This is a genomic window from Allobosea sp. TAB14 (genome assembly GCF_052113865.1).
In the GTDB taxonomy this organism is placed as follows: domain Bacteria; phylum Pseudomonadota; class Alphaproteobacteria; order Rhizobiales; family Beijerinckiaceae; genus Allobosea; species Allobosea spartocytisi.
In genome coordinates this window covers 1-56,065 of sequence record NZ_JBFRDQ010000002.1, presented here as the reverse complement: position 1 = coordinate 56,065, position 56,065 = coordinate 1, and the positions used below count along the sequence as shown (strand labels likewise).

At 68.1% G+C, this 56,065-nt stretch carries 50 protein-coding genes and 1 tRNA gene (1 of these 51 cut by a window edge); 25 read left to right on the top strand and 26 right to left on the bottom strand.

Annotated elements, in window-relative coordinates:
• From AB4Y99_RS00705 to AB4Y99_RS00690, 4 genes are all read right to left on the bottom strand, one after another.
• On the bottom strand, positions 1-1,310 hold the 5' portion of the coding sequence (locus AB4Y99_RS00705) for a hybrid sensor histidine kinase/response regulator (protein ID WP_441522023.1). 772 nt of this gene lie to the left of the window's left edge; 1,310 of the gene's 2,082 nt are visible here — the first part of the coding sequence; its start codon is at positions 1,308-1,310; its stop codon lies off the left edge, out of view.
• A 140-nt stretch (positions 1,311-1,450) separates the two neighbouring features.
• Positions 1,451-2,989 (bottom strand): YifB family Mg chelatase-like AAA ATPase, encoded by a 1,539-nt coding sequence (locus AB4Y99_RS00700; protein WP_441522022.1) that lies wholly within the window; start codon positions 2,987-2,989, stop codon positions 1,451-1,453.
• Between the two features lie 126 nt (positions 2,990-3,115).
• Positions 3,116-3,772 (bottom strand): peptide-methionine (S)-S-oxide reductase MsrA, encoded by a 657-nt coding sequence (msrA, locus tag AB4Y99_RS00695; protein WP_441522021.1) that lies wholly within the window; start codon positions 3,770-3,772, stop codon positions 3,116-3,118.
• 81 nt (positions 3,773-3,853) lie between these two features.
• The gene (locus AB4Y99_RS00690) at positions 3,854-4,009 is read right to left on the bottom strand and encodes a hypothetical protein (protein ID WP_441522020.1); all 156 of its coding nucleotides are present in this window, start codon (positions 4,007-4,009) and stop codon (positions 3,854-3,856) included.
• Here AB4Y99_RS00690 and AB4Y99_RS00685 point away from each other — a divergent pair.
• Both AB4Y99_RS00685 and AB4Y99_RS00680 read left to right on the top strand, forming a co-directional pair.
• On the top strand, positions 3,989-4,363 hold the full coding sequence (locus tag AB4Y99_RS00685) for a hypothetical protein (protein ID WP_441522019.1): 375 nt from the start codon (positions 3,989-3,991) through the stop codon (positions 4,361-4,363). The two genes, AB4Y99_RS00690 and AB4Y99_RS00685, sit on opposite strands and share 21 nt — an antisense overlap.
• A gap of 57 nt (positions 4,364-4,420) precedes the next feature.
• Positions 4,421-4,510, top strand: a tRNA-Ser gene (locus tag AB4Y99_RS00680).
• Between the two features lie 359 nt (positions 4,511-4,869).
• Here the strand turns inward: AB4Y99_RS00680 and AB4Y99_RS00675 are convergent.
• On the bottom strand, positions 4,870-6,126 hold the full coding sequence (locus AB4Y99_RS00675) for a hypothetical protein (RefSeq protein ID WP_441522018.1): 1,257 nt from the start codon (positions 6,124-6,126) through the stop codon (positions 4,870-4,872).
• Positions 6,123-7,262, bottom strand: coding sequence for a glycosyltransferase family 4 protein (locus AB4Y99_RS00670; protein ID WP_441522017.1), 1,140 nt, complete (start codon positions 7,260-7,262; stop codon positions 6,123-6,125). Before AB4Y99_RS00670 ends, AB4Y99_RS00675 begins: the two co-directional genes overlap by 4 nt.
• A 171-nt stretch (positions 7,263-7,433) precedes the next feature.
• On the opposite strand from AB4Y99_RS00670, the gene AB4Y99_RS00665 reads away from it, so the two are divergent.
• Both AB4Y99_RS00665 and AB4Y99_RS00660 read left to right on the top strand, forming a co-directional pair.
• Positions 7,434-8,603 carry a DUF1972 domain-containing protein gene (locus tag AB4Y99_RS00665; protein WP_133566002.1) on the top strand — a complete coding sequence of 390 codons (1,170 nt, stop codon included), beginning with the start codon at positions 7,434-7,436 and terminating at the stop codon, positions 8,601-8,603.
• Positions 8,600-9,844: a glycoside hydrolase family 5 protein gene (locus tag AB4Y99_RS00660; protein WP_441522016.1), complete on the top strand. Its 1,245-nt coding sequence runs from the start codon at positions 8,600-8,602 to the stop codon at positions 9,842-9,844. The genes AB4Y99_RS00665 and AB4Y99_RS00660 overlap by 4 nt, the downstream gene beginning before the upstream one ends.
• Here AB4Y99_RS00660 and AB4Y99_RS00655 read toward each other — a convergent pair.
• Complete coding sequence (locus tag AB4Y99_RS00655) at positions 9,786-11,138, bottom strand: VpsF family polysaccharide biosynthesis protein (protein ID WP_441522015.1); 1,353 nt, start codon at positions 11,136-11,138, stop codon at positions 9,786-9,788. The two genes, AB4Y99_RS00660 and AB4Y99_RS00655, sit on opposite strands and share 59 nt — an antisense overlap.
• Positions 11,139-11,179: 41 nt before the next feature.
• Positions 11,180-13,318, bottom strand: coding sequence for a GumC family protein (locus AB4Y99_RS00650; RefSeq protein WP_441522014.1), 2,139 nt, complete (start codon positions 13,316-13,318; stop codon positions 11,180-11,182).
• Between the two features lie 206 nt (positions 13,319-13,524).
• Between AB4Y99_RS00650 and AB4Y99_RS00645 the strand changes: the two genes are divergently transcribed.
• Complete coding sequence (locus AB4Y99_RS00645; protein WP_441522013.1) at positions 13,525-15,048, top strand: glucosamine inositolphosphorylceramide transferase family protein; 1,524 nt, start codon at positions 13,525-13,527, stop codon at positions 15,046-15,048.
• On the opposite strand, the gene AB4Y99_RS00640 is transcribed toward AB4Y99_RS00645, so the two are convergent.
• Both AB4Y99_RS00640 and AB4Y99_RS00635 read right to left on the bottom strand, forming a co-directional pair.
• On the bottom strand, positions 14,972-16,135 hold the full coding sequence (locus AB4Y99_RS00640; RefSeq protein ID WP_441522012.1) for a GNAT family N-acetyltransferase: 1,164 nt from the start codon (positions 16,133-16,135) through the stop codon (positions 14,972-14,974). The two genes, AB4Y99_RS00645 and AB4Y99_RS00640, sit on opposite strands and share 77 nt — an antisense overlap.
• Positions 16,132-17,127, bottom strand: a complete 996-nt coding sequence (locus tag AB4Y99_RS00635) for a sterol desaturase family protein (protein WP_441522011.1) — start codon at positions 17,125-17,127, stop codon at positions 16,132-16,134. The genes AB4Y99_RS00640 and AB4Y99_RS00635 overlap by 4 nt, the downstream gene beginning before the upstream one ends.
• 1,159 nt (positions 17,128-18,286) lie before the next feature.
• Between AB4Y99_RS00635 and AB4Y99_RS00630 the strand changes: the two genes are divergently transcribed.
• The 4 genes from AB4Y99_RS00630 to AB4Y99_RS00615 are packed head-to-tail and all read left to right on the top strand — an operon-like array spanning position 18,287 to position 22,481.
• Positions 18,287-19,519 (top strand): extracellular solute-binding protein, encoded by a 1,233-nt coding sequence (locus AB4Y99_RS00630; protein ID WP_441522010.1) that lies wholly within the window; start codon positions 18,287-18,289, stop codon positions 19,517-19,519.
• A gap of 4 nt (positions 19,520-19,523) precedes the next feature.
• On the top strand, positions 19,524-20,471 hold the full coding sequence (locus tag AB4Y99_RS00625; RefSeq protein ID WP_112763805.1) for a carbohydrate ABC transporter permease: 948 nt from the start codon (positions 19,524-19,526) through the stop codon (positions 20,469-20,471).
• Positions 20,471-21,298 (top strand): carbohydrate ABC transporter permease, encoded by an 828-nt coding sequence (locus AB4Y99_RS00620; protein ID WP_038366856.1) that lies wholly within the window; start codon positions 20,471-20,473, stop codon positions 21,296-21,298. Before AB4Y99_RS00625 ends, AB4Y99_RS00620 begins: the two co-directional genes overlap by 1 nt.
• 28 nt (positions 21,299-21,326) lie before the next feature.
• Entirely contained in the window at positions 21,327-22,481 is a 1,155-nt protein-coding gene (locus AB4Y99_RS00615) for an ABC transporter ATP-binding protein (RefSeq protein ID WP_441522009.1), read from the top strand.
• Between the two features lie 13 nt (positions 22,482-22,494).
• Here the strand turns inward: AB4Y99_RS00615 and AB4Y99_RS00610 are convergent, their stop codons facing one another.
• Positions 22,495-23,412 carry a LysR family transcriptional regulator gene (locus AB4Y99_RS00610; protein ID WP_441522008.1) on the bottom strand — a complete coding sequence of 306 codons (918 nt, stop codon included), beginning with the start codon at positions 23,410-23,412 and terminating at the stop codon, positions 22,495-22,497.
• A gap of 139 nt (positions 23,413-23,551) precedes the next feature.
• Between AB4Y99_RS00610 and AB4Y99_RS00605 the strand changes: the two genes are divergently transcribed.
• Complete coding sequence (locus AB4Y99_RS00605) at positions 23,552-24,958, top strand: MFS transporter (protein ID WP_441522007.1); 1,407 nt, start codon at positions 23,552-23,554, stop codon at positions 24,956-24,958.
• 135 nt (positions 24,959-25,093) lie between these two features.
• Here AB4Y99_RS00605 and AB4Y99_RS00600 read toward each other — a convergent pair whose 3' ends face one another.
• Entirely contained in the window at positions 25,094-25,849 is a 756-nt protein-coding gene (locus tag AB4Y99_RS00600) for an AraC family transcriptional regulator (protein WP_133565991.1), read from the bottom strand.
• Between the two features lie 152 nt (positions 25,850-26,001).
• On the opposite strand from AB4Y99_RS00600, the gene AB4Y99_RS00595 reads away from it, so the two are divergent.
• From AB4Y99_RS00595 to AB4Y99_RS00560, 8 genes are all read left to right on the top strand, one after another.
• Positions 26,002-27,198 (top strand): MFS transporter, encoded by a 1,197-nt coding sequence (locus AB4Y99_RS00595; RefSeq protein WP_441522006.1) that lies wholly within the window; start codon positions 26,002-26,004, stop codon positions 27,196-27,198.
• Between the two features lie 141 nt (positions 27,199-27,339).
• Positions 27,340-28,638: an alanine racemase gene (locus AB4Y99_RS00590; RefSeq protein ID WP_441522005.1), complete on the top strand. Its 1,299-nt coding sequence runs from the start codon at positions 27,340-27,342 to the stop codon at positions 28,636-28,638.
• A gap of 7 nt (positions 28,639-28,645) precedes the next feature.
• The gene (locus AB4Y99_RS00585; RefSeq protein WP_441522004.1) at positions 28,646-29,305 is read left to right on the top strand and encodes an amino acid ABC transporter permease; all 660 of its coding nucleotides are present in this window, start codon (positions 28,646-28,648) and stop codon (positions 29,303-29,305) included.
• Positions 29,306-29,320: 15 nt separating this feature from the next.
• On the top strand, positions 29,321-29,971 hold the full coding sequence (locus tag AB4Y99_RS00580; RefSeq protein WP_038366842.1) for an amino acid ABC transporter permease: 651 nt from the start codon (positions 29,321-29,323) through the stop codon (positions 29,969-29,971).
• Positions 29,958-30,686, top strand: a complete 729-nt coding sequence (locus AB4Y99_RS00575; RefSeq protein WP_191125005.1) for an amino acid ABC transporter ATP-binding protein — start codon at positions 29,958-29,960, stop codon at positions 30,684-30,686. The genes AB4Y99_RS00580 and AB4Y99_RS00575 overlap by 14 nt, the downstream gene beginning before the upstream one ends.
• Positions 30,687-30,728: 42 nt before the next feature.
• Entirely contained in the window at positions 30,729-31,523 is a 795-nt protein-coding gene (locus AB4Y99_RS00570; protein WP_038366836.1) for a transporter substrate-binding domain-containing protein, read from the top strand.
• Between the two features lie 96 nt (positions 31,524-31,619).
• Positions 31,620-32,648, top strand: coding sequence for a succinylglutamate desuccinylase/aspartoacylase family protein (locus AB4Y99_RS00565; RefSeq protein ID WP_441522003.1), 1,029 nt, complete (start codon positions 31,620-31,622; stop codon positions 32,646-32,648).
• A 24-nt stretch (positions 32,649-32,672) separates the two neighbouring features.
• The gene (locus tag AB4Y99_RS00560) at positions 32,673-33,725 is read left to right on the top strand and encodes a LacI family DNA-binding transcriptional regulator (protein WP_441522002.1); all 1,053 of its coding nucleotides are present in this window, start codon (positions 32,673-32,675) and stop codon (positions 33,723-33,725) included.
• Between the two features lie 50 nt (positions 33,726-33,775).
• Here AB4Y99_RS00560 and AB4Y99_RS00555 read toward each other — a convergent pair whose 3' ends face one another.
• The 6 genes from AB4Y99_RS00555 to AB4Y99_RS00530 all read right to left on the bottom strand — a co-directional run bounded on the left by AB4Y99_RS00555 (position 33,776) and on the right by AB4Y99_RS00530 (position 40,072).
• Positions 33,776-34,282 carry a YHS domain-containing (seleno)protein gene (locus tag AB4Y99_RS00555; protein WP_441522001.1) on the bottom strand — a complete coding sequence of 169 codons (507 nt, stop codon included), beginning with the start codon at positions 34,280-34,282 and terminating at the stop codon, positions 33,776-33,778.
• Complete coding sequence (locus tag AB4Y99_RS00550) at positions 34,279-34,764, bottom strand: hypothetical protein (RefSeq protein ID WP_441522000.1); 486 nt, start codon at positions 34,762-34,764, stop codon at positions 34,279-34,281. The genes AB4Y99_RS00555 and AB4Y99_RS00550 overlap by 4 nt, the downstream gene beginning before the upstream one ends.
• 21 nt (positions 34,765-34,785) lie before the next feature.
• On the bottom strand, positions 34,786-36,183 hold the full coding sequence (locus tag AB4Y99_RS00545; RefSeq protein ID WP_441521999.1) for a tetratricopeptide repeat protein: 1,398 nt from the start codon (positions 36,181-36,183) through the stop codon (positions 34,786-34,788).
• Between the two features lie 70 nt (positions 36,184-36,253).
• Complete coding sequence (locus AB4Y99_RS00540) at positions 36,254-37,450, bottom strand: OpgC family protein (protein WP_441521998.1); 1,197 nt, start codon at positions 37,448-37,450, stop codon at positions 36,254-36,256.
• Positions 37,450-39,102: a thiamine pyrophosphate-binding protein gene (locus tag AB4Y99_RS00535; RefSeq protein WP_441521997.1), complete on the bottom strand. Its 1,653-nt coding sequence runs from the start codon at positions 39,100-39,102 to the stop codon at positions 37,450-37,452. Before AB4Y99_RS00535 ends, AB4Y99_RS00540 begins: the two co-directional genes overlap by 1 nt.
• A gap of 73 nt (positions 39,103-39,175) precedes the next feature.
• Positions 39,176-40,072 carry a CE1 family esterase gene (locus AB4Y99_RS00530; protein ID WP_441521996.1) on the bottom strand — a complete coding sequence of 299 codons (897 nt, stop codon included), beginning with the start codon at positions 40,070-40,072 and terminating at the stop codon, positions 39,176-39,178.
• Between the two features lie 164 nt (positions 40,073-40,236).
• Here AB4Y99_RS00530 and AB4Y99_RS00525 point away from each other — a divergent pair, with 164 nt between their 5' ends.
• From AB4Y99_RS00525 to AB4Y99_RS00505, 5 genes are all read left to right on the top strand, one after another.
• Positions 40,237-40,812: a sigma-70 family RNA polymerase sigma factor gene (locus AB4Y99_RS00525; protein WP_441521995.1), complete on the top strand. Its 576-nt coding sequence runs from the start codon at positions 40,237-40,239 to the stop codon at positions 40,810-40,812.
• An 82-nt stretch (positions 40,813-40,894) separates the two neighbouring features.
• Positions 40,895-41,536 (top strand): NrsF family protein, encoded by a 642-nt coding sequence (locus tag AB4Y99_RS00520; protein ID WP_441521994.1) that lies wholly within the window; start codon positions 40,895-40,897, stop codon positions 41,534-41,536.
• 58 nt (positions 41,537-41,594) lie between these two features.
• Positions 41,595-42,686 (top strand): ABC transporter ATP-binding protein, encoded by a 1,092-nt coding sequence (locus AB4Y99_RS00515; protein ID WP_441521993.1) that lies wholly within the window; start codon positions 41,595-41,597, stop codon positions 42,684-42,686.
• Positions 42,683-43,666 carry an ABC transporter ATP-binding protein gene (locus AB4Y99_RS00510; protein WP_441521992.1) on the top strand — a complete coding sequence of 328 codons (984 nt, stop codon included), beginning with the start codon at positions 42,683-42,685 and terminating at the stop codon, positions 43,664-43,666. The genes AB4Y99_RS00515 and AB4Y99_RS00510 overlap by 4 nt, the downstream gene beginning before the upstream one ends.
• 29 nt (positions 43,667-43,695) lie before the next feature.
• Positions 43,696-45,165 (top strand): alkaline phosphatase family protein, encoded by a 1,470-nt coding sequence (locus AB4Y99_RS00505; protein WP_441521991.1) that lies wholly within the window; start codon positions 43,696-43,698, stop codon positions 45,163-45,165.
• Between the two features lie 104 nt (positions 45,166-45,269).
• On the opposite strand, the gene AB4Y99_RS00500 is transcribed toward AB4Y99_RS00505, so the two are convergent.
• The 4 genes from AB4Y99_RS00500 to AB4Y99_RS00485 all read right to left on the bottom strand — a co-directional run bounded on the left by AB4Y99_RS00500 (position 45,270) and on the right by AB4Y99_RS00485 (position 49,489).
• The gene (locus tag AB4Y99_RS00500) at positions 45,270-46,832 is read right to left on the bottom strand and encodes an ABC transporter substrate-binding protein (RefSeq protein WP_441521990.1); all 1,563 of its coding nucleotides are present in this window, start codon (positions 46,830-46,832) and stop codon (positions 45,270-45,272) included.
• 62 nt (positions 46,833-46,894) lie between these two features.
• Positions 46,895-47,662, bottom strand: a complete 768-nt coding sequence (locus AB4Y99_RS00495) for a glycerophosphodiester phosphodiesterase (RefSeq protein ID WP_441521989.1) — start codon at positions 47,660-47,662, stop codon at positions 46,895-46,897.
• Positions 47,663-47,666: 4 nt separating this feature from the next.
• Positions 47,667-48,548 (bottom strand): ABC transporter permease, encoded by an 882-nt coding sequence (locus AB4Y99_RS00490; protein ID WP_441521988.1) that lies wholly within the window; start codon positions 48,546-48,548, stop codon positions 47,667-47,669.
• Positions 48,548-49,489, bottom strand: coding sequence for an ABC transporter permease (locus AB4Y99_RS00485; protein WP_441521987.1), 942 nt, complete (start codon positions 49,487-49,489; stop codon positions 48,548-48,550). The genes AB4Y99_RS00490 and AB4Y99_RS00485 overlap by 1 nt, the downstream gene beginning before the upstream one ends.
• A 260-nt stretch (positions 49,490-49,749) precedes the next feature.
• On the opposite strand from AB4Y99_RS00485, the gene AB4Y99_RS00480 reads away from it, so the two are divergent.
• Both AB4Y99_RS00480 and AB4Y99_RS00475 read left to right on the top strand, forming a co-directional pair.
• Positions 49,750-50,682: an acetamidase/formamidase family protein gene (locus AB4Y99_RS00480; RefSeq protein ID WP_441521986.1), complete on the top strand. Its 933-nt coding sequence runs from the start codon at positions 49,750-49,752 to the stop codon at positions 50,680-50,682.
• 114 nt (positions 50,683-50,796) lie between these two features.
• The gene (locus tag AB4Y99_RS00475) at positions 50,797-52,089 is read left to right on the top strand and encodes a M20/M25/M40 family metallo-hydrolase (RefSeq protein WP_441521985.1); all 1,293 of its coding nucleotides are present in this window, start codon (positions 50,797-50,799) and stop codon (positions 52,087-52,089) included.
• Positions 52,090-52,095: 6 nt separating this feature from the next.
• Here the strand turns inward: AB4Y99_RS00475 and AB4Y99_RS00470 are convergent, their stop codons facing one another.
• The 4 genes from AB4Y99_RS00470 to AB4Y99_RS00455 all read right to left on the bottom strand — a co-directional run bounded on the left by AB4Y99_RS00470 (position 52,096) and on the right by AB4Y99_RS00455 (position 55,950).
• Positions 52,096-53,070, bottom strand: coding sequence for a LysR family transcriptional regulator (locus AB4Y99_RS00470; protein ID WP_441521984.1), 975 nt, complete (start codon positions 53,068-53,070; stop codon positions 52,096-52,098).
• A 50-nt stretch (positions 53,071-53,120) separates the two neighbouring features.
• A complete protein-coding gene (locus AB4Y99_RS00465; RefSeq protein ID WP_441522031.1) occupies positions 53,121-53,933 on the bottom strand; it encodes an ABC transporter permease in 813 nt (270 codons plus the stop codon).
• Entirely contained in the window at positions 53,933-54,769 is an 837-nt protein-coding gene (locus AB4Y99_RS00460) for an ABC transporter permease (RefSeq protein WP_191125023.1), read from the bottom strand. The genes AB4Y99_RS00465 and AB4Y99_RS00460 overlap by 1 nt, the downstream gene beginning before the upstream one ends.
• Before the next feature lie 188 nt (positions 54,770-54,957).
• Complete coding sequence (locus tag AB4Y99_RS00455) at positions 54,958-55,950, bottom strand: extracellular solute-binding protein (RefSeq protein ID WP_441521983.1); 993 nt, start codon at positions 55,948-55,950, stop codon at positions 54,958-54,960.
• Positions 55,951-56,065 lie beyond the last annotated feature (115 nt).

Genomic DNA, 56,065 nt, shown 5'->3' with positions numbered 1-56,065 from the left:
CACAGGAAGCGGGCCGCGAAGGGCGCAGGAGAAGCGAGCAGGACATGCTGCTCCGGCCAGTGCGGGATCGGCACCGTCTCGGCGCCCGGCGCCGCGGCCAGCGGCAGGATCACGCGGAAGCTCGCGCCCTCGCCGAGGCGGCTCTCCGCCCGGACCTCGCCCTCCATCAGCCCGACCAGCCGCCGCACGATGGCGAGGCCGAGGCCGGTACCGGCATGGCGGATTCCGGGGCCATGATCCAGTTGCTCGAACTCCCCGAAAATGACCTCGAGCCTGTCGGCCGGAATGCCGGGCCCGGTATCGGAGACCAGGATCTCGACCATTCTCCCCACCCGCCGCACGCTCAGGCCGACGCCGCCGGCATCGGTGAACTTGACGGCGTTGCCGACCAGATTGAGCAGGATCTGCCGCAGGCGGTCGCGATCGCCGACGAGCTGCGCCGGCAGTTCCGGCGCGATATAGGCCGCAAGCTCGATTCCCTTGGCCTGGGCCCGGGGCGCCATCAGCTCGGAGACCGTCTCGACCAGCTGGACGACATCGAAGGGTTCCTCGACGAGCTCCAGCCGGCCAGCTTCCACCTTGGCGAAGTCGAGAATGTCGTCGACGAGGGCGAGCAGCGCCTCGCCGGAGATGCGCAGGGCCTGGACATAGGTCGACTGCTCGCCATCGAGGCCGGTATCGGCCAGCAGATCGGACATGCCGAGGATGCCGTTCAGCGGCGTGCGGAATTCGTGGCTCACCGTGGCGAGGAAGCGCGACTTCGCCTCATTGGCGGCCTCGGCCCGGGCGCGGGCCTCGACCAGCGCGTCCTCATCGGCGATACGGGCGGAGATGTCGCGGCCGACGCGCTGGATCAAGGTGCGGCCGCCTGGGCCTGGAACCGCCGTCTCGATCCAGGCGATCCAGCGCTCCCCGACATAGGTCGCGAGGCATTCGTCGAAACTGCGGGCTCCGCCGTCGAGCGTCCGCAGCGCCCGCGAGGCGAGCTGCGGCAATTGCGCCTCGCTGCCGACGAGATCGTTCTCCTCGGCGCCGAACAGCGCGGCATAGGCGGTATTCGCGTAGATGATGCGGGCCCCATCGCGCTGGACGATGAAATCGCCCTGAGCCTCGACCAGGCTGCGATAGCGCTGCTCGCTGTCGGCCAGCGTCCAGAGCTGGTCGTTCAGCGTCTCGACCTCATGGGTGAGCGATGCAAGCTGGCGGCGTGTGCGCGCCAGCTGCCTCAGCGCGAGGACGCCGCCCGTTCCCAGCAGGGCGACGATGACGGCGGCAGCGATGACGAACCATGTCCAGGACGAGAGAGCCATGCTCCCCGTCTAAGGCCGCCGCCCTGAAAAAAGCCGCTTGAGGAAAGCGCGATTTTGCCGTCAGCTTTCAAGCAAGGCTTAACCTTGGGGGCTGGCGGGGCAGCTCGGCTTTTCCCGAAACCGCGGGACCGGGGCTTTCTCTACGCCGCCTGCGCCAGCTCCCCGCCGCGCGTGCGATAGGACAGCGCCTCGGCGAGATGCAGCCGGCCGACCTTCGCTTCGCCGTCCAGATCGGCGAGCGTGCGCGCGACCTTCAGAACGCGGTGATAGGCACGGGCGGTGAGCCGCAGCGCCTCGGCGGCATCCCTCAGCAGGGCAAGGCCGGCATTGTCGGGACGGGCGATCTCCTCCAGCACCGGTCCCGGGCAGGCGGCATTGGTGGTGACGTGGCCAAGCCCGAGCGCCTCGAAGCGGGCGCCCTGGAGCGCCCTCGCCGCCGCGACGCGCGCCGCCACCTCGGCGGAACCCTCGCTGGCGGCCGGCAGGATGAGGTCGGCGGCAGTGACTGCCGGCACGTCGATCGCGATGTCGATCCGGTCGAGCAGCGGGCCGGAAATCCGGGCCTGGTACTGCGCCATGCAGCGCTCGTTCGGCTGGCGCCGGCAGGCATAGCCCGGCTCCGTCGCCTTGCCGCAGCGGCAGGGATTCATCGCCGCGACGAGCTGGAAKCGCGCGGGRTAGAYGGCACGRTGGTTGGCCCGCGAGATCAGCACCTCGCCGGTCTCCATCGGCTGACGCAGCGCATCGAGCACCTGCGGCTGGAACTCGGGCAATTCGTCGAGAAAAAGCACGCCATGATGGGCGAGCGAGATCTCGCCGGGCTTCGCCTGCAGGCCGCCGCCGACGAGCGCCGCCATCGAGGCCGAGTGATGCGGCGCGCGGAAAGGTCGTCGATCGGTCAAGGCACCGCCGGCGAGATGCCCGCCGACGGAGAGCACCATCGAGACCTCCAGAAGCTCGCGCGGCGTCAGCGGCGGCAGGATCGAAGGCAGGCGGCTTGCCAACATCGACTTGCCGGCGCCGGGCGGCCCGTTCATCACGAGATTATGGCCGCCGGCCGCCGCGATCTCGAGCACGCGCTTCGCGCTCTCCTGGCCCTTGATGTCGGCGAGATCGGGCAAGGCCCCACTCTGGCGCGCCACGGCCGGCTCGGGCCGCGCCATCACCTGCGTGCCCTTGAAATGATTGGCAAGCTGGATCAGCGAGCGCGGCGCCAGGATGTCGATATCGGCCGCCGCCCAGGCCGCCTCCGGGCCGGTCGAAGCCGGGCAGATCAGCCCCTGCCCGCGATCATAGGCCGCGATCGCGGCAGGCAGCACGCCGGCGACGGCCGCGATCGAGCCGTCGAGAGCGAGCTCGCCGAGCACGGTGTAGCCGGCCAGGGCATCCGGCGGGAGCGCGCCGATGGCCGCCATCACGGCGAGCGCGATCGGCAGGTCGTAATGGCTGCCCTCCTTCGGCAGATCGGCCGGCGCGAGGTTGACGGTGATGCGCTTGGCCGGCAGGGCCAGCCCCGAGGCGATGAGAGCCGCCCTGACCCGCTCGCGGCTTTCGGCGACGGCCTTGTCGGGCAGGCCGACGAGGACGAAGGCGACGCTGCCGGAGGAAACCTGTACCTGCACGTCGACGGCCCGCGCCTCGATGCCCTCGAACGCCACCGTCGCGACCCGCGTCACCATCTCAGCCCACCCCGTTCCCCAGCGAAACGCTAGCGGAGCTTCGAGCCCAGCGCAAGAACATATAGAGAACTGACGAAAAAGGGCGCCGCTGACGGCGCCCTTCCCCGGAACTCCGATCCTTTCGCCTCAGGCGTGGACGCCAAGGCCGATCTGGCAGGCCACGCCCGTTCCGCCCAGGCCGCAATAGCCGGCCGGATTCTTGGCGAGATATTGCTGGTGGTAGTCTTCGGCGAAATAGAAGGGCGGCGCCTCGCGGATCTCGGTCGTGATCGGCCCGTAGCCATTCGCCGCCAGCGCCTTCACGTATTCGTCGCGGGAGCGTTCGGCCGCCGCACGCTGCGCGTCGTCGAAGACATAGATCGCCGACCGGTACTGSGTGCCGAYRTCATTGCCCTGSCGCATGCCCTGSGTCGGGTCGTGATTCTCCCAGAAGGGCTTGAGCAGGTCCTCATAGGAGAKCGTGGCCGGATCGTAGACGACGAGCACGACCTCGGTGTGGCCGGTCATGCCGCTGCAGACCTCCTCATAGGTCGGGTTCGGGGTCTCGCCGCCGGCATAGCCGACGGCCGTCACCCAGACGCCGTCACCCATCTGCCAGAACTTCCGTTCCGCGCCCCAGAAGCAGCCGAGCCCGAACACGGCCTGGCGCAGGCCTTCCGGATAAGGGCCAGCGAGGCGATGGCCGTTGACGAAATGGGTTTCGGCGGTGGGGATCGCCGCGGCGCGCCCGGGCAGCGCTTCGGCCGCGGTCGGCAGTGAAGTCTTCTTGCGCAGGGAGAACATCGTCGGCTCCGTTCCGTTCAACTCGACGCCTTATGTAAGCATCGAAACGGCCTCTGCACAGGATGCCGCGTCGCAGCCCGTTCACCGACGCGTGACGATCCCGATCCGGGGCTCGGGAGGCCGGGCGAGCCAAAGCAGGGCAAAGCCGACCAGGAGCGCCACGAGCGCGGCCGGCGCCTGCATCATGGAGAGCAGCACCGGATCCCATAGCAAGGGATGGATGTCGCGCTCGATCATCGGGCCGAGCAGCCGATAGCGCTCGTGCAGCAGCGCCGCAAGGACATCGCCCACCGTGGTGAAGCGCAGCAGCGCATTCGCGATCGAACGCGCACCATCGATGACCAGAACGATAAAGCCCGCGGCGACGAGAAGATATCCGACAAGCCTGACCAGAAACCGCACAGCTCAGCCCTCTACGTCCACACCTTCGCCTACGACACGGGCCTGCCACCGCGCCGATCAAAGATGTGCGCGTGCCAACCGCCGAGCGCAACCCGCCCGGGACGATTTCCGCCGGATCGCGCCAAGCGCGCATCGCTTCGCGAGGCGGGCGAACTGCGGAGCCGGCGGCCTGATCGCAAGGGATTGTGAAAACCCTGCGACTCGGCCCTTGAAAGATTACGCCTCGGCGGTCATAAGCAGCCCGCCGGACAGGTGGCCGAGTGGTTGAAGGCGCACGCCTGGAAAGTGTGTATACGGGAAACCGTATCGCGGGTTCGAATCCCGCCCTGTCCGCCAGCTGGTTTCAGCTTTCCCGCATATGCGGTGTGCCACGCCCGATTCCGCGGAGCTTCCGTAGGTTAAAGGGTGGGGGCGATCCTCTCGAGAGGCTGGGCGCGCAGATATCCCGGCATCGCAGGGCCGCATTCTTGGGCTGGCCCGTGCCCACTTCGGTTCGCCGCGAGAACCGAAGTGGCGTGAAAAAAGCCTCCAGTAGCGTGCCCGATCCGCTTTCTGGGCCGTCGCGCGAGCGCCTGACGCGCTACCGGTGACGGCCCGTTGCCGACGTTTGCCAGCGAACCATCGATCTCAGGATTTCAGCCGAGGGGCGGCGCAGGCAAATCGATATTGCCTAGTTTGGAATTGGCTCGCCCCTCTCAGCGTCGGCTGGCGGCTTGCTCGGCTGCGCGCTGCCGTGGCCGGACGATCGCCCAGGAGCCGATGAGCACGATGACCTCCGAGAGCGCGCCGCCGAGCAGGGCCCAGGACGGTGAGACGGTCAGCAGCAGCACGAAGACGAGCAGCAGGCCGGCCGCGGCGGCGATGGCCGAGAGAATGGCGATGGAGCGGTAGTCCTGCGCGATCTCCAGCCAGATGCGCGGCATGACATAGAGCATCGGCAGGCTGCTCATCACCCAGGCCAGGACGGAGATTTTGAAGAAGCGCGTGCCTTCGAGGCTGTCGGGCTCGATGAAGGGCAGGGCGATCAGGACGACGATGCCGTAGAGGATGCCGAGGCAGGCGAGCGGCAGGGGCCAGCGCCGCAGCCGCTGCCCGACCTTGGCGAAATCGCGATGCGCCATGAGCTTGGAGAGCTCGGGATGCATCATGTTGGCGAAGGCGGTGGAGACGATGCGCAGCGGCACGAAATTGACCAGTGCCGCCGCGATCGGGGCATAGGCCGCAGGACCCGCCATCGCCGCGACCATCAAGGCCATGCCCTGGCCCTGGAGGTTGGTGATCGTCACGCTCAGCAACGACCATTTCAGGTCGCGCCAGAGCTTGCGGTAGCGCCGCCAGACATGCCGGCCGAAATTGATCCGCAGGGGGCGCCGGCGCGAGAGGATCAGCAGCACCGCGATGCCGAGCGCATTGGCCGCCATCATCACCGCGAAAGTGTGCTGGAGGATATGGGTGCCGTCCCATATCACCCAGGCGGTACCCGCTGCGCCGCAGAGGGTGAAGGTGAGATCGCTGAGGCTCACCAGCATCTGGCGATTGCGGGCAAACAAGACCGTGCGGACATGCGCCCGCATCGACCACAGCCCGATGAAGGCTCCGCCGAACAGCGCGCCCTCGTCCAGCCAGACACCCAGGACGCCGGTCACGACGAGGCCGAGCAGCAGCGACAGCAGCATCGCAGCCGAACCGAAGGTGACCTCATAGGCGCCGGCCGCGCCTGAGCCGCGGCTCTGGGCGATCGCGATGCTGGCAGGCAGCGCCGTGAAGGCACGGATATAGGTCAGGCCAAGACCGCCGACGACCATCACCAGGGCGAAGATGCCGTAGTCGCGGGCCGATACGGAATGCAGCAGCGCGATGTTGAGGCCGAGATGGAAGGCGCTCTGCATCGCCTCGCCGCCGACCATGACGACGAGTCGCAGCACGATATGGCGGAGGGCCTGGAGGTTCATCGCGGGCGGCTCGAGCCCTGGCGAAGCATGTCGGCGGCGACTGCTGCAATCGCCTGCGCGACGGCCTGCTCACTGAACAGGGCGTTGAAGCGTTCGCGACCGGCGCGCGCCATCGGTGCAAGCACACCGGGATTGCCTACGATCTCGGCGAGAGCCTGTGCCAGCGCGTCGGCATCGCCCGGCGGCAGGAGGCGGCCGGTGACGCCGTCGGCCACGACCTCGCGCAACCCGCCGATGGCCGAGGCGAGCGGCGGGCGGCCGAAAGCCATCGCCTCGATCGCGACGCGGCCGAGCGATTCCGGCCGGCGCGACGGCACGGTGACGATATCCGCCCAGCGATAGAGCGGGGTCGGATCGTCGAGGAAAGGCTCGACGCTGACATGGGAAGCGAGGCCGGCGCTGGTCACGGCTTCGCGCAGAGCAATTTCGAGGCCGGGATCCTCGAAGGCGCTGCCGACGATGCGGGTCTCGATGCGGTCGCGGATCTCCGGCGGCAGGGATGCCAGCGCGGCGAGCAGCACCTCCTGCCCCTTGATGCGGTTGATCCGGCCGAGCATCAGCACGCGCAAGGAGCGCTGCCCGTCATAGTCGGTCGGTGCCCAGTCGGCAGGACCGGCGACGCCGTTATAGATGACGTCGGAGGGGATACCGGGCGGAGCCTCGAAGGCCTCGCGCGTCGCACGGGAGTTGAAGATCAGGCGGGCGCGACCCCAGAGGATCAGCCGCCGCAGCAGCGTGCGGGTCGCGCCTTCCGGGATCTCGTGGATGTGCTGAAGTGCCTTGCCCGGAAAGAACCGGGCGGCCAGCACATGGTCCACGATGACCGAGGTGTTGATGTAGACGAGGTCCGAGCGCCTGAAGCGGCGGGCAGCCCGGAAGATGGCGCGGGGCAAGGCGATCGGCGCGGTCGCGACCAGCCGCGGCAGGTCCTTGCGGCGGAGCACCCAGAGCGGCTCGACGACGATCCGGCTCGCGTCGCCTTCGAGCAGCCGGCGGATCGGCCCATCGCGCGGCAGCACGACTTCGATCTCAGCCGAAGGGTAGGCCTGGCGCAGCGCCGCGACGCTTTCGGCGAAGCTGCGGTCCGAGCCGTAGAGTTCGTACCCTTGATGTATGCAGGCGATACGGAGCGTCACGATCCAATTCCGTTCGAGGCCGCGTCGGTCCGTTCTGGACAAGTTCGCAATCGGGAAAGCCCGTCCTAACCATTCCGGATGAAAGGAAGATAAATCACGGAAATTCAAGGCATAATGAAATTGCGACGCTTTGCCTGCGCCGGTGCGTGGGTCGGTTTGGACAGATTGAAAATGGACACTCCTCCCACCCTGCTGATCCTTGGAACACGCGGGATTCCGGCAGCGCATGGCGGTTTTGAGACCTTTGCGGAGAAACTTGCTCTGTTTCTCGTCGAGCGCGGCTGGCGCGTGGGCGTCTACTGCCAGGACGAGGTTCCGACCGTCACGCAACGGTTTCGCAGCGAGATGTGGCGCGGCATCGAGCTGATCCGGACGCAGGTCGCATCGGACGGACCGAAGGCGACGCTCGAATTCGACTGGCATTGCGTGCGGGATGCGGCACGACGCGACGCGGTGAGCCTGGTGCTCGGCTATAACGGGGCGGTCTTCCTGCCCTATCTCCGGCTGGCCGGGCGCAAGATCTTCACCAACATGGACGGCATCGAATGGCGCCGGCCGAAATGGTCCTTTCCGGTCCGCGCCTGGTTCTGGCTCAACGAATGGATCGCGGCCTGGTCGTCCAACCGGCTGGTGGCCGACCATCCCATCATCGCCGACCATCTGGCAACGCGGCGCCCGCGCTCGGCGACAGCCATGATCCCCTATGGCGGCGTGCCGATCCCGTCGGCACCGGTGGCTCCCCTGGCGAAGCTCGGCCTCGAAAGCGGCCGCTATCTCGTCTCGATCGCCCGGATCGAGCCGGACAACTCGATCCTGACGCTGGTCGAGGCGTTCTCGCGCAAGCCGCGCGGCATGAAGCTCGTGGTCCTCGGCACGTTCTCGGACAAGATCGCCTATCACCGCGAGGTCATGGCCGCGACCGGGCCAGAGGTGCTGACGCCCGGCGGGATCTATGATGCCAGCATCGTGCAGGCGCTGCGCTTCCACGCACGCGCCTATATGCATGGTCATACGGTCGGCGGCACCAATCCGTCGCTGGTCGAGGCGCTCTGGGCCGGCAACCCGGTCATCGCGCATGACAATCCCTATAATCGCTGGACGGCGGGCGAGGCCGGGCTCTTCTTCAAGGATGAGGCCAGCTGCTCCGAGGCGATCGGCAGGCTGATCGCCGACGACATTCTCGCCGGGCGTCTGAAGAAGGCGGCCTTGTCGCGGGCGCAGGAAAAGTTCAAGTGGCAGGCCGTGCTCGAGCATTACGAGCGCGAGGCGCTGGCCTTGACGGGTGGGGCCGCGGCACCCGAACTGGCTGCCGTCAAGCTGGCCGACAAGAGCTCCGGATGAGCTTCAGCCGCCGGGCCGTCCTGGCGGGAGGCGTCGGGGCAACTCTGCTCGGCGCGAGGCCGGCGCAGGCCGTACAGCCGCTCGTTCTTCGGCGCGGGATCAATCTGTGGCCATGGTTCTCGCTGACGCGGGAATTTCCGGCGCCGCGTACCGATTACGATTGGCCGCCCTTCCAGCTCGATCGTCCCGTTCCGACGGCGCGCGACCTCGGCCAATTGCGCCGGGCAGGCTTCGATTTCGTGCGCATCCCCGTCGATCCCGGGCCGATCCTGGCCGCTGCGCCGCGCGAGCGGGCGATCCTGCTGGATCAGGTCATGGCGGCGGTCGCATCGGCGCTCGGCCAAGGTTTCGCCGTCGTCCTCAATCTCCATGCCAATGCGGCCACGCATCACTGGACGCCGGCCCGTCTCTTCGGCAGCGAGGCCGCGCCGGGCCTCCCGGCCTATCTCGCATTGGTTGCGGAACTGGCGGGGCGGCTCGTGCGGCTGGGGCCGGACCGTGTCGCGCTCGAACCCGTCAACGAGCCGTTCCAGGCTTGCGGCGCAGCCGAATGGGATCGGCTCCAGCGGCGCATGCTCAGCGCCGCGCGAAGTGCTGCTCCCGATCTCACCCTGGTCGCGACGGGGGCTTGCGGCAGCATGATCGCCGGGCTGGAGCCGTTGAAGGCGAGCGCGCTCGCCGCCTTCGAGCCGCTGCTCTTCACCTTCCATTTCTACGAGCCTTACCTGTTCTCGCATCAGGGCGCGAAATGGATGAGCGAGCCGTTCTATCCCGCGCTCAACGCGGTGCCCTGGCCCGCGTCGCGCGGCACGCTGGAGACGACGCTTGCTGCCGTCCGCGCCCGGATGGCGGAGCTCGGCCAGCCGGCATCGGGGAGCGGCGCCGCGACCTATCGGGAGACCGAGCGGGTGCTGAAGGAGTATTTCGACGCCCGGCCGGACCGCCCCTTCATCGAGGGTTATCTGCGCCAGGTCGGGGCCTGGGCGCAGCGCGAAAGCGTCGCGCCCGGCCGCGTCCTGATGGGCGAATTCGGGGCGGTCCGGACAGGCGCGGGCATCGCCGCATCGGCCCCCGCCGACCGCGCGCGCTATGTCAGGGATGTTCGTATGAGCGCCGAAGCGCTCGGTTTTCCCTGGGCATTCTGGAACCTGTTCGACAGCCTGGGGCTGCTGGTCGACGATGTCAGCCGGCGGCTCGACCCGGCCATGATCGAGGCGCTCGGGCTGAAGATGCCAGGCTGAGCGGCGCTGCCTTGGTCTGGCGCTCCGGGCGATAGAGGCAGAGTACGACGATCGCGAACTTGGCGGGCAGGTTCGTCTTCGTCGCGATGCTCTCCGAGCCGTTCAGGAGGACGATCCAGACGAGCATCGGCAGCCAGACGCCGCCCGCCCGCCCGATCCGCGCGAGCTCGTACATGAACAGGCCGAAGGCCACGGTCACCAGCGCGGTGACGATCGCGCCCTGGTAGAGCGTCATGCGGATGAAGGGGTTCTCGATGCCCCATTCCAGGCCGTTGACGCGCCGGAGCGTGTCGACGAGGTCGTTGTCGGGACCGAAGACGAGATCGCCCAGCGAGAACATGCCGAGCAGGTCGAGCATCTCCTTGCGCGCGTTGGCGCTGCCGCCATCGGAGACGAAGCGCGTCGCGAGGTCGTCGAAGAAGCCGATGGTTGCCAATCCGCCGATCGCGACCGGCAGCAGCGCCGCCAGCAGGCAGGCGATCGCGGTGCCGACGAGCGAGACCCGCCCGCCGCGCAACGAGGCGAACAGCATGGCGACGCCGTAGCAGAGGCCGAGCGCCAGCGAGACCAGCAGCGCCGTCCGGCCACCGAAGACGACGAGGGCGGCGCTCTGCAAGGCGATCAGCGTGCCGCGCACGGCCGGCGAGAGCGGGCGGGAGCCGCTGATCAACGCCATCAGATAGCACGCGGTGATCATGGCATTGGCCAGCGGATGGCCGTGCAGCGCGGCGGAGCGCGTGTCGGTCTCGAAGGCGATACCGTCGAAGCGGTAGGGGAAGAAGCGGGTCTGGGTGACGAATTCGACGAGCGCGAGCAGGGCGTTCAGCGTCATCACGACATGCAGCAGCGTGGTCAGTGTCGCCATGGTCTCGTCATCGGCGTCGGCGAGCAGGAAGACCAGCAAGCAGGCGGCGACATAGGTGTCGACCATGCCGCCGATGCCGGCGCCGCCGCGCAGGATGGTCACGACGATCACGGCGATGGTGACGACCAGCATCAGGAGCGTCGCCGGCCGGGCGCTGGCGAGGTGGATGGCGCGGCTGACCGGATCGCCGCTGGCGATCACGCTCCAGCAGAAGAAGAGCACGACCATGTAGGTCGAGGGATGGATCTTGGTCGCGGCCGAACCGGCGAGGCCGTCGTAATTGTAGCCGACGAGCCAGAGCATGCCGCCGGAGATGCAGAACAGCACGAGCACCGTGGCGACGAGGCCGATGCGGCTGATGCCGTCGAGCCGGGCCCAGCCCGGTGCCGCCCGCAGCCCGGCGGCGCGCATGAGGAGATTTTGCTGCATTTTCTTCACGCGAACCGGTGTCCACTTCGCTTGAAAATGCTCTAGCCGCGCCCGCCGGGATCGACGAGGATCGTGGCCGTGATCGAGCGGCCCATGATGCGCGCGGCCTCCATGGCCTGGACGATGTCCTGCTGGCGCGTGCCGTAGAGGCGTGCGACCAGCACGATCTCCTCGACCATGCCGACGAGCGGAGCGATCCTGACATTGCGGCCGAGCGCGCCGCCATCCATCACGACGAGGTCGAAATGCCGGCTGGCATCGGCGAGCATCCGCGCCGCGAAGGTCCGGCCGACATGCTTCTGCGGCGGGGCCTTGCGGCGCCCGCCGGACATCATCGCGACATCCTTGCTGGCGCCAAAATGGATCGATGACTCCAGGCTGCTTTCGYCGCGCAGCAGGTCCATCAGGCCGAGGCCGGTTTCCTCTGGCTCCTTTTCCAAATCGGCATCGATCAGCAGGACGCGCTCGCCCTGCCCGAGGGCTGCTTCGGCAAGCTGGTCCGTTACACGCTCGCGATCGACAGCGTCGCTTTCGACCGAGGTCAGGAGCAGGCTGCGCGCCGCAGCGGCAGCCGCTTCCGACGTATTGAACAGTCTGAGCAGGGCAAGCCCGGCCTCGCCATCGGGCCCGGACGGCACGGGCGGCACCTTGCGCAGGCGCCAGCGCTGTTTCGCGGCGGGCTTGCCGGGGCGCAGCACGGCTATGACCGGCGCGCCCACCAGCGCCTCGGCCTGGGCGCGGGAGATGAGATGGGGCGCGGCATATTCGCGAATCAGGGCCAGGCCTGCGCCAAGTCCGAGCCCGAGCATTCCGGCTGCGGCGACGAGCGGCAGGGTCGGCGGCCAACTCGCCTGCTGTGGCGCTTGGGCGCGGCTGATGATACGGGCATTGGTGGTGTCGAGATTGGCCTGCTCGCGCGTTTCCTGCGCGCGCAGCAGGAAATTGGCATAGACGGTGCGGGCAGCCTCCAGGTCGCGCTGAAGATCGCGCAGCCGGACCGAAGCCTGGTCCGCTCCCTGTGTCTGCTGTGTCAGGGCTTCCAGCTTGCTGACGAGGAGCTTCTCGTTGCCCTGCGCGCGCTCGTAATCGGTGCGGACGGATTGTTCGACGCGGGTGATCTCGGTCGCGATCATCCGGCGGATGGTGACGAGCTGGCTCTGGGCCGCCCCGATCGAGGGGTGGCGCGGGCCAAGCTGGCTCTGCAGGTCTGCACCGCGCAGGACGAGCGCCGCCTCCTGCTCGCGCAGTTTGGCGATGACGGGTGACTGGATCGCCTCGGTCGAGTTGCCGGCGAGGCTGCCGCCACGGTGCTGCTGGGCGATCTGCTCGACCTGGGACTTGAGCGCAGCCGTCCGGGCCTGCGCCGCCGAAAGCTGATTGCTGATTTCGCCGAGCTGCTGGTCGCTGATCAACCGGCCTGAGGAGGCGACGAGATTGTTTTCCGCACGGTAGCGTTCGACGGCGTTCTCGGCCTTCTCGACGCGCTTGCGCTGTTCGGCGAGCCGGGCAGTCAGGGAGTCGGCTGCCTCGGTGGCCGCCTTGCTGCGGGCATCGGCCTGGTCGGCGAGATAGGCTTCGGCGATGGCATTGGCGAGCTTCGCGGATTTCTCCGCGTCCTTCGTCGTCACGACGACGTCGACGACGAAGACCTTGTCGGCGCGCCGCACCGAGAACTTGCGGCGCAGGTTGGCGAGCGCCCGCGCCTCCGCGGGCGTCAGGCTGCCATCGGCGTTCGGCGGGTCGGCCGCGACCCGGCCGAGCAGACGCGACAGCAGGCCCTGGCCGTTGAACTCGCTGTCGTCAACCAGATGCGCGGCGCGGATCGCGCGCATCAGCACGCTGGTGGATTGGATGACGCTGGCCTGGCTCTCGACCTGCGCCAGTCCGCCATCCGGCGAGACGGAGCTCGGATTGACGTCGTTGCTGACGACGTTGCGGTCGCGCGGGTCGATCAGGAGCTGGGCTGATGCCGTGTAGAGGGGCGAAGTCACGACGCCATAGGCCAGTGTCAGGCCTGCGAGCAGGCCGGCAATGGCCAGAATCATGAAACGGCGGTGCCAGAGGATGCGCCAGAGCTCGGAGATCTCGACAGCGCCATCCTGACGCCGGCGATAAGCCTCCCGAGGAGCCGGCTGCACCGCTTCCTCCTGCCGATGATCGGTCGCAGCCAGGCTGGCCATTCCTCTACTCTACCAACATAACAACGCCGGCACCGCGGCCTTTCCCGATCGCGATACCGCTGGGGACAATGGCATCGAGTCCTTAACAAGCCCCGCTCTACCCCCGCGCCACTGCGCCGGCAGGGCTAACGAAATCGAAATCCCGACATGGCAGGCTACCCTCCGCTCGCGGGCCACCTGGTGCACGCAGCCGCGTGGGATGGGGCATGCGACTGAGGTTGACTATCGGTGCTTCGCCGTTGCGGCGATGGCATCTCCTGCTGATCGATCGCCTGCGGAGCATTCCGGGCCTCGAGCTGTCGCTCTGCCTGCCGGAGAGCGCTCCTGTCGACGGGAGCGGGCTCGGCCCTCTGTTTCGCGTCGAGGGCCTGCTCCATGGCTTGCGCCCCGACAGCCTGTTCGCCGTGGCTGAGCCCGGCGATGCGGCAGTTCCGATCAGCCGGCAGGCCGGCCTCGCCGATCTGATTCTCGATCTCGGGGACGGGAGCGTGGCGGAAGCCGGGCGGCGCTGGACCCTGCATTTCGACGGCAAGGCGGGAGAAGATGCTCTGGTCGCCGCCCTGCTCGGCGGCGGGATTCCCCTCGTCGAGCTCAGGGAAAGCSGCGATGTCGTCGCCGCGGGCCGGCCGGGCTCCGAAAACGGTCGCATCCTCCTGGCGAAGCTGGACGATATCCTTGCCCGGATCGTGACGCTGATCGTCGCTGCCATGGCCGGCGGACGATTGCACGTTCCGGTTCTGCCTGCGAACGAGACGGGGCCTCCGACGCCGCCCGCCGCGCCGGCCGGCATCGCGAAGACGGTCGTCAAGGCCGGGATCGGGAAGGCGATCGAGCTGGTCTACCGGACCTGCTTCCACGCGCCGCATTGGCGGGTCGGCTGGCGCAAGCTCGACGGGCCCGACCTGTTCACCCTGCAGCGACATCCGGATAGCGGCTGGACCGACCTGCCGGATGACGGCACCCGCTTCTATGCCGACCCCTTTCCGATCCTGCACAAGGGCCGGGTCACGCTCTTCGTCGAGGATTTCGCCCATGCGGCCGGCAAGGGCATCATCTCGGCGGTCGCGTTCGGGCCGGACGGACCGCTGGGCCGGCCCGAACCCGTGTTCGAGCAGCCGGGCCACCTGTCCTATCCCTTCGTCTTCGCCCGCGACGACGAGGTCTGGATGATCCCGGAAAGCTGCAGCGCGGCGCGGGTCGATCTCTTCCGCGCCACGGCTTTTCCGGGTGGCTGGGTGAAGGAGGCGACCCTGATCGAGGGGGTGGTCGCGAGCGACGCCACCCTCATCGAGCAGGACGGGCGGTGGTGGCTGTTCGCGACGGTGCGCGATGGCGGCGGTTCATACTCCGACGCGCTGCATCTGTGGTCGGCGCCGGATTTCCGCGGGCCCTGGACGCCGCATCCGCGCAATCCCGTGCTGATCGACATCGCCTCGGCGCGGCCTGCGGGGCGGATGGTGCTGCGTGACGGGGAGTTGCTGCGACCGGTGCAGGATTGCCGCCAAGGTTACGGCAAAGCGCTCGGCATCGCCCGCGTGACCCAGCTCGACAACACGGGTTTCGCGCAGGAGGTCGAGACCATCCTGGAGGCGGGAGGGCCGCTCTGGCCCGGCCGGCGCCTGCACAGCCTGAACAGCGCAGGGGGATTCGAGTTTATCGATGGCTCGGCGATGGTTCGGCGGAATCCCCTGGCGCGCCGGCAGCCGCCGGGCGCGAGCGCCAGTTCCTGATAGCGTGGCCGGCGCTGTCGGCGAGCATCGCCAGCCGGCCGACCAGCGTGCGCGCGCCCGTCACCGATTCCAGCGTCGCGGATTCCGTCGCAAAGCGCCGCTTGAAATCCTCGCCGCCGCACATGAAGTCGACCATCTCCAGCCCCTGGTCGATCGACCACTGGATATAGTCCATCATCAGGACCATGCCGGGCGAGGCACGCTCGAATTCCGGGTCGTAGGTGGTGATGAAGGCCATCATCCGGCGGCGCTGGACGACATTGATCGAGACGGCGACGACCGTGCCGGCCAGTTCGAGCACGAAGACATGGAGGATGCCGAGGCGCCGCATCACGTCGACCAGCGCCGCGAGCGCAGGCGCGCCCTCGTCGAACAGGTCGGAGGCGCGGCCGTGCCGCTCCAGCCATTTGCGCTTGAGCGCGGCAACACGGGTCAGCACCGGCTCCAGCGGCTCGTCGGGGCTCATCAGGCGGAAGCGGAGTTCGCCGGCTTCCTCCATGAATTTTCGGCCGCGGCGATAGTTCTGCCGGGTCTTCTTCGACTGCGCCTCGAACCAGTCCGTGCCGCGCCGCCAGGGGCCGGCAACGCGATAGCTGATCTCGCTGCGGTGATTGGGGCGCAAGCGGCCGCTCGCGACGTCGGGCGCGATGATGCCCCGGATCGCTGCATCCGGCAGCAGGCGGTTGAGGTAGAACATGTCGAAGCCGCCGGCCGCGGCGATCTCCCACCACAGGGCGGTGATGGCATCGCGGTTCCGGTCGGGCGCGAGCAGGGCGTCGCCATAGTCGCTATGCTCCTTGGCGGCCCATTCGAGCACGGTGACGCCGCGGCGGCGGATCGTGGCCAAGGGCAGCACGGCCTCGAGCTCCGCACCGTTCCAGACCAGCCCGATCAGCAGGTCGCGATCGTCGCGCCGCGTCGCGGTGCGCCACCAGGCGTCGATCCAGGCATGGCTCTGGAACACGAGCCCGTCGGCGCGCCGCCACAGGTCGTCCCAGGCCGGCGCGAGTGCCGCGAGCCGCTCGTAGGAGGTGACGATCTCCAGTTCGCGGCCGGCCGCCGCGGCGAGCCGCTTCTGCCCGGTCACGACTGGGTTTCCTCGATCTCCTGGGCCGTCTGGCGGGCCGCGCGGGGGCGCAGGCGCAGCCTGATCTGGCGCCACATCCGCTTCAGCGGCATGAGATAGAGGCCCGAAAGCGACTGGTAGTCGCGGACATTGCGCTCCATCAGCCCGAACTTGAAGTCCTCGTCGGGCTTGGGCACGCAGAGCGTCCCGAAGAAGCGGTCCCAGAACGAGAAGAGCAGGCCGAAATTCTTGTCGTAATGACGCGGGTCGACGCTGTGGTGCAACTGGTGCCAGTGCGGGCAGAGCACGACGCTGTTGAGCGGCCCGAACGAGATCTTGAAATGCGTGTGCCTGACGAAATCCATCATCAGGATATTGCGCATCACATAGACGTTGATGCCGAAGACGGTGAGCTCGACGAGGTTGAGCGAGACCAGCGACCAGATGCCAAAGCAGATGCCGGGAATGACCCCGTCCCAGGCGCGGTTCATCAGTTCGTCCAGCGGGTGGACGCGGTCCTTGGTGATGCCGACCATGACCTCGGCGGAGTGATGGACCTTGTGCAGCTCCCACAGGATCGGGAAGCGGTGCTGCGCGACATGGTACAGGTAATAGGAGATGTCGTAGGCGAGCAGCATCGTCACGGTGAAGATCACCGTGGTGAGCGGGCCGGCCGGGCCGGGGATCAGGGGCGGATCGATGTGGAAGAGCATCGCCAGCACCCGGTTGGTCGCATAGCCGACCGCGACGACGAAGGTGATCCCCGCCGGCAGCATCAGGAAGGGCATGATCGCCTTGCGGGTGACCCAGAACAGCAGGTCCGCCTTCGCCGAAGGATGCATGATGATCTCGTGCGGGAACACGAAATCGAAGAACTCGCGGAAGCTGCGCTCCTTCGTCGTCCTGAGATAGGCGACCAGCGCGCTGACGAGCGCCGTCAGCAGGAGCATTCCGGTCGCGATCAGGCTCGTCGCCGAGATCTTGTCGAGGATCTTGCCGACGAAATCGGTCATTTGCGCAAACATCGGCATCTCAATCATCGATGCGGGGCCACATCTTTGGCACGCAGGTGATTAAGGCTTCGGCCGATGCGATGAAAGACCGTTGCTCAGGGTTAAGCCATTTCTGGTTAAGCCCGGGCGACCGCACTCGCAGAATGTCGAGCATCCATCCCGGCCTATATCGTGTCCTGCTAGACGAAGCTCCCAGCTCCGAGGAGTATCGAAACCCCCACAGCGAATTTGAGAACGACTCTCCTACTATGCCCAGGCCGTCGCTACATATCGAAAGCGCCCACCCAGCGCGGCCGATTATGCTGCCGGCCGCGTGATTTCGGACGCACTCGACGGGGTGATCCACAATGCGGCGCGACGGGGTAACATCGAGGACCTCGCGATGCAGAGTGAACTTGTTCGGCTGGTGAGCCTATATCTTGGGGATGATCGCCGCACCTAGGACGACCGCTTAGAGTGTCATTTCGCCCTCAGCTGAAACCGACTCCTTCCCGGCGAAAGACCAGATCTGGCCAACCTTGGTGAGCCACTTTGACCGGGTACGCATCCGTCCCTGCTGCTCTCAGCTTGTCGGTGGCCAAGCCTCGCTGCGGTCTCGGCGATCGGCGCCGCTTTCGGCGCGCGCCGACTGCGGAGGCTGCCGAGCTTTCTGGAAGCTGACATGCGGAGCGGCTGTGCCGCCGCATCGATTTCCGATCGGGCAGCGGATCACCGGCTCAGGCCACGGGGTCAATCCGGCTACGACATGAGGCTATGAAGGCGAGGCTCCCGGCTGAGGTTGTCGACGCCAAAGGGATCCGGATCGTGGCGTCCTGGTCCTTGAGCCGATTTCTCGCGCCTTCTCCAGATTTTCATTGCAGGCTTCGAGACAGGAGGACCAGCGGCGCCGGTCTTTGAGCTCTTGTAAAATGTTACAAAATGTTTAGGCTTGCCTTTCACCGCGCCACGCCTTCGAGGCGAAGAAGCGCGGAGTTCCAGGGAGATTCAAGAAGCCGCCGCTTGGCGGCTGAACCCCATCTCCTCGACTGTTCATGTGAGCTCTGCTCGCTGTTATCGCGCCCCGCCGTGCGTCCATCATCGCCGGTTGCGCGTGCTTTGGCGGCGGCGATCCTCACGGCGATCAAAACTAGCCCGGGCAACGGGACAATCGGAGGAAGCCATGACGACACTGACCCGCCGCGCCGTTCTGGCAGCCGCCGGCGCCACCGCGGCGCTCGGCGCCACCCGCGCCTTCGGCCAGGGCAAGACCACGATCACCTTCGCCGCCGCGACCTTCGCCGAGGCCGGCCGCGGCGACAAGCTCAAGGCCTGGATCGACAAGTTCAACGCCTCGCAGGACAAGGTCGAGGTCCAGCCTGTCGCAATCCCGTTCTCGCAGCTCGCCAACACCGTCTTCACCCAGATGGGCGGCGGTGGCGGCCCGGACCTCGTGCGCTTCGACCAGACCGACTTCTTCGCGGCGCTGCCGGCCAAGCGCATCCTGCCGATCGACGACCTCGTCGATGCCGGCAAGTACACCTTCCAGGCCCCGGACAAGTTCCTCAATGTCGAGGGCAAGCGCTACGGCGTCGTCTTCGAGCTCGCCAATTATCAGCTGATCTACAACCCGGCGCTGCTGCAGGGCGGCGAGCCGCCGAAGACCTTCCCGGAATTCCTCGCCGCGGCGAAGGCCGCCACCGGCAAAGGCAATTTCGGCTACGCCTTCCGCGCGACGATGCCGGAACGCTCCGGCTTCTGGCAGGACATGACGAACTATGTCTACGGCTTCGGCGGCAACTGGGCCGACGGCAAGCAGCTCACCTTGAACAGCCCGAAGGTGGTCGAGGCGATCACCGCCTACAAGCAGGTCTATGATGCCGGCGTGATCCCGAAGGGCGCGGATGCTGCGACCTATCGGCGGATGTTCTGGGAAGGCAAGATCGCCATGAACATCGACAATGGCGGTGTCGCCGGCATCTTCGCCGCGCAGAACCCCAATCTCGGCTTCAAGGCGGCGCCCTCCCCCTTCCCGAACCGACAGCAGGGCCTGATCCTGACCTCGCTCTCGGTCAACGCCAACACCAAGAACAAGGAAGCCTGCGGCGTCTTCATCAACTGGATGCTGCAGCCGGCCGCGCAAAGCGAGCTGCAAGGCATCCTCGGCGCCGCCAGCGTCGCCACCCCGGTCGAGCGGCCGAAGGCCGATCTGGAACGCACGCCCTGGCTCGGCGTCTACGACGCGCAGACTCCCTATGCCCTGCCGCAGCTCGTGCTCGGCTTCGAAACCAAGACGCTGGAGATCCAGCAGATCGTCGTCGAGCAGGTGCTGAAGATCCTCGTCGGCAATGCCGACGTGCAGAAGACCATGGACGAGGTGCAGTCCCTGGCGCTGAAGCGCATCGAGCGGCAGTAAGAGCATGAGCACCGCCAGCCCGGCGACGGCAGCGGCCGGCCGCCCTCCGCAGAGCGGTGGGCGCGACCGGGAGAGCCGCTGGACGCCCTATCTCTTCATCGCGCCCGTCGCGCTCTATCTGGCGGTGTTCCAGGGCTACCCGCTGGTCAGCGAGTTCGTGCTGAGCTTTCAGCAGAGCTCGCTGCTGGCGCCGCAGGACGCCCGTTTCGTGGGCCTGCGCAACTACCACGACCTGGCGACCTCGAGCGATTTCGCCTCCGTGCTCTGGACCACGCTGATCTATACGATCGCCTGCGTGGTCTTCGCGATCTCGCTCGGGCTCGGCGCCGCGCTRCTGCTCGACCGGCCGTTCCGCGGCCGCGGTCTGGCGCGGGCGCTCGTCACGGTGCCGTGGGCGGCCCCGCCAGTGGCGGTCGCGACCATCTTCGCCTGGATGCTGAATGCCCAGTACGGCATCTTCAACCACGTGCTGAAGCTGATGGATCTCGAGGTCGGCTATGAGAGCTGGCTCGACAATCCGAAGCTCGCGCTGCCGGCGGTCCTGTTCACCACGGTCTGGCAGATCTTCCCCTTCTCCTCCGTTGTGCTGCTCGCCGCACTGCAGGGCGTGTCGGAGGAAGTCCGCGAGGCCGCCCAGATGGACGGCGCCGATCGCTTCAGCATCTTCAAGGTCGCGGTCTGGCCGACCATCCAGCCGACGGTGGCGCTGCTCGCGCTGTTCGTCACGATCTGGTCGCTGCGCCGCTTCGACCTGATCTGGGTGATGACGCAGGGCGGGCCGATCGGCGCGACCAAGACGCTGGTCATCGAGCTCTACACGCGTGGCTTCGTCGCCCGCGAGCTCGGCGAAGCGGCCGCCGTCGGCATGATCGGGCTCAGCATCGCCCTCGTCGTGACCTTCGTCTACTTCTGGTACACGCAGCGCACCGAGCGCGCGCAGGGGCGCCGCTGATGAAGACCCCTGCCTCCCACGCGCTGCGCATGGCGCTGATCATGGTGCTGCTCAGCGCGGCGCTGTTTCCGATCTACTGGATGGTCGTCACCTCGCTGACCTCCTCGGCGAACCTGTTCGCCGACCGGCCGCAGATGCTTCCCGACCCGGCGCAGGCCTTCAACTATGCCGAGACCTTCGCCAAGACCGGCGTGCTGCTCTGGCTGAGGAACAGCGCGATCGTGGCCGTCGGCACCATGGTGCTGTCGATCCTGCTCGCCATCCTGCCGGCCTATGCGCTCTCGCGCTTCCGCTTCCATGGCAAGGGCGTGCTCGGCTTCGTGCTGTTCGCGACACAAATGCTGCCGGAGGCGATGCTGGTGGTGCCGCTCTATGCGATCTTCGCCAAGCTGCTACTGCTCGACACGCTGGGCGGCCTCATCCTGGCGAACGCCGCCTTCACGGTTCCCGTCATCACCTGGATCCTGAAGGGCGCCATCGACGGCGTGCCGCTGGAGATCGAGGAGGCGGCCCGCATCGACGGCTGCTCGCGGCTCGACATCGTTCTCGGCATCGTGCTGCCGGTGGTGGCACCGACGCTCGCCGCCGCCTCGGTGATCGCCTTCTTCCATGGCTGGAACGAATACGTCTTCGCCCAGACGCTGATCCTCAGCCAGGAGCTGCGCACCGCCTCCGTCGGCCTCGCCAGCTTCGTTGGCGAACTCTCGACCCCGATCCACACCGTCATGGCGATCGGCGTGATGTACACGCTGCCCGCCGTCGCCTTCTACCTGATGGTCCAGCGCTATGTCGTGGCCGGCATGACCGCCGGCAGCGTCAAGGGCTGACAAAGCACCGGGCTCAGAAAGAACACGAATGGCCTCGATCACGCTCAATCACGTCGCCAAGCATTTCGGCAACAAGGTCGCGATCGCCGATGTCGACCTGAAGGTCGAGGACGGCGAATTCCTCGTTCTGCTCGGACCCTCGGGCTGCGGCAAGTCCACGCTTTTGCGCATGCTGGCAGGGCTCGAGACGGTGACGTCGGGCGAGATCCATCTCGGCGGAAGGCGCGTCGACCGGCTGCCGCCGAGCGCGCGCGACATGGCTTTCGTCTTTCAGTCCTATGCGCTCTATCCGCATATGACGGTGCGCCGGAACATCGCCTTCCCGCTGATCATGCGGCAGTTCAAATGGTGGTTCCACATCCCCTTTCTCGGAGGGCTCGCCAAGCGGAAGATCGAGCGCTCTCCCGCCGTGCGCGATCTCGTCGAGAAGACGGCGAAGACGTTATCGCTCACCGAGATGCTCGACCGCTATCCGCGTACATTGTCGGGCGGTCAGCGCCAGCGCGTCGCGCTGGGGCGGGCGATGGTGCGTCAGCCGGAAGTCTTCCTGATGGACGAGCCGCTCTCCAATCTCGACGCCAAGCTGCGCTCGGCGATGCGGGCGGAGATCACACGGCTGCACCAGCGCGTCGGAGGTACCTTCGTTTACGTCACGCACGACCAGGTCGAGGCGATGACCATGGGCACGCGCATCGCCCTGATGCGCGACGGGGTGATCCAGCAATTCGGCACGCCGCGCGAGATCTATACCTCGCCGGCCAACACCTATGTCGCGCGTTTCATCGGCACGCCGCCGATGAACCTGATCGAAGGCCGCATCGACAACGGGGCGATCTGCATCGGCAAGGCGCGCCTGCCGCTTCCCCCAGCCTTGGCCGATGTCGCGGGTGACAACGTCCTTCTCGGCATCCGGCCGAACGCGCTGACCCTATCGGATGCTTCGGCCAGCGGCGGCGGCCTTGCCGGTACCGTCAGTCTCGTCGAGCACGTCGGAGCCGAGTCCGTGGTCGCCGTAAAGCTGTCGGACGGCGCCACGGCGCATGACGAGGAGGGAGCCGTGCCCGGAGAGATCATGGCGACGGTTCAGGGATACAGCGACCTTCAGCCCGGAGCAGCCGTATCTATCGGGCTCGACCTGTCGGAGGTCGTCTTGTTCTCGCGCTCGACCGGTCAGCGCATCTAGGCAAGAGCGAAGCTCAGGCCTCGCTGGCCGCCAGATGAGGCCGGCAAACGGACAGAACCGTTTCTCTTAGCCAGCCATGGGCGGGATCCGCATGAAAGCGCGGATGCCACATCTGGGAGATCGTGATCGCGCTTGTCTGCACGGGCAGGTCGAATTCATGGAGCAGGCTCTTGTCGGCTCCCGCGCGAACGAATGATCTGCTCACCAGCCCGACAAGATCCGAAGTCGCGGCGATCGCCATCGTCGCCGGAAAGTCGGGCACGACAACGACGACGCGCCGCTGCAAGCCCAGCGCTTCCAGAGCGGCGTCGACCGGACCATGCGTTCGGCCGCGGCGAGAGGTGACGACATRACCAAACGCAGCGTAACGCGCGGCGGTGACCTCGCCTTGTGCCAATGGATGTCCTTTCCGGACGATTCCGACAAAGCGGTCCCGGAACAAGGTCTGGACCTTGATCTCCGGCGCGCTATCGCCAAGCACGCCGATCTCGAGGTCGACGATCCCCTCGCGCAGGAAGCGCACATTCTTGTCCGGCTTGGGCGCGAAGCGGAGTGTCACGCCCGGCGCCGCTTCGGTGACCGCCGCGACGATCGGGGCTGCGAAGGTCGCGACGAAACCTTCATTGGCGCGGAGGGTGAAAACGCGCTCGAGACCGGCGATATCCAAGGCGCGATCGGCCGGCCGCAGGACGGCCTTCACCTCGTCGGTCAGCGACCTGACGCGTGCGCCGAGCGCCAGGGCATGCGGCGTCGGCACCAGCCTCCGGCCTGCCCGAACGAGCAAAGGGTCGCCCGTTACGGTGCGAAGACGCAGCAGGGTCCGGCTCATGGCGGAGTCGCTCAAGCCGAGAACCCTGGCTGCGCCCGCGACGCTTCCCTCGGCGAGAAGCACGTCCAGGGCAGCGAGCAGATTGAAGTCTGGATGGGACATTCACGCAAACCCCGGCGAAGCGATCCGCCCCCGAACTGAGACATGGCGTCTGATGCAGGGATAAATTGCATTCCCTGCGTGTTCCGCCATGCCTGGCCATCTGTATCCTGTCCTCGATCGACCGAGAACAGGAAACATGATGACCCATTCAGCCCCAGCGGCCCGGAGTTTCGATGGCGCGACGGCCGGGGACGCAGGATTGCCGGCGCCCCGCCGCTCCTATGCGACATTGGCCATCATGGCGGCGATGGTGCTTGTCGTCCTCGACGGCGCCATCGCCAATATCGCGCTGCCGACGATCGCGTCCTCGTTCCAGGTCTCGCCTGCCGCATCGGTCTGGGTCGTCAGCAGCTACCAGATGGCCCTGGTGATGGCCCTGCTGCCTTGCGCCGCGCTGGGAGAAAGCTGGGGTCTCCGCCGAACCTTCACGGCCGGGGTCTTCATCTTCACCGGGGCTTCGCTGCTCTGCGCACTGTCGCCCTCGCTGCCGTGGCTGATCGCGGCCCGCTTCATCCAGGGGCTCGGCGGCGCGGCCGTGATGGCGCTGGGGATCGCGCTGATGCGCTTCACCTATCCCCACCGCCTGGTCGGCGCGGTGATCGGCTGGAATGCGACGGTGATCGCGCTGTCGGCGGCGGCGGGGCCGACGGTCGGCTCTACCATCCTCGTCATATCCAGCTGGCAATGGCTGTTTGCCATCAACCTGCCGATCGGCGCGATCGTGCTCCTCGCCGCGCTGGCGCTGCCGCAGCCTGCGGGCTCGGGCCGAACGCTCGACATGGCGAGCGTGGCACTCAACGCGACGGCTTTCGCGTCCCTTGTTCTCGGCGTTGACCGGATCACGAGCGAGCCCGGGCTGGCCGCTGCGCTGCTCGTGACATCGGTCGCGAGTTTCGCGGCTCTCGTGAGGCGCGAGATGCCGCGCCCTGCGCCGCTCATCCCGCTCGATCTCCTGGCGAACCGCCCCTTCCGCATTTCGGTGATTGCGTCCGTGTGCTGCTTCGCCGGTCAGATGGCGAGCTATATCGCGCTGCCCTTCTACTTCCAGCACAGCCTCGATCTGGATGCCTTCACCACCGGGCTCTACATGACGCCCTGGCCTCTCGTCGTGGCCATTGCCGGCCCTCTCTCCGGACGCATGTCCGATCGGCTCTCCACCGGCCTGCTCTGCGCGGCCGGCGGCGGTTTCCTTGCCCTTGGGCTTGCGCTCGTCGCTCTCTGGCCGATCCAGAAGGATCCCTGGCCGCTGGTGCCGTTCCTGATGCTGGGCGGCTTCGGCTTCGGCATCTTTCAAACGCCGAACAACCGCAACATGCTGCTCTCGGCGCCGCGCGAGCGCAGCGGCTCGGCCGGGGGCATGCAAGCCACGGCCCGCCTTCTCGGGCAGACGCTGGGTTCGGTGATCATGGCGATGCTGTTCACGCTCACCTCATCGGCGGCCGCGCCCCGGATCGGCCTTGCCGTGAGCGCCGTTCTGGCCCTGGTCGCAGGATTGGTCAGCACGATGCGGATCGAGCGCGACACGGCGGAGATCCGGGCCTCCTGAGCCGATCCCGAAGGACGGCCTCTCCACCGTCGGTCCGGTACCAGGCCCGGAAAACGCCTGCGTGATGGAGATGGAAGCTTCCGGCCGGCGCGTTCGTTTTTCTGAGCGAAGCGGCAAGGCCGGGCGCGCGTCCCGTCACCAAGAGAGCTCGACGCCTCCGAGGATGCGCCGGGCGGCCGTCCGAAGGGCGCGCAGATCGGCATAACCGACCGCGCGGGCGATCTGGTGCGGGGGGCAACCATCCGTCGCCAGCGCGAGCGCCCTGACGACGCGCAGCCGCGCCCGCCAGTCACCGAAGCTCATGCCGGTCTCGGCGCGGAAACCGCGGGTCAGCGTGCGCCGGCTCGCCCCGGCTCGCTCCGCCCAGGCGTCGATGTCCAGGGCCGAAGCGGGGTCCTTCAGCAGCGCCTCGCAGACGCGCCGCAAACGCGGATCGCGCGGCAGGGGTAAGGTCAGCGGCGTTTCCGGCGCCCGCCCGATCTCGTCGAGGATCAGGGCGGCGAGATGCCCGCCGCGCCCGCCTTCGTCGTAAAGCATCGGCTCGGCCGCCAGCGCGACCAGCGCCGAAGCCAGCAGCGGCGTCACCTCCAGCACGCGGCAGCCCTTCGGAAGGATTCCGACCGCCTCGGGGGTGACATAGGCCGAGCACATCGACACCCGGCCATGCATCCTGACATCGTGGAAAAGCCCGGGCGGGATCCAGAGCGCATGCTGCGGCGGCAGGATCCAGGTGCCGTCCTCCGCCGTCACCAGCGTCAGGCCGGAGGTCGCGTAAAGCAATTGCGCGCGCGGATGGCTGTGCCACCCCGTGGCCGCGCCCGCGGCGTAGGATTTCGGCAGGACCGCGACCGCGCGCGGAACGGTCTGATAGGCAGCGCTGTCGCCGTGCATCGCGATTCCATTTGGCCCGATTGCCCCGTAAACGACCCGACAGGACACATCGGGTCAAGTTACAAAATCCCTCCCCAAAGCCGGACGCGACCAGGTTGAACAACCGGGCCGGCGTGTCCGTCACTCTCTGTCCGATGGAGCCGAGTGTTCCCATGAGCCCCGAGACGCTGTCCAAGCGCACGCTTCTCTTCGTCAACGCAGCGCATGCGCTCGATCACTTCGTGCTGCTCATCTACCCGACCGCGGTGATCGCCATCGCGGCCCAGACCGGCCTGAGCTATGCCGAACTGATCGGGCTCGCGACCGGCGCCTTCGTCGCCTTCGGCCTGTGCTCCCTGCCGATGGGCTGGCTCTCGGACCGTTTCGGCCGGCGCAACATGCTCGCCGTCTTCTTCCTGAGCTATGGCCTGTCCTGCCTGGGCGTCGCCAGCGCCAGCCAGCCGATGGCCTTCGCGGCCTGGCTGCTCGTTCTCGGCGTTGCATCCGCGATCTACCATCCGGTCGGCTCGACGATGCTGGTCAATCATGCCCGCCAGCTCGGCCGCGACCTCGGGGTCAATGCCGTCTGGGGCAATCTCGGCGCGGCTTCCGCGGCGGGCGTCACCGCGCTGCTGGCCGCGAGCCTCGGCTGGCGTGCCGCCTTCGTGCTGCCGGGCCTCGTCTGCCTCGCCCTCGGAGCGGCCTTCCTGATGCTCGTTCCCGGCGACGGCGAACCGCATGCAAACCGCGCGGGCAAGGCGGACCTCATCCCGCTGAGCCGCCCCAAAACCCTTCTCGTCGTCTTCGCCATCGCCATCATCGCCGGCGGCATGACCTTCAACCTCACCACCATCGCCTTGCCGAAAATCCTCGACGAGCGGCTCGGGCTGGACATGCCGCTGGCGCTGATCGGCTCGCTGGCGACACTGGTCTTCATCTTCGGCGCCGGGGCGCAGTGGCTGATGGGCCGGCTCGTCGACCGCTATACGCTGCCGGCCCTGTTCGTCGGCCTCGCCCTTCTGCAACCGATCGGCCTCGTCATCGCCGCGATGACACAGGGCATCCCGCTGCTGCTCGGCCTCACCCTGACGATGACCGCGATCTATGGGCAGGTGGTCGTCAACGACGCGATGGTCGCCCGCTACGTGCCGGCCCAGCACCGCGCCAAGGCATTCAGCGTGCGCTATTTCCTCGGCTTCACTGTCAGCGGCTTCGTGGTGCCGATGCTGGCGGTTCTCCATGCGCAAGGCGGCTTCGGGCTGGTGCTGGGCGCCGCGGCCCTGTTCGGCCTGATCGTCTGGGCGGCTTCCGTCGCCTTCTACTGGCTGGCGCAGAGCGCGCCTGCGAAGCAGGCCGCTCCGGCCGAATAGAAACCCGACCACGGATCTCCACCCCCGAAGGCACCCCGGACCAACCGGAGGTAACCTTCGGGCGCGTGGAAATCTTTGATGACAACGTTGTCATAATGCTTCGCCGGTGCTATGGCCCCCAAAACGCAGGGGTAAGCCGCGATGCAGACGAGTGGTGCGAACACTGAGCCCGCCTTGGACGCGACCCTTCGCGGCGTGCCCTTCGTCGAGCTGGTGCCAGCGGCACAGTTCTCGCAGAATCGGCTCGACCCGCGCCGCGGCGATCTTTCGCTGCCTGCGCTCACGCTGGACGAGGCGGCGCTGCGCGCCAATCGTGACCTGTTCTTCCGTTACCTGGCTGACCATGGCGCGCAGGTCGCGCCGCATGCCAAGACGCCGATGTCGCCGGAGATCGTCCGCGAATTGCGCGACGCCGGCGCCTGGGGCGCTTCCGTCGCCAATCTCCAGCAGGCTGCAGTCCTGATGCAGGCGGGCGAGACGCGATTGCTGCTCGCCAACCAGATCGGCGGCGCGGTCGCCGGCCGGCGCCTCGGCGCGCTCCTCGCCGCCCATCCGCAAGTCGAGCTTTGCGCCTTCGCCGACAGCCCCGAAGCCGTGGCGAGCCTCGCCATCGCCGCCGAGACCGCTGGGCGGACGGGCTTGCCCGTCCTCGTCGAGATCGGTGATGGCCGCGCCGGGGCGCGTGACGATGTCGCCGTGACAAACGTGATCGCGGCCATCCGCGCGGCCGGGCCCCACATGAGACTGGCCGGCGTCGCCACCTATGAAGGCGCGGTCGCCGGTCCGGACCCGGTCGCGACCGAAGCGGCCATCGCCCGACTGATGACGCGAACCGCTGCCGCCTTCGCCGCCGTCAGGGCCGCCGAGCCGGAAGCCTCGCTCATCCTCAGCGCCGGCGGCTCGGCCTATTTCGACCTCGTCGTCGCGGCGCTGTCCCCGCTCGTCGCGGCGGACGGCAAGACGACCCTGCTGCTGCGCAGCGGCGCGATCTTCTTTGCCGATCATGGCGTCTATGCGCGGGCCTTCGCGGCGCTCGACGCGCGCGGCGGCCTCGCCATCGGCGGCGCGACACGCAAGGCCGCCGAGGCGTTCCGCCCGGCGCTGCGGCTCTGGGCCGAGGTGCTGTCACGGCCTGAGCCCGGTCTCGCCATCGCCGGCTTCGGCATGCGCGACGTCTCCTTCGATCAGGGGCTGCCGGTGCTTCTGTCCGTCCACCGGGACGGGGCGGAGATCGCCAGCGTAGCCCAAGGCATCACGGTCGAGAAGCTCAACGACCAGCACGGCTTCCTGCGCCTGCCGCCGGAGAGCGGGCTCGAGGTCGGGGACGTGCTCTGCCTCGGCATCTCCCATCCCTGCACCTGTCTGGATCGCTGGCGGCTGATCTTCGGCCTCGGCGAGGACGGCACCGTCTCGCGCGTCCTGCGCACCCATTTCGGCTGAGGCGGGCATGAACTTCCAGCAGCTCTGGCGTTATCAGGACCAGTTCATCGAGGGCGCGCTGATCACGCTCGCCCTGACGCTGATCGCGGCCGTGGTCGGGCTCGCCATCGGCGTCGCCGGGGCGGCCCTGCTGCGCGGCGGCTCGAAACCGGTCAGGCTGGCGATCCGCTCCTATATCGAGATCTTCCGCAACACGCCGTCGCTGATCCAGATCTTCCTGATCTTCTTCGTGCTGCCGGCCGCCGGGCTGAAGCTGCCGGCCTTCGAGGCGGCGGCGGTCGCGCTCAGCCTCTATTTCGGCGCCTATGCCATCGAGATCGTCCGCGCCGGGCTGGATTCGATCCCGAAGAGTCAGGTCGAGGCCGGGCAATGCCTCGGGCTGACGCGCTGGGAGGTCTTCCGCCACATCATGCTGCCGCCGGCGCTGCGCAACGTCTATCCCGCCTTCACCAGCCAATTCGTGCTGCTCCTGCTCGGCACCTCGCTCGCCTCGCAGGTCGCGGCCGGCGAGCTCTTCCACGCCGCGAGCTTTATCGAGAGCCGGACCTATCGCAGCTTCGAGGTCTATGCGGTGGTCTGCGCGATCTATTTCGCGATGGTGATCGCCTTCAAGGCGCTCTTCGCCGTCATCGGGCTGGCCGCCTTCCGCTGGCCGGTCAGGCGCTGAGGGAGAGCGGGCACCATGCGTTCCTTCGGCTATATCGACCTTCTCTCCTTCGTCCATGCGCTGCAATGGACGGTGCTGCTGGTCATCGTCGCGCTCGCTTTCGGCGGTCCGCTGGCCCTGCTGCTGGCGACCACGCGCACCAGCCGCCTCGCGCCGCTGCGCTGGCTCGCCGCGGGGCTGATCCAGCTCATCCAGGGCGTGCCGCTGCTCGGGCTCCTATTCTTCTTCTATTTCGGCATGCCGGTCTTCCTCGGCATCGAGGTTCCCGCGCTCGTCGCCGTCGGCATCGCCTACACGCTCTACACGGCGGGCTTCCTCGGCGACATCTGGCGCGGCGGCATCGAGGCGGTGAAGCCGGCGCAATGGGAGGCCGGAGCCTGCCTGGGCCTCACCAGCTGGCAGCAGTTTCGCCACATCATCGGGCCGCAGGCGCTGCGCCTGTCGCTACCGCCGACCGTGGGCTTCCTCGTCCAGCTCATCAAGGGCACCTCGCTCGCCTCGATCGTCGGCTTCGTCGAGCTCGCCCGCGCCGGCCAGGTCGTGAGCGCGGCGACGTTCCAGCCCCTTCTCGCCTACGGCATCGTCGCCGCGATCTATTTCGCGCTGTGCCTGCCCCTGACTCTCTGGTCGCGCACCCTGGAGGCCCGTCTCAATGGCGCTCGTTGAAATCCGTGATGTCCGCAAGAGCTTCGGCCAGGTCGAGGTGCTGAAAGGCGTCTCGCTCGAGGTGAAGGAAGGCGAGATCGTCACGATCATCGGCCGCTCCGGCTCGGGCAAGTCGACGCTGCTGCGCTGCATCAACGCGCTGGAAAAGATCGATTCCGGCTCGATCACGGTCGAGGGCCAGGCGGTCAGCGCCGGCATGGCGAATCTGCGCCAGTTCCGCCAGCGCGTCGGCATCGTCTTCCAGGCCTTCAACCTGTTCCCGCATCTCACGGTCGAGAAGAACATCACGCTGGCGCCGCTCTTGACCAAGAAGATCGGCAAGGCGGAAGCGCGCCCGCTCGCGCTCGACGTGCTCGGCCGCGTCGGCCTCGCTGACAAGATCGACGCCTGGCCGGAGCGGCTCTCGGGCGGCCAGCAGCAGCGCGTCGCGATCGCCCGTTGCCTCGCCATGGCGCCGCATCTGATGCTGTTCGACGAGGTCACCTCGGCGCTCGACCCCGAGCTCGTCGGCGAGGTGCTCAAGGTGATGGAGGACATGGCCCGGCAGGGCATGACGATGATCCTCGTCACCCATGAGATGGGCTTCGCCCGCAACGTCGCCAACAAGATCGTCTTCATGCACCAGGGCAAGGTCTGGGAAGAGGGGCCGCCGGCCGAGCTCTTCGCCAATCCGAAGACGCCCGAGCTGCGCAGTTTCATCAACTCGGTGAAGTAGCCGACTTCCAAGGCTGCACGAGATCTCAGAGGAGAAGAACCCATGTCGCTGTTCAAGACCATGATGGCGGGGCTCGTTGCCGCCGCGGCGCTCGCGGCCCCCGTCGCGGCCAAGGCCGACAAGCTCCAGGACGTCCTCAAGGCCGGGAAGCTGCGCGTCGGCATCCTGACCGACGCCGCGCCCTGGGGCTTCAAGGACGAGAAGGGCGAGATCGCCGGCCTCGACGCCGACATCGCCAAGCTGCTCTCCGACGATCTCGGCGTGAAGCTCGAGCTCGTGCCGGTCACCGGCGCCGCCCGCATCCCGAGCCTGCTCGCCGACAAGATCGACGTGCTCGTCGCCGGCCTCGGCGCCACGCCCGAGCGCGCCCAGCAGATCATGTTCTCGCAGCCCTATGCGGTGGTGAATCTCGGCGTCTACGGGCCGAAGTCGATCCCCGCCGCGACCGGCAAGAAGCCCGACAACCTCACCGGCAAGACCGTCGCCGTCGCCAAGGGCACGACGCTCGACCTCTGGCTGACCGACAACGCGCCGGGCGTGAAGGTCGTGCGCTTCGAGGACACGCCGGCGGCCATCGCCGCCTATCTCGCCGGCCAGTCCGACACTTTCGCCGAGAACAGCGCCATCGCGGTCAAGGTGATGGACCAGAACCCCGGCAAGGAAGTCGAGATGAAGTTCGTCATCCGCCAGTCGCCGGCCCATATCGGCGTGCGCCAGGGCGAGCAGAACCTGCTGAACTGGCTGAACACCTCGATCTTCTCGAACAAGCTGAACGGCAAGCTCGGCGCCCTCCAGCTCAAGTGGTTCAAGGAAGAGCAGACCCTGCCGACGCTCTGACGGCGCGGCTCGGTCCCACTGCCATCGGCCGCCGGGCATGAGCTGCCCGGCGGCTTCCGCCGGCCCAGCTTGGTGCCGGCGCTTCCAGAGGTCCCCATGCATACCGGTCTCTTCCATGCGCTCGACTTCGCCGCGAACGGCAAGTCGGTCGGCCATCTCAGCATTCCCTTCTCGGTCGACCGCTCGCCCTATTTCCAGGTGAAGGTGCCGGTCTGCCGGATCAGGAACGGCGACGGGCCGCGCGTCCTGCTGATGGCCGGCAATCATGGTGATGAGTACGAAGGCGAGATCGCGCTGACGCGCCTGATCCGCCGCCTCGATCCCGAGCGCATGCGCGGCGAGATCACCATCCTGCCCTTCACCAATGCGCCGGCGGTCTTCGCGGCGCGGCGCCGCTCTCCCCTCGATGAGGGCAATCTCAACCGTGCCTTTCCGGGCGAAGCCGGCGGCACGCCGACGCAGCGCATCGCGCATTTCCTCGAAGCCGAGCTGTTCCCGCGTCATGATGTGGTCTTCGACCTGCATTCCGGCGGCACCTCGATGGCGCATCTGCCCTGCGCGCTGATCGAACGGCAGGGGAGCCCAGAGACCTTCGCGCGGGCGCTCGCGCTGATGGACGGGCTCGGCATGCCCTATGGCTTCGTCGCCGAGAACGGCGCGACGGCGCCGACCTCGATGGCGGCCGCGGCACGAGCCGGCGCGATCGGCATCTCCGGCGAGTTCGGCGGCGGCGGCACCGTCACGCCCGAGAGCATGGCCCTGACCCAGCGCGCCATCGACCGGCTGCTCATCGCGCTCGGCAGCATCACCGAGCCCGTGCTCGGCCCACACCGGCCTGCCGAACAGAAGATGACGCTGCTCGCTCTGCAGAACCATGAGCAGGCGATCTACGCCACAAGGCGCGGCTGGTTCGAGCCGGCGGTGGATTGCAGTGCAGAGGTCGAGGCGGGCGCGCTCGCGGGCTGGTATCATGATTTCGGCCGCCTCGACGCGGCGGAGGAGGAACTGCGCTTCGCGGTTTCCGGCGTGGTGATCTCGCGCCGGCTGCACAGCGACAGCGAATCCGGCGACTGCCTGATCCAGGTCGGCCGCCGGTTGGACCGTGCCGCCTTCGGCCTGAGCTGACGCAGTGATCTAACGGGAGAGCGAATGCCTGCGACCTATGACAATGTCGTGCGGGTCAGCGGGCGCGCCGAGGCACCGCGCCTCGCGGCGAAGGCCCCTCGCATCGAGATGGTCGCACAGCTTGCCGGCGTCTCGCCCATCACGGTGTCGCGCGCCCTGCGCCAGCCCGAGAAGCTGAGCGAGGCGACGCGCCGCAAGGTGCTCGAGGCGGTCGAGCGCAGCGGCTATGAATCCAACCCGCATGCGCGGGCGCTCCGCTCCGGCCGCTCGACGCTGGTGGCGGCCTTCGTCTCCAACATCCTGAGCCAGCAATTCGGGCTGGCGATCCAGGGCCTGGCGGCCGAGCTGGAGCCCGAGGGCTATGAACTGATGATCGGACAGACCTCCTATTCCTATGCGAAGGAGGTCGCGATGGTCCGCTCGCTGCGCAGCCTGCGGCCGGCGGCGGTGATGTTCACCGGCGTCATCGAGCTGGAGGAGAACCGGCAGGCACTGCGCGAGCTCGGCATTCCCGTGGTCGAGACCTGGGCCTTTCCGCGCGACCCGATCGACATGCTGGTCGGCTTCTCCAATGTCGATGCCGGCGCGATGGCCGCCCGGCACCTCATCGAAAAGGGCTATCGCCGGCTCGCCTTCATCGGCCGCAGCGGCGGGCGCGGCGCGCTGCGGCTGCAAGGCTTTCGCGAGGAGGCCGGGCGCAGCGGCCTGACGCTGGCGCGGATCGTGACGGTGGACGAAGTCCAGAGCATCGCCGATGGGCGCGCCGCGTTGACGACGCTGCTGAGGGAAGGCGGGCCGGTCGATGCCGCCTTCTGTGCCAACGACCTGCTGGCGACCGGGGCGGTGATCGAGGCCCGTGCGCGCGGCCTCGCCGTGCCGTCCGACCTCGCCATTCTCGGCTTCGGCGACAACGACGCTGCCGGCGAGATCGCGCCCGGCCTGACCACGATCAGCATGGATGCCCATGATTTGGGCCGGCGCGCCGGCGAATTGCTGCGTGCGCGCCTCGCAGGCCAGGAGCCACAGCACGCGATCCAGAGCCTGCCGCTGCATCTCATCACGCGCGGCAGCACCTGAAGGCCAGGGCCCGGCCCCGCGCTCGGATCAGCGGTTCGCCAAGCTGCAGGCTATCGGACATGCACCGCGTTCAAGCCCGGCCAGTTCCGGTCGGCCCTGGCGATATACTTCGGCGTGGCGCCGAGCCAGGTCTTGCGCACATCGAGGTCGTAGTTGAGGTAGAGCCTGCCCTCGACGATCGACCAGGCTTCCGGCTCGATCTTGACGAGATAGCCGCGCGACGTGCCATAGGCGCAGAAGCCGCCATAGGCAGGCAGATAGCGTTCGGGATCGGCCTCGAACAGTGCCTTGTGCTCGGCGCTGGCGAAGCGCCAGAGCGCGCCGCCATGCCAGACCGAGAATTCCGGCTTGCCCAGCCGCGGCCCACCATCGCGGAAATAGGCGACCGGATCGTAGCCGCGGATTGCGACGCCGTCCGAGGAACCCAGCGTATTGACCGGGCGCGCCTTCCCGGCCTGCGCCCCGGAGGCGGCGAGCGCAGCGACTGCGAGCAGGATGAGGCTGCGCCTGTCCGGCAGGAAGCGTCGCCTTTCCTGCCCTTGCCGCAGCGCGCTCATAATGGGCGCGCCTCCAACGCCTCGAAGATATAGGCCGAGAGCCAGCCATAGATGGCGTGGCCGATCAGGCTCATGAGGGAGAGGAGCGGCACGTCGTTGAGCAGGAAGTGCTGGCCGCCGAGCGGGGCGAGGAAGCCGAGCGCGATGAAATAGGTGATCACGCCCCAGATCCAGCCATCGGCCGGCATGCCGAAGCTCTTCACCCAGCGCGTCAGGAGCCAGTAGCCGAGCGGGTAGAACAGGAAGCCGGTGGTGAAGTGAATGAGCTTTGCCACCGGCGTCGAGAGCTGGAGGCCGAGTTGGGTGTAGAACAGCGCCTTCACCAGCTCCGGCGGCTCCAGCGGGAAGCCGGCGACCCAGGCGGTCGGCACCGCCGAAAACAGTTCCCAGAAGCCCAGCCCGGCGAAGCCGCCGAGCGCAAGGTTGATGACGGTGCGGCTGGAGGGCAGAGCGAGGCTGCGGGTCATGGTGGCGGTGGTCATGGGTCGATCCTTTCTGCGATGTCAGTGAGCGATGGCGAGAGGCGTCGCAGCGACGGCAAGCGCGGCGAGACGGCCCGAGGGCTGGCGGCGCAATTGCGCCAGACGGCGCATGGCGAAGCGGTTGGCGCCGCCGCGCCGGGCGAGGCGCTGTTCGAGGATGCGGGCCGCGAGATCGTGGCTGCCGGCGCGGATCAGGCTTTCGATATGGGCCTGCTCGAACAGGTCGCGCTGGGCATGGCTGCCACCGATCGCGAGGAGGCCGCTGCGGGCCGCGCCGAGCAGGCGGGCCGCCTCCGCATGATCGCCTTCGCTGAAGGCGATCAGCCCATGGGCCGCAAGCGCGCCGCTGCGCGCAGCTTCGGCCCGCTCGCGGCTCGGATGGGCATGCGCATCGCGGACGAGGCTTTGCGCGATGCTCTCGGCGGCATCGCGATGGCCGGCGCCGAGCAGCGAGAGCAGATAGTGCAGGTCGGCGAAGACGAGGCGGCCGTCCTGCACCCGGCCTCCCGCCTTGGCGGCAAGCTCCTCCCAGCGATCGCCGACATCGACGCCGGCATAGTCGAGCCGCGCCAGCAGCGAGGCACCGTTGGCGATGTCGCGATAGTCGTCGGTCGGCTCGGCGCGGATCTCCTCGTCATAGAGCCGCAGCACCTCGGCCATCTCGCCGCGCTCCAGCCGGAACAGCGCGAGGTGCCAGAAGATGTGGAAGCGCAGATTGTTGGCATGGGCGATCTCGCGGCCGTCGCCGAGCCAGGCGACGCCCTCGTCGGCGCGGCCGGTCATCYCCAGCACATGGGCGACGGCATGCCGACCCCAGGCGTCGCGCGGGCTCAGGCTCACGGCATGGCGGCCGGTGCGCTCGGCCTCGGCATAGAGGCCGCGCTCCTCCAGCGCGAAGGCGTAGCAGCCATGGACATAGCCTGCGAGCGGATGGCTCTCGTCAAAGCCCGGCGCGAAGCGATGCAGGGTGGCGAGCATCTCACGCTGATCGCCCAGCATGAAGCGCAGGCCGTGCGAGAGCTTGAGCGCGAGCACGTCATGGGGATGGGCGAGCAGGATCGCTTCCAGCCGCTCCGCCRCCCGGCGCGGGGCGTCGTCGAGCCAGAGCGCCAGCGCCTCGATCACCATCTGCTCGCGCCGCGTGATCGGCCGGAGCAGGCTCGCCGCCCTTGCTCTGTCGAGGCAGTCGCGTGCGGGGCCGAGCAGTTCGGGTCGGGCGAGCGAGAGCAGCATCAGCCCCTTCGCGGCATGAGCGAGCGCGAAATCCGGATCGGAGGCAAGCGTGCGGGCGAGATGCTCGGGCGTCGCCGCGGCATGGGCCAGCAAGGCTTCCAGCGTGTCGTTCCAGGCGAGGCGCGCGGCATCGTTCGCGATGGTGAGGCTGTCGCCGGAGAGGTCGTGATAGAGGGGCTGGGACATGGGCTGCTCCATTGCAGCGCTCTTTTCGAGCGCTCATCAGGGAGTTCGCAGAAGCGCGATCAAACGCCGTTCAACTCGCTTCACGGACCCGTGTTTGCAGGGCGAGGCCGGGCTGTGCCGGCGCCGGCGGCTGGACGGCCGGTTTCGGCGCCGGCCCGAGCCAGGGCGCGCTCTTGAACCAGCCGACCACGATCGCCGTGGCGAGGATCAGCGCGAAGCCGGTGAGGTTGAGCAGCGTCACGACCAGTTCGCTGCGGCCGGCGACATCGGCCACGACGCCCAGGAGCCGTGCCAGCACGACGCTCGCCAGGAAGCAGGCCAGCGACTGCCGACCGATCAGGATGAGGAGATGGCCGATGCCGCGGTCCAGCCGCTGGCGCCAGGGTTCGATCAGGCTCAGCACGAGATAGGCCAGCGCCAGGAAGTGCAGCACGCGCAGGATGTGCAGGTCGTTCTTCTCGGTCGCGGGCAGGATGAGATCGTGCAGGGCCTGCGCCGCCGGCCAGTGGTCGAGCACGCCCCAGAAGGAGAGCGGCACCGACAGCACGAGGAAGAGCGCCGCCGCCAGCATCAATCGGGCATCGCCGAGGCGAGGCACCGGCAGCCATTTCATCGCGCTGAAGAAGCCGATGAAGAAGATGAATTGCCAGGCGAAGGGGTTCAGGAACCAGCCGGCCCCGGTCCAGGGATTGCCGGGCAGGTTCAGCCCTTCCGTCCAGACCAGCGCATAGAGCAGCGCGACGAGCAGGAAGGGCAGCGCCGCATGCAGGCGCCGGAGCAGCATGATCACCGGCACCAGCCCGAGGATGACGAGATACATCGGCAGGATGTCGAGATAGTCCGGCTGCCAGGTCAGGGTGGCCAAGCCGAGCAGCGCGCCTTCCGGATCGGCGGAGAGCGGCGGAAACTGTTTCGCCAGCACGCCGAGGTCGAAGAGCCGGTCGATCCCGGCCGCCAGCGCGATCAGCGCCAGAACCACGCCGATCTGAGCCCAGTAGACCTGCCAGATCCGGTAGGCGATGCGGGCGGTGCCCAGCCACAGGCCGCGCCGCACGAAGACGCTGCCGAAAGCGAGCGCGCTGGCGATGCCGGAGCAGAAGACGAAGAGCTCGGCGCCGGAGGAGAAGCCGAAGCGAGCCGGAATCCAGGCGTTCCAGCTATTCTCCGGCAGATGCGCGATGAAGATGATCAGCATCGTCAGGCCGCGGAAGACATCGAGCCGCTCGTCGCGTGGGCGCTTTGCCGGTTTGTCGTGAGGCGCGACCATCAGAAGGCCCCCTCGTATTGCCCGGCATCGATGCGGCAGGCGAGGATGGTGAAGCCGTCTCGGGCGAAGGCGGCGGCAGCCTCACGGCGCAGGCTGTCCCGATCCGCGACCGCGACGCCGTGGCCGCCCATGGCCCGCGCCACAGCCGCGAAATCGGTGCCACCGAAATCGACGCCGGCCCGCGCCAGGCCCATCTGACGCTGCTTCAGCGCGATCAGGCCGAGGCTTTCGTCGACGAGGGTGACGATGACCACGGGCAGCCCGAGATCGCGCAGCGTCGCCAGTTCGCCGAGCACCATCTCCAGCCCGGCATCGCCGACGAAGCAAAGCACCGGCCGGCCCGCACCGAGCGCGGCGCCGGTGGCCAGCGGCAGGGCGCAACCCATGGTGCAGAGCCCGGTCGATTGCAGCAGCCGTCGCGGCCCGTCGCAAGTCCACATCTGGCTGAGCAGGATGCGATGCGCGCCGGAATCGGCGGTCGCGACCGTGCCGGCCGGCGCGACGTCGCGCAGAACCTCGAAAACGGCATGCGGTCCCCAGATCGGAGGCGCCGCAAAGGCCTCATGGAAGCGGGCCCGCACCGCCGCGGGCTCGCCGCCGGGCCAGACGGCTTGCACGGGCGGGAGCGCTTCCGTCAGCCGCGTCAGGATGGCGCCGACATCGCCTTCGAGCAGCAGGGTCGAACTGTGCATGCCATGCGGCAGCGCCTCCGCGACGATGTCGATGACCGGCTTGTCCTCCGGCCAGGGATTGCGCCAGCCCTGGCGCATCTCGATCGGGTCGTAGCCGGCGAGAACGATCAGATCGGCCGCCTCGATCAATGGCCGGACGATCGCGTCGGCCTCGGGCGAGAGGCCGACGCCGCCGATGACGCGCGGGTCGGCTTCCGGCAGCAGCCCCTTGGCCTTGTAGGTCGTCAGCAGCGGCGCGCCGGTGCGGGTGATGAAGCGTTCCAGCGCGGCGGCGTTGCCGTCATTGACCAGGTCGAGCCCGGCGATGACGAGCGGCCTGCGCGCCGCCGCGAGAAGCTTGTCCGCCTGACCGAGATCGGCCGGCACGGCCGGCTCGGGCAGCTTCATCGCCCGGGGCGCGCGGCGCGGCCCCCTTGCCTCCGCCACCGAGATCGGCAGGTCGATATGGACGGGGCCGGGCCGTCCGCGCCGGGCGAGCGCGACCGCCTTGGCGATGACCAGATCCTCGGTTCCGGGCGCGGCACGGAAACTCGCCTTGACCAGCGGCCGCAGCACGGCCTGATGGTCGAAGACCTGATGGGTGTAGCTCTCGGCGAGGGCCTGGTCGACGCAGCCGGTGATGAAGAGCAGCGGCACGCGATCCTGCTGGGCATTGGCGACGACATTGACCGCATTGGCGACGCCGGGACCCAGCGTCGCTACCAGAACCGGCAGCGCTCCGGTCACATGCCACAACCCCTCGGCCATGAAGCCCGCCGCATTCTCGTGCTTGGCGAGCAGGAAGCGGATGCCGGCACGTTCCAGCGCATCGACCAGCGCCAGCACCTCGCCGCCCGGGATGCCGAAGGCATGGGTCGCGCCTGCCACGGCCAGTCCGGCGGCGATGATGTCGGCACCGGTGACGAGCCCGTCCGGGGCGATGCCGGCGGCGCGGGAAGCGGATATCGGGTCGTGGCGCATAGGCATCTCTCCGGCGGCCCGCGAGGGCGGCGTTCCCAGTGAGATCGCAGCCGGAGCGGCGCCGGTTACATCCTCACGGAGATGTGAGCCTGGCGCCGGCGGCCAGAGGCGCGGGCTCGGCCGGCATCGTCAGGCGCCAGGCGCGCTCGACCCAGGCCGCATCGGCGACATGGCCGCCGCCATGCAGGCAGAGCTCGAGCCGCGCCTCGCCGCCGCAGCCGCTTGCCAGCCGGCAGGTCAGCGCCGTTCCTCCAGCCACGACGTTGCGCGCCGCATCGGCCCAGCCGGCCGTGCAGCCGCCGGGCGCGAGGATGGCGAAGCTCTTGAAGACATCGCCTTGCCTGTAGCCCTGGCGCAGCGCCCGGCCCGCGAGCGGCACGGTGGTATCGCTCGTGCCATGGACATGGATCAGCGTCGGTCGCGGGCCAGCGCAGTTCTCCGGCAGAGGCTCCCAGAAGGCACCGGCGATCGGCGCGAAGGCGGCGAAGCGCGTCGGCATCCGGCAGGCGAGATACCAGACCATCGAGCCGCCCTGCGAGAACCCGCTCGCCATCAGCCGGTGGGGATCGACCGGGAAGCGGCGCGCGATATCGTCGAGCATCTCGGCGACAAAAATGAACTCGTCGCGGTTGTGTGCCGGAGAGCCGGGGAAGGACCAACTGCGGCCGAGCCCTTCCGGCGCAATCAGCGCAACGCCGAGCCGCCGTGCCACCGCAACGAGGGCGGGATCTGCGATCACCTCCGCGGCCGTGCCCTGATAGCCGTGGAAAAAGACGATGGCGCCACCCTGTCGTCCCGAAACGGCCTCCGGCGGCAACAGGATGCGATAGGAGCCGCTTCCGACCTTGCAGCCGCCATCGGCCGGGCAGGGTTCGGCCAGCGGGCGCGGCTGCTGCGCCTGCAAGGGCGCCGCAGCCGCGAGGATGGCGCCCAAGCCGACCAGAAAGGCGAAACGAGCCGCGAGAGCCATCAGCGATCCTCCGGGCAGGCAGGCACGGCCTCCCTGCGCAGGAGCGCGAGCGTATCGGCCCTGTCGGCAAGGCTCATCATGCGGTCACGCGCTTGTGAGCCGGGCGCCGCCATGCGACGGGATAAGCGGGATCGGCTCCACATCACCGGAAAAGCGCACCGGCCTTGTCGCTCGAAGAGTTCGAAACGCAGCTCAGGCCCGTCTTCCTCGCGGCGCTCGCCGGCGACGCCGTCGCCTATCGGCGCTTTCTCGACGCGATCGGGGGGCGCCTGCGCGGCTATCTCAGGCAGATGCTGGCGCGTGCCGGCCGGCATGAGCCGAGTGAGGCCGAGGACGTTTTGCAGGAGGTGCTGCTGGCGCTGCACCTCTCGCGCCACACCTATGATCCGGCGAGCCCGGTCACGGCCTGGGCCCATGCGATCGCGCGTTACAAGCTGGTCGACCATCTGCGCCGCTCCGGCCGCCATGCCGGCAACCTGCCACTCGGCGACGAAGCCTTCCAGCTCGCCGACCGGCCGGAGGCGCCATCCACCGAGGCACGGCTCGACCTCGACCGAGCCATGGCGAGCCTGCCCGAACGGACACGCGGCCTGATCGACCGGGTCAGGCTGCAGGGTGCGAGCGTCGCGGAGGCGGCGGATGCCGCCGGCATGACCGAAAACGCGGCCAAGGTCGCGATCCATCGCGGCCTGCAAGCCATGGCGAAATTCCTCTCGCGGCGCGGGGAAAGACCGACATGACCCGCTGCGACATCCCATACCCGTAACGTTTCGCAAGCGCCCCGCGAATTCCCGTTGAAGCAGGACAACCGAAAAAACGGACATGCAGACCAACGAGCTGATTTCCCTGATGAGCGCGAGCCACCGGCCGGTGGATACCGGCTGGCTGCGCCGCGCCACCTGGCTCGGCGCCCTCTGCGCGCTCGCGGCGACGGCCGGACTCGTCCTGCTCACGCTCGGCGCGCGGCACGATTTCGGCCGTGCCTGGCTGACCACGCCGGTCCTGGCCAAGATGCTCCTCGGCGCCAGCGTCGCCGGCATCGCGCTGCCGCTGTTCCAGCGCAGCCTGCGGCCCGGCCTGAAACCGGCGCGGCGCCTGCCGCTCGTGGCGTTGCCGATCCTTCTGGCGGCCGGCTGGGCTCTGCTGACGCTGGCGCAAGTGCCGGCGGAGCAATGGAGCACGCTGATCTTCGGCCGCTACTGGCGCGCCTGCCTCATCGCCGTGCCGCTCTATGCGCTGTGTCCGCTCATCGTGCTCTTGCTGCTGGCGCGCCGAGGAGCTCCGGTGGACGGGCCGCTGACCGGCGCCTGCGCCGGCCTCGCCTCGGCGGGGCTGGCAACGATCGCCTATGCGCTGCACTGCCCCGACGACGCGGCGCCTTTCCTGGCAACCTGGTACACGATCGCGATCGCCTCGATGACCGTTCTCGGCGCCCTGATCTTCCCGCGCTTCCTGCGCTGGTGAGCGCTAGCGCCGCCGGCTGTCACAAGACGGTCATGGGCTGGGCGGTACTCCGCTCGGCATGTCGCGAATATCAGGTCAATCACCGGATCGGCCGCAATGGTCCGCTCCCGGCCACGCTGCCACGGCGGGCCGCCCGGCGCTTCTGCGCCTGCAGGATTTCACCGTCACCCTGTCGGGCACCGTGCCGATCGTGCGCGGCATCGACCTGTCGGTCGGTCGCGGCGAGGCGCTCGGCATCGTCGGCGAATCCGGCTGCGGCAAGAGCATCACCTGGCTCGCGGCGCTGCGCCTGCTCGGGCGCAACGTCACCACGGGCGGTGAGGTCCAGCTCGACGGGCAGGATGTCGGAGGGCTTTCCGAGCGCGAGCTCGCACGGGTCCGCGGCGGCCGCATCGCCCTGATCTTCCAGGATCCGGCCAGCGCGCTGAACCCGGTGCAGCGCATCGGCACGCAGATCGCGGAGGTGCTGCGCCTGCATCGTGGCCTGACCGGGGAACCGGCGCGCCGCGAGGCGCTGCGCCTGCTGGACCGTGTCGGCATCGCCGATGGACCGCGCCGCCTCAAGCAATATCCGCATGAATTCTCGGGCGGCATGAACCAGCGCGTGATGATCGCACTGGCGCTGGCGGGCGAGCCCGATGTGCTGGTGGCCGACGAGCCGACGACGGCGCTCGACGCCACCATCCAGGCCCAGGTTCTCGACCTGATCCGCGAGCTGCGCCGCGAGACCGGCATGGCGCTGATCCTGATCTCGCACGATATCGGCGTCGTCGGCGATCTCTGCGAGCGGATCGCGGTGATGTATGCGGGACGGATCGTCGAAACCGCGGCGACGCATGACCTGCTCACCCGCCCGCGCCACCCCTACACCCAGGGCCTGCTCGCGGCGCTGCCGACGCTTACCGGTCCGCGCCAGCGGCTGACGCCGATCCCCGGCACCGTGCCGGCACCCGCCGCCATTCCGCCCGGCTGCGCCTTCGCGCCGCGCTGCCCGATCGCCGTCGAGCGTTGCAGCCACGAGCTGCCGGAACTCACCTTCGCAGCGCAGGACCAGCGCGCGGCCTGCCTGCGGCTTGGCGAGCCGATCTCGCTTGAAAGCGCGGCCCTTCCGGTCATGACGATGCCAGCGCAGGTCGGGGCGCCGGCATGAGCGTTCTTCTCGATGTTCGCGACCTCGCCCGCGAATACCCGGTCTCGACAGCCGGCGGCGTGCGCCGGATCCTGCATGCCGTCGACGGGGTGAGCTTCTCGCTCGAACGCGGCCGGACGCTCGGCATCGTCGGCGAATCCGGTTGCGGCAAGTCGACCACCGCCAAGCTCGCGCTCGGCCTCCTGCCAGCGACGCGGGGGCAGATCGACTTCGAGGGCCAACCGGTGACCGCACAGCGCGACCGAGCCTGGCGCGCCTTGCGCCGCCGCATGCAGCTCGTCCATCAGGACCCGCTCTCCGCGCTCGACCGGCGCCTGCCGGTCGGGCAGCAGGTCGTCGAACCGCTGGTCATCCACAAGCTAGAAGACAGCGCGGAAGCACAGCGGCAGAAGGCGCTCGCGCTGTTCGACGCGGTGGGCCTGCGGGCCGATCTGTTCGAGCGCTATCCGCATGAGCTTTCGGGCGGGCAGCGCCAGCGCGTCCTGCTCGCCCGCGCGCTGGTGCTCGAGCCGGCGCTGCTCGTCTGCGACGAGCCGATCTCGGCGCTCGACGTCTCGGTCGCGGCGCAGGTCATCAACCTGATGCAGGATCTGCAGGCGCGCTTCAGCATGGCCTATCTCTTCATCAGCCACGATCTCAAGGTGGTCCGGCAGATCGCCGACGAGGTCGCGGTGATGTATCTCGGCCGCATCGTCGAGCAGGGGCCGCCGGATGCGCTGTTCCATGCGCCGGCCCATCCCTATACGGMGGCGCTGGTTTCGGCCGTGCCGACGCCGTTGCGCGGCACGCAAGGGCGCATCATCCTGAAGGGCGACCCGCCGAATCCCGTCGACAGGCCTTCGGGCTGCGCCTTCCATCCGCGCTGCCCGCGCACCGTGGCCCGCTGCCGGGAGGAGGTGCCCGTGCTGCGGCCCGTGGCCGATGGCCGGCTCGCCGCCTGCCATCTGGCGGCGGCGGCGCCCGCCATGGCCGCAGCCTGACCGTTTGCCTTGCCGACCCCGGAGACGAGATGAGCCGCCCCAACCAGCCGACCGCCGACCGTGTCGTCATCGCCGTCTTCGACGGCTTGCGGCCGGATCTCGTCACGCCCGAGCTCACGCCGAACATCCTGCGGCTCGCCGCGCGCGGAACCTGGTTCCGGCAGGCGCGGAGCGTCTTTCCCTCGGTGACGCGGGTGGCGACGAGCTCGATCGCGGCCGGCGCGCCACCGATCGTCCACGGCATCGTCGGCAACGCCTTCTATCATCGCGAGGCGATCCCCGAGCGGATGTTCGATACCAGCGATGCCGCCCAGATCCGCCGCGCCGAGGCGCATCATGACGGGCGCCTGCTCGCCGCCGACACCTTCGGCGACGTGCTGGCCCGCGCCGGCAAGCGGCTGGCGGTGGTGCATACCGGTTCGGCCGGCTCGGCGCATTTCATCAATCCGCGCGCCCGTGCCAACGGGCACTGGACCTTCTCGATGCACGGCGCCGGGGCGACGCAGACGCCGGAGGCGGTCGAGCAGGCGATCGCCCGCCTCGGCCCGCTGCCGGAGCGCGAATTGCCCCGGCTGCAGGAGCTTGCCTATGGCGGGCGCGTGATGACCGAGATCGTGCTGCCGGAACTCCGGCCGGATGTCGCCCTGATCTGGTTCAACGAGCCCGACACGACCTTCCACTATCGCGGTCTCGGCTCTCCCGAAGCCATGGCCGGCCTGCGCGAAGCCGACCGCGCCTTCGGCAGCATTCTCGACTGGGTCGAGGCTCAAGCCGATGCCGAGCGCATCGCGGTGATCGTCGCTTCCGACCATGGGCAGATCTCGACCGGTTCGGTCGAGCCGCTGTTCGAGACGGCGCGCGAGGCCGGCTTCGACCTCAGCGCGGAGAAGGCGATCAACGGCGCGCCCCTTGTCGCCACCGGCGGGATGAGCGGTGAAATCCGCCTGCGCGAGGGCGAGCGCGGCGAAGTCGAGCGCATCGCAAGCTGGCTGATGGAGCATCCCACCATCGGCCATGTCTTCTCGCGCGACCGTAACGGCGTCGAGGGCGAAGTCGCGGGCACGCTCTCATTGAGCCTGATGAATACGGGCCATGCCGAGCGCCAGCCGGAATTGATGTTCATCCTGAAATCGACGCTCGAGGCCGATCAGTACGGCCTGCCCGGCCTCGGCGCGATGACGCCGGGCGACGTGCCGCTCGGTGGCGGCATGCATGGCGGCATCAACCCGCATGAATTGAACACCGTGCTGATCCTCGGCGATGCCAGCGGCCATGGCGGCGTCTCGCAGGAACCCGCCGGTATCATCGATATCGGCCCGACCGTGTTGGGGCTGCTCGATCTCGCGCCGGCGGCGACGATGATGGGGCGCAATCTCGCCGCTCCGCCGCGGGAGGAGGCCCGCGTCGCGCGGCATTCGGCCGGCAGCGGTTCCTTCGCCCAGCATGTCGATATCGTCGAGCAGGACGGCCGGCGCTTCATCCTCGGCGGCGGGCAGTAGAGCTCACGGGTTTCCAACCTGGCGCGGCAAGCCCGTGACGGCGTCGAATGCAAAAAGGGCGGCCCATGGCCGCCCTTTCCCATTGCAGAGGCCGAACCGAAGCCTCAGGCCCTGGCGAAGCTCAGATTGTCCGGTCGCAGGTCCATGAAGTAGAAGGTCGTCGGCCGCCAGCCGATCGACTTCTTGATCGCGTAGGCCTCGCTCGGCTGGTAGAGGATCGTCGCCGGCGCCTCGTCCTCCCAGATGTCGAGCATCTCGGTGAACAGCGCCTTGCGCTTCACCGGATCGGTCTCGGCCTCCAGCGCCGTGCCTGCCTTGTTGAAGGCCTGCGTCGAGGTCCAGAACTTCGAGACCTGGATCTCGCCGGCCGGGCCCCAGGCCACCCAGATGGACCCCAGCGGATCGGGCAAGCGCGTGGAGTTCGACCAGTTGAAGATCTGCGTGTTGGCGCCGCGCATCTGGGTCGAGTTCTCGACGACCTGCAGCGAGGCGTTGATGCCGACGGCCTTCCACTGCTCGGTCAGGATCTGCGCTGCCTCGAGCGCATTGGTGTAGTAGTTGGCCTGCGTCCGGTAGACGATCGGCTCGCCCTTGTAGCCGGCTTCCTTGAGCAGGGCCCGCGCCTTGGCTGGGTCGTAGGAGAGCTTGCGGCCCTCGACGAACATTGGGCCGTATTCCGGGAAATTATGGCTCGCCGGCACCTGCGCCGTGCCCTGCCAGAGCGCCTCGACCAGCTTCTGGCGGTCGATCGCGTAGTTCAGCGCCTGCCGGACGCGCTTGTCGGAGAGCACCTTGTCCTGCTCGTTATAGGCGAGGACATGGACATTCGCGAGCACGACCGAGCGCACGTCGATGTCCTTGTAGCCGCCGACGACGCTCATCTGGTCGGGCGGGATATTGGTGACGAGGTCGTAATCGCCCGCGACGAGGCCGGCAACGCGCGCTGCCAGCTCCGGCACGCGCTTGAAGATGACGCGCTTGGCCGTCGGCTTGCCCATGAAATAGTCGTCGAAGGCTTCCAGCACCGTGGCGTCGGCGGCCGAATGCGAGACGACGCGGTAGGGGCCTGTCGCGACGGGCTTGCGCGAATAGGCCTCGAAGCCCATCGCCTCATAGGCGCGCTTGTTGACGATCCAGGCGCACCAGGAGGCGAGGCGCTGCTCCAGCAGCACATCGGCGACCTTGGTCTTGAAGCGCACGGTGTAGCGGTCGATCGGCTCGACGCCGGCGAGGATGCCGAAATAGGGCTTGCCGCCCGGGATCTGGGCCTTGTCGCCCCACATCCGGCCTTCGCGGAAGGTGTAGGCGACGTCCTCCGAGGTCAGCTCGTCACCATTGTGGAACTTCACGCCCTGGCGCAGCGTGACGACGAGTTCCTGCGGCGAGACACGCTCCCATTTGGTCGCCAGATGCGGCTTGAGTTCCGAACCGCCGCCATCGGCAGCACCGAGGAAATCACGCCGGATCAGCGTGTCGAAGATCGAATAGGTGACGCGGGTGCCGACATTGGAGAGCTCGCGCGCCGGTTCCAGCGTCGCCGGCAGATCGGCCACCGCGACGGTGAAGTTCGGGCGACCGTCATCGGCGGCGAAGGCGGTCGGCAGAGCGAACGCGACCGGCAGGGCGGCAGCGCCCTCAATGAAGCGGCGGCGGGACAGGACGGGCATGGGGTTCCTCGCAAGACATCGAGCGGCGCTGGCAAGCCGCGCCGCGATGCGGCTGCCTTGCATCAGATTGACGACGGGCCGGTGACAGTTCGGGCCGAGAGAAGCAGGCTGGGATCATCGAGCATCACGGCGTCGGGACCGAGCGCCAGAATGCGGGCGATGCCCTGCGCATCGATCCGGCCGACCGGGAAAGGCGGATAGCCGGGCTCGGGCACCGAACGCGGCTGGCCGGCCATGATGACGGTTGTCATGCCGGCATCGCGCACCGCATCGAGCCGCTCCGGCGTCGCATCGCCCTGCCAGAGGCGGAACCCGTCGGCGCCGGCAGCACGCGCCTCGGCGACGCTGTCGGGGTCGGGCAGCAAGGCCAGGATCGCGATCTCCGGCGACAGCCGGCGCGCCGCCGCGATCAGATCGATGTCGCGAAGGCCAAGTAGGCTGCGCGGAAGCGCATCGGCGGCCTCCAGCGCGGCCAGGATCGGTGGCAGGATGGCGGGGTCGCGCAGCTTGACGTCGAGCAGGAGCCCGAGCGGCGCGGAGGCCGAGATCGCCTCGTCGAGCGTCAGCAGGCCGGGCAGGATGGTCCGAAGCGTCGCGAGATCGGTGTCGGCGACCCGTCGCGGATAGCCGGCAAGGCGCGTCAGATCGGCATCGTGCAGACAGACGAACGCGCCGTCCGCGCTCAGGCGCAGATCGGTTTCAACCATCTCGGCGCCGGCCCCGGCGGAAGACGCGAAGGCCTCGGCCGTGTTCTCCGGCCCGAGCAGGGCTCCGCCCCGATGCGCGATCGCGAGCGGGCGGGGAGCGGCGGCGAAGAAACCGGGTCGCATCGCGTCAGTGCCTCTCGCTGGTCGGGTCGAAACGATCGCGCAGCCAGTCGCCGAACAGGCTCATCGACAGCGTCGTCAGGAAGATCGTCAGGCCCGGAAAGACCGCGATCCACCAGGCGTTCAGCAGGTAGCGGCGACCTTCGCCCAGCATCAGCCCGAGCGAGGTGCCCGGCGGCTGCACGCCGAGCCCGAGGAAGGAGAGCGAGGTTTCGAGCAGGATCGTGCCGGGGAAGTTCAGCGTCGCCTGGACCACCAGCGCCGCGGCGATATTGGGCAGGAGATGGCGCAGGACGACCCGCGACGGGCTCGCACCCAGCGCCTCGACGGCATTGATGTAGTCGCTCTCCTGCTCGGAGACGACCAGCCCGCGCTCCAGCCTCGTATAGCGATCCCAGCCGTCGATGCTGACGAGGATGATGAACAGGACGATGTTGTTGCCGAAGAAGGCCAGCATGGTCAGCGCGAGGAAGAGCGCCGGAATCGCCGCCTGGGCATCGACCAGCATCATGATGGCCTGGTCGACGAAGCCGCGCAGCCGCGCCGCGATGAAGCCGAGCAGCGTGCCGAACACGGCGCCGATCAGGGTGCCCATCACGGCGATCAGGATCGAGGTGCGGACCGCGAAGATCATCCGGCTCAGGATGTCGCGGCCGAGCTGGTCGGTGCCGAGCCAGTGGGTCGTGCCCCCGGCTTCCGTGAGAGGCGGCTTCAGCCGGGCGGCGAGGTTCTGCGCGGTGTAGGGCAGCGGCGCCAGCCAATCCGCGAGCAGCGCGACCAGCACCACGGCAAGCAGGAAACCGGCCGAGAGCTTGACGACCGGCGACATCCGGTTGCCGGAGGCGCGGGTGGCCGGCGCCGGCGCGGCGGACAGGTCGACGGCCGCCATCAGGCCTGTTTCCCAAGGGCGCGGGAGAAGCCGCCGAGCCGGGGATCGATGAGGATATGCACGATATCGACCAGGAGATTGGCGCCGACCATGATGACCGTCACGGTGAAGATCACGGCCTGGACCACGGCGAGGTCGCGCGTCGAAACCGAATCGACCAGGAGCCGGCCGACCCCCGGCCAGGCGAAGATGGTCTCGACCACCGCGCTGCCGGCGAGGATATGGCCGATCTCGATGCCGATGAACATCAGCAGCGGTACCGCCGCATTGGGCAGGGCATGCCGGATGATCACGCGAAGCGGCATCACGCCGCGTCCGCGCGCCGCCCGGATATAGGGCTTGCCCAGCACTTCCAGCGTCGCGGTGCGGGCGAAGCGCGCAAGCCTTCCCGCGAGCGGCAGGCCGAGCGTCACCGTCGGCAGGATCAGGTGCCAGAGGCTGTCCGAGCCGGCCGAGGGCAGCACGCGCAGCTTCAGCGCGAAGAGCAGGATGAGCAGGATGCCGAGGAAGAAGACGGGAATGGCATAGCCGAACACCGCCGCTGCCATGGCGAGCCGGTCGGCGGCGCGGTTGTGGCGCAAGGCGGCGAGGACGCCGAGCGGCAGGCCGACGAGGAGCGCCAGCATCAGCGCGGAGGAGCCGAGTAGGAAGGTCTTCGGCAGGGCCTCGACCACGGCGGCGAAGGCCGGCCGGTCATCGGCGAAGGACAGGCCGAAATCGCCGCGAACCGCGCTGGCGACATAGCGCAGATATTGCTCGGCCAGCGGCCGGTCGAGGCCCCAGGCCTCGCGATAATGAGCCCGCACATCCGGCGGCGTGTCGCTCGGCAGCATGATCTCGGCCGGGTCGCCGGCCAGGCGCAAGGCGAGGAACACGGCCGACACGCAGATCGCGATGGTCAGCAAAGCGCGCAGACTGCGAAGGGTCAGGAAACGAAACATCGACATCGGGTGCAGAAGATGGGGAAGGTGCTTCTGCAAGCCCTCTTGCGACAGGCTGATGACAAGCCGCTGATCGCCTTCCCTTTGTCGCCGCGCCGGGCGGGCGATCCATGCGTCTCGCACTCGGCACTGACCTGTCCCGGCGAAACGAGCGGGGCGCCCTGCCGTCATTGCCCCTTCCCGGCCGCGCTTCTTTCCTTACGATTTCACCACGGAGCGGATCGCCGCTTCGCGTAAGCTTGCCGCAGCAGAGGTCCGTCATGACGCGCCATCATTTCCAGCCGACGCAGTATTCGAACGTGATCGGCACCCTGCCGGCCGTGCTGGAAATCGCAAGCGGCGACAGCGTCGTCACGACGACGCTCGACGCGGCCGGGGTCGGGCATGACGGCGGCCAGAAGGCGCCGCGCGGCAACCCGATGACCGGTCCGTTCTTCGTGACCGGCGCCGAGCCCGGCGACGCGCTGCTGGTGACGATCGAGCGGATGACGCCGAATCGCGGCACCGGCTGGACCTATTCGCCGCTGGCGCCCGGCGTGCTCGACCCGGCCGCGCTGGCCGATCTGCCGAAGCGCGAACGGTATGAATGGGCGATCGATGCGACGGCCGGCACGGTGAAGCTGCTCGATCCCTCGCCGCGCATCAAGGAGTGGAGCTTCCCGCTCAAGCCGATGCTCGGCTGCTTCGGCGTCGCGCCCGAGCGCGGCCAGGCGATCTCGACGGCGACGAGCGGCCCCTATGGCGGCAATATGGACTATCGGTTCTTCGGCCCGGGCGCGACCATCGCCTTCCCGGTCTTCGCGGCCGGCGCCCTGTTCTTCCTCGGCGACGGCCATGCCTGCCAGGGTGACGGCGAGATCGCCGGCACCGGCGTCGAGACCTCGTTCGAGGTCGAGTTCCGCGTCGAGCTGCGCAAGCAGCAGGGCCTGCGCTGGCCGCGCGGCGAGACCGCGACCGATCTGCTGGTCATCGCCGCCGGGCGCCCGCTCGACCAGCCGCTGCAATTCGCGACCACCGAGATGCTGCGCTGGATCCAGGCCGATCTCGGCGTCGATGCCGTCGAGGCCAGCCATCTGCTCGGACAGGCGGTGCGCTACGATATCGCGAACGTCTTCAACCCGGCCTATTGCGTCGCCTGCCGGCTGGAGAAGACCGAGATCACCCGCGCCATGTCACTGCGCGGCAAGGGCTGAGGGCAGAGCCCCCCGCCACAGAAGAAGGCAAGCTGATGCTCTTCATTAAATTTCACCATGAAGAGCCAGCCACGAGCCTCGCCATGGTTGGATCGCGCCAACGACGATCCAACCATGCAAGCTGCCGGTAGCACGATGACCAGGGACCCCGCCAAGCTCAAGGCCGAGCTGCTCCAGGCCGTCGATGCGCGCCGCGACGAGATTCTGGCGCTGCTGCAACGCTTCCTGCGCATCAAGAGCGTCAATCCGCCAGGCGATACACGCGAGGCCGCAGACTTCGTGCGCGAGCTGCTGGACAAGGCGGGCGTGCCACATCGCACCGAGGCCTTCACGCCGGAGATGCCGAACATCATCGGCCGCTGGGAGACCGGAAATCCCGGCCGCCATCTCGTGCTCAACGGCCATATGGACATCTTCCCGGTCACCAATGAGAGGCTCTGGGAGGCCGAGATCGTCGACGGCAAGATCATGGGCCGCGGCGCTTCCGACATGAAGACCGGCACGCTCGCCTCGATCCTGACCTATTGCTGGCTCTACCCCTATCGCGGCTGGCTGAACGGCGCGCTGACGCTGACCGTCGTCTCCGACGAGCAGTCGGGCGGGCGCTACGGCACGAAATTCCTGTTCGACAATTTCGAGAGCGAGATGGTCGGCGATTGCTGCCTCAATGGCGAGCCGAGCGGCCTCTCCAATCTGCGCTTCACCGAAAAGGGCACGCTGCGCTTCTCGCTTTCGGCGAAGAGCATCGGCGGCCATGGCGGCTATTCGCACCGGGCGCGCAACCCCATCGCCGATGTCAGCCGGCTGGTGAACCTGATCTATGACCGCTACCACCTCAAGCTCGCGACGCTGCCGCCCGAGATCGACGCGGTGCTGACCTCGCCCGAGACCATCGCGGCGGCCGACCACAATCTTGGGAAAGGTGCCGCAGACATCGCCCGGCGCATCACCGTCAATGTCGGCATCATGCAGGGCGGGCAGAAGGCGACGCAGATCCCGACGCATTGCATCGCTCATCTCGACATGCGCATGCCCATCGGCTCGGACCGCGACGCGATCCGCGCCGATCTCGAAGCCCTCGCCCGCGAAGCCGATTGCGAGATGGTCGTGAACGAGGACCACAGCTATCCGGCGAGCCTGACCGACCCCTTCAGCGAGATGGCCAATATCCTGCGCGGCAATATCCGCGACCTGCTCGGCCATGACGCACCGCCCGTCTCAAGCCTCGGCGGCACCGACACACGCTACTGGCGCTGGCGCGGCGTACCGGCGCTGATCTGCGGCCCCTCCCCGATCAGCATGGGCACGGATGAGGAGCATGCGACGCTGGAGGAGGTGATCGCGGTGATGAAGCTGCACATCGCCTGCACCGTCGACTATCTCGGCTCGGCAGGCGCGAAGGCCTGAAGCGCATCAGCCGCGGGGCTGGGGGAAAACCCGCAAGCCGTCGCCGATCCAGGGTGCGACCTCCCGCAATTCCGGCACGAGCTTGTCCTGGATGAGCGTGTGCAGGATGGCGGCGATCTCCTGGGGAATCGCGCCGAGCTCGCCCTTGCGGGCATAGAGATCGACCCGCCGCCGCAGGCTCAGCCCCGGCACCGGCAGCAGCCGCACGCCGGCCAGGCGCGAACGGGCCTGCAGCGCCATCAGCGGCGTGGTGATGGCCCAGCCGAGCCCGGCGGAAACCATGGTCAGCACCGTCTCGGCCGTATCGCTCTCGACCTCGCGCGGAAAATCGAGCCGCAGCCGGCTCAGCGCCTGCTCGACCTGCCGGCCCGTGCTGGTGCGCAGCGTGTAGCGGATCATGCTGCGGCCGTTCAGATCGGAAAGCTTGCCGACCTCCATGTCCCACTCGGCCGGCAAGGCCAGCGCGAAAGGCTCCGCCAGCAGCGGAATCGCCATCGCCGTCTCGACCTCCTGCAGAAAGTCGACGCCGACGATCATGTCGATCTGGCGGGCGTTGAACTGCTGCTCGCTGAGCTCGCGCGGATTGGCGATCAAGGCGCAGCGCGGAAAGCTCTTGCGCAATTCACGGATGAAATCCGGCCCCAGCGTCGTGCTGAGCGAATCGATCATCGCGATCCTGAGCGCCGGAATGGCGTCGCGGGCATTGAGGCGCACGGCGGTGTCGAGCTCATGCGCCTGCCGCAGCAACTCCTGCCCGCGCTCGGCCAGCAGTCGCCCGGCCATGGTGGCGCGGAGCGGGCGGATATCGCGGTCGATCAGCGGAACGCCCATCGCCTTCTCCAGCGCGGCGACGAGCTGCGAGGCGGCCGATTGCGTCAGGCCGAGCTGGCGGGCGCCCCTGGTCATGCTGCCCGTCTCGACGACGGCGCAGAAGACCGCGAGTTGGCGCAGGTCGAAGGCTAATCTCTGACCGATCGTCATCGACAAGCGCTTACGCCCGCCGGAGGCGCCGGACAATCGGCCGATGCCGCTCAGGCACCGACCTTGGCCAGCACATCGGCGCGCAGGAAGCGCTCGATGAACAGCATGAACAGCACCGAGGGCACCAGCAGGATCAGCGCGGTGATCGAGGCGACCTGATAATTGCCGCCCATCGCCGCGTTGTAGAGCAGCAGCGGCAGCGTCGTGACCTGCGGCACGCCGACGAAGAAGGTGCCGGTGAACTCGTCGAGCGACTCCAGGAAGACGAAGATGCCGCTCGCGATGATGCCGGGCGCAGCCAGCGGCAGCGTCACCGAGAAGAAGGCCTTGAGCGGGGAAGCCCCGATATTGCGGGCGGCCAGTTCCAGGTCCCTGTCGACGGCGCCGAAGGCCGCCGCCGCGATCCAGACGGAATAGACGAGACCATGGGCGGCATGGACCAGCACGACGGCGAAGACCGTGCCGTTGATGCCGAGCTGGTAGAAGATGCGGGCGACGTTGATGTAGATCGCAACCGAGGGAAACGCCTGCGGCAGCAGGAACAGGATCATGAAGAAGGCGCGCGCCGGCAGCTTCAATCGTGCCAGCGCGTAGCCGGCCGGGATCGACAGCGCGAGCGCGACAATGACCGTCAGCACCGCGATCCAGACGGAGGTGCCGAGCGAAGCCATGGCGTCGCCGGTCGGCCGGAAGACCTGCTCCCAGTAGCGCGTGCCGTAGACGACCGGCAGCTTGTAGGGCGTGTACCAGCGCTCGGCGACGGACCAGAGCGCGAGGTTCGCGAGCGGGCCGATCAGCACGAAGGCGAAGGCGGCGAGCAGGAAGGCAGCGATCGTCGCCCGCGCGGTGGAAGCAAGCCGCATCATGGCGTGCCCTCCTTGGCCATGCCGCGCTTGAGATAGATGATCGCCGCGCCGGCCGAGATCAGATAGGTGATGACGCCGAGTGCGTTGGCCGTGGCGTAGTCGCCATAGGCATTGATGCGGAAGGCCATGTCGACGGTCAGCATGGTCGGCTGCGAACCCGCCACCATCATGGGCACCGAGAGCACCGAGAGCATCGTCACGAAGGAGAGGACGAGCGCGACGAGCAGCGTCGGCATCACCTGCGGCAGGGCGAGCTCGATCATCACCCGCAGGCGCGAAGCGCCGAGATTGCGGCCGGCTTCGAGCGTGGCGCGGTCGATCGAGGCCAACGCGCCGGCGAGCAGCAGCGCGACGAAGGGCGTCTGCTTCCAGACGAAGGTCGCGATGATGCCGCGCCAGTCGAGAAAGCTCACCGCCTGCAGCGGCTCCATCAGGCCCAGCGAGACGAAGCTGTTGTTCATCAGCCCGTTCTTGGCGAGGAAGGTGCGCATGCATTGCGCCGCGACGATGAAGGGGATGAAGAGCGGCCAGCGATAGAGCGCTTTCAGCGTACCGACGATGTAAGGATTCTCGCCGAGCGTCAGCGTGCCGGCGATGACGATCGCGGCAATCGCGGTGAACAGGCAGGAGGCGAGCACGATGACGACGGTGAAGACGACGTCGCCGGAATAGAGCTCCCAGGCCTTGCCGAAGGCCTGCAGCGAGAAGCCGCCTTCCGGCCCGGTAAAGGCCGAGATCAGCGAGAAACTGAGCGGATAGATGAACAGCGCGGCCACGAGCGCGAGGCCGGGCGCGATCAGCAGCAAGGCGAGATTGCGTTGGGAAAGGCTCATGGCGAGCGGCGCTCTCAGCGACGAATGGGTGGTGGGCATCCGGAACCGCGAGGTCATCCCGGACAAGCGGCGTCAGCCGCGCCGATCCGGGATCCATGCCTGAACCGTTCCGGCATGGATCCCGGGTGTTCGCTTCGCTCAGCCCGGGATGACGCGGTGTCTCCCCGCATCATCCCGTCGTAAGCAGATCAGTTCGCGACCTTCTTCTCGTAGCCCTCGAGGATGTCGTTGAAGTAGGGCGCGATCGGGAAGGGCTTGGCGTTCTTGGACAGGTCGGCCGGGGTGATGTCGGTGAAGAGCTTGTCCCAGGCGGCCTTGTCGAGCTTGCCTTCGAGGTTCTTGGCGTCGATGCCCGGATACCAGTTGAACTTCTTGACGATGCCGTCGGCCTGGACCTGCGGCGAGGTGGCGAGCGCGATGAACTCCTCGGCCAGCTTCTTCTGAGCCGACTTCTCCGGAACCGAATAATACATCGGCTGGCCGGGCATGCCGGGCGAGGCGAGCTTCAGCTTCATGCTCGGCGGCAGCTTGCCGTCGGCCTGCCAGGAATAGAACATGTCGACCCAGACCGGTCCCATCGCGATCTCGCCGCGGTTGAGCATGTCGAGCGTGCCGGCATTGCCGGGGGTGATCACGGCGTTCTTGTTGAACTCCTTGAGCTCTCCGAAGGCGGCGTCCCACTTGGCTTTCTCGGCCGCGTCATAAGGGCCCTGGATCAGCTTGTTAGCGTCGCCGCCGAAGGCGTAGACCCAGCCGGCGACGAAAGCGACGCCGGACATGCCGCCCTTGATGCCGTTATAGCCGAACTGCTTCGGGTTCTTCTTCACCCACTCCTTCAGCTCGGTGAAGTTGGCGGGCGGGTTCTTCAGCATGTCGGCGTTGTAGGCGAGCGCCGTCTGCGACTGGAACATCGGCATGACATAGCCGGAGACGTCGGAGCCGAGCGAGTTCTTCGCCGTCTCGCTGGAAACGAGCTTCGAAGTGTCGACATTGGCCGTGTACTTGGCGAGCAGGCCTTCCTTGACCATCTGGCCGGCGGCCTTCTGGTGGATCACGACGACGTCGAAATCGGTCGTGGCCGAACCCTTCTGGGCGTCGAGCTTCTCGTAGATCTTCTGCGAGCCGGCATCGCCGCTATCCGCGCAGACCCTCAACGTCGCCTCCGCGGGCGACCAGAACATGGTCGATTACGTCAAGGACTATCTCGGGCCGATGTTCGAGAAGGCCCATCCGGGCGTGAAGGTCGTCTCTGTCGGCACGGGCGTGAAGGTCGTCTCTGTCGGCACCGGCCCCGGC

Excerpts from the sequence above, each read along its gene's own strand:
- AB4Y99_RS00615 (WP_441522009.1), top strand. The coding sequence starts at position 21,327 with ATGGCCTCGATCACGCTCAATCACGTCGCCAAGCATTTCGGCAACAAG.
- AB4Y99_RS00655 (WP_441522015.1), bottom strand. The coding sequence starts at position 11,138 with ATGCAGCAAAATCTCCTCATGCGCGCCGCCGGGCTGCGGGCGGCACCG.
- AB4Y99_RS00605 (WP_441522007.1), top strand. The coding sequence starts at position 23,552 with ATGACCCATTCAGCCCCAGCGGCCCGGAGTTTCGATGGCGCGACGGCC.
- AB4Y99_RS00570 (WP_038366836.1), top strand. The coding sequence starts at position 30,729 with ATGTCGCTGTTCAAGACCATGATGGCGGGGCTCGTTGCCGCCGCGGCG.
- AB4Y99_RS00690 (WP_441522020.1), bottom strand. The coding sequence starts at position 4,009 with ATGATCGAGCGCGACATCCATCCCTTGCTATGGGATCCGGTGCTGCTC.
- AB4Y99_RS00590 (WP_441522005.1), top strand. The coding sequence starts at position 27,340 with ATGCAGACGAGTGGTGCGAACACTGAGCCCGCCTTGGACGCGACCCTT.
- AB4Y99_RS00600 (WP_133565991.1), bottom strand. The coding sequence starts at position 25,849 with ATGCACGGCGACAGCGCTGCCTATCAGACCGTTCCGCGCGCGGTCGCG.
- AB4Y99_RS00500 (WP_441521990.1), bottom strand. The coding sequence starts at position 46,832 with ATGCCCGTCCTGTCCCGCCGCCGCTTCATTGAGGGCGCTGCCGCCCTG.
- AB4Y99_RS00535 (WP_441521997.1), bottom strand. The coding sequence starts at position 39,102 with ATGCGCCACGACCCGATATCCGCTTCCCGCGCCGCCGGCATCGCCCCG.
- AB4Y99_RS00665 (WP_133566002.1), top strand. The coding sequence starts at position 7,434 with ATGGACACTCCTCCCACCCTGCTGATCCTTGGAACACGCGGGATTCCG.
- AB4Y99_RS00515 (WP_441521993.1), top strand. The coding sequence starts at position 41,595 with ATGTCGCGAATATCAGGTCAATCACCGGATCGGCCGCAATGGTCCGCT.
- AB4Y99_RS00585 (WP_441522004.1), top strand. The coding sequence starts at position 28,646 with ATGAACTTCCAGCAGCTCTGGCGTTATCAGGACCAGTTCATCGAGGGC.
- AB4Y99_RS00540 (WP_441521998.1), bottom strand. The coding sequence starts at position 37,450 with ATGGTCGCGCCTCACGACAAACCGGCAAAGCGCCCACGCGACGAGCGG.
- AB4Y99_RS00635 (WP_441522011.1), bottom strand. The coding sequence starts at position 17,127 with ATGACCGATTTCGTCGGCAAGATCCTCGACAAGATCTCGGCGACGAGC.
- AB4Y99_RS00575 (WP_191125005.1), top strand. The coding sequence starts at position 29,958 with ATGGCGCTCGTTGAAATCCGTGATGTCCGCAAGAGCTTCGGCCAGGTC.
- AB4Y99_RS00465 (WP_441522031.1), bottom strand. The coding sequence starts at position 53,933 with ATGCGGCTTGCTTCCACCGCGCGGGCGACGATCGCTGCCTTCCTGCTC.
- AB4Y99_RS00685 (WP_441522019.1), top strand. The coding sequence starts at position 3,989 with ATGGATGTCGCGCTCGATCATCGGGCCGAGCAGCCGATAGCGCTCGTG.
- AB4Y99_RS00455 (WP_441521983.1), bottom strand. The coding sequence starts at position 55,950 with ATGTTCTGGTCGCCCGCGGAGGCGACGTTGAGGGTCTGCGCGGATAGC.
- AB4Y99_RS00620 (WP_038366856.1), top strand. The coding sequence starts at position 20,471 with ATGAAGACCCCTGCCTCCCACGCGCTGCGCATGGCGCTGATCATGGTG.
- AB4Y99_RS00565 (WP_441522003.1), top strand. The coding sequence starts at position 31,620 with ATGCATACCGGTCTCTTCCATGCGCTCGACTTCGCCGCGAACGGCAAG.
- AB4Y99_RS00480 (WP_441521986.1), top strand. The coding sequence starts at position 49,750 with ATGACGCGCCATCATTTCCAGCCGACGCAGTATTCGAACGTGATCGGC.
- AB4Y99_RS00520 (WP_441521994.1), top strand. The coding sequence starts at position 40,895 with ATGCAGACCAACGAGCTGATTTCCCTGATGAGCGCGAGCCACCGGCCG.
- AB4Y99_RS00595 (WP_441522006.1), top strand. The coding sequence starts at position 26,002 with ATGAGCCCCGAGACGCTGTCCAAGCGCACGCTTCTCTTCGTCAACGCA.
- AB4Y99_RS00505 (WP_441521991.1), top strand. The coding sequence starts at position 43,696 with ATGAGCCGCCCCAACCAGCCGACCGCCGACCGTGTCGTCATCGCCGTC.
- AB4Y99_RS00490 (WP_441521988.1), bottom strand. The coding sequence starts at position 48,548 with ATGGCGGCCGTCGACCTGTCCGCCGCGCCGGCGCCGGCCACCCGCGCC.
- AB4Y99_RS00580 (WP_038366842.1), top strand. The coding sequence starts at position 29,321 with ATGCGTTCCTTCGGCTATATCGACCTTCTCTCCTTCGTCCATGCGCTG.
- AB4Y99_RS00660 (WP_441522016.1), top strand. The coding sequence starts at position 8,600 with ATGAGCTTCAGCCGCCGGGCCGTCCTGGCGGGAGGCGTCGGGGCAACT.
- AB4Y99_RS00530 (WP_441521996.1), bottom strand. The coding sequence starts at position 40,072 with ATGGCTCTCGCGGCTCGTTTCGCCTTTCTGGTCGGCTTGGGCGCCATC.
- AB4Y99_RS00550 (WP_441522000.1), bottom strand. The coding sequence starts at position 34,764 with ATGACCACCGCCACCATGACCCGCAGCCTCGCTCTGCCCTCCAGCCGC.
- AB4Y99_RS00675 (WP_441522018.1), bottom strand. The coding sequence starts at position 6,126 with ATGAACCTCCAGGCCCTCCGCCATATCGTGCTGCGACTCGTCGTCATG.
- AB4Y99_RS00460 (WP_191125023.1), bottom strand. The coding sequence starts at position 54,769 with ATGAGCCTTTCCCAACGCAATCTCGCCTTGCTGCTGATCGCGCCCGGC.
- AB4Y99_RS00555 (WP_441522001.1), bottom strand. The coding sequence starts at position 34,282 with ATGAGCGCGCTGCGGCAAGGGCAGGAAAGGCGACGCTTCCTGCCGGAC.
- AB4Y99_RS00495 (WP_441521989.1), bottom strand. The coding sequence starts at position 47,662 with ATGCGACCCGGTTTCTTCGCCGCCGCTCCCCGCCCGCTCGCGATCGCG.
- AB4Y99_RS00485 (WP_441521987.1), bottom strand. The coding sequence starts at position 49,489 with ATGTTTCGTTTCCTGACCCTTCGCAGTCTGCGCGCTTTGCTGACCATC.
- AB4Y99_RS00470 (WP_441521984.1), bottom strand. The coding sequence starts at position 53,070 with ATGACGATCGGTCAGAGATTAGCCTTCGACCTGCGCCAACTCGCGGTC.
- AB4Y99_RS00630 (WP_441522010.1), top strand. The coding sequence starts at position 18,287 with ATGACGACACTGACCCGCCGCGCCGTTCTGGCAGCCGCCGGCGCCACC.
- AB4Y99_RS00475 (WP_441521985.1), top strand. The coding sequence starts at position 50,797 with ATGCAAGCTGCCGGTAGCACGATGACCAGGGACCCCGCCAAGCTCAAG.
- AB4Y99_RS00560 (WP_441522002.1), top strand. The coding sequence starts at position 32,673 with ATGCCTGCGACCTATGACAATGTCGTGCGGGTCAGCGGGCGCGCCGAG.